General features: G+C 67.7%; 44 protein-coding genes and 4 pseudogenes (2 of these 48 running past the window's edge). 24 read left to right on the top strand and 24 right to left on the bottom strand.

Translation table 11 applies throughout. From position 1 onward, the window contains the following. Positions 1-675, top strand: the 3' portion of a protein-coding gene (locus M1L61_RS22850; RefSeq protein WP_248854154.1) for a benzoate/H(+) symporter BenE family transporter. 513 nt of this gene lie to the left of the window's left edge; 675 of the gene's 1188 nt are visible here — the last part of the coding sequence; its start codon lies beyond the left edge, outside the window; it ends in the stop codon at positions 673-675. Positions 676-681: 6 nt separating this feature from the next. Here M1L61_RS22850 and M1L61_RS22855 read toward each other — a convergent pair whose 3' ends face one another. From M1L61_RS22855 to egtB, 4 genes are all read right to left on the bottom strand, one after another. Then, a complete protein-coding gene (locus M1L61_RS22855; protein WP_248854155.1) occupies positions 682-1455 on the bottom strand; it encodes a DUF2628 domain-containing protein in 774 nt (257 codons plus the stop codon). Positions 1456-1481: 26 nt separating this feature from the next. Further along, positions 1482-3668: a lytic murein transglycosylase gene (locus M1L61_RS22860; protein ID WP_248854156.1), complete on the bottom strand. Its 2187-nt coding sequence runs from the start codon at positions 3666-3668 to the stop codon at positions 1482-1484. 84 nt (positions 3669-3752) lie between these two features. Further along, positions 3753-4727, bottom strand: a complete 975-nt coding sequence (gene egtD / locus M1L61_RS22865; RefSeq protein ID WP_191850359.1) for an L-histidine N(alpha)-methyltransferase — start codon at positions 4725-4727, stop codon at positions 3753-3755. After that, positions 4724-5995, bottom strand: coding sequence for an ergothioneine biosynthesis protein EgtB (gene egtB, locus M1L61_RS22870; protein WP_248854157.1), 1272 nt, complete (start codon positions 5993-5995; stop codon positions 4724-4726). The genes egtD and egtB overlap by 4 nt, the downstream gene beginning before the upstream one ends. A 150-nt stretch (positions 5996-6145) precedes the next feature. On the opposite strand from egtB, the gene M1L61_RS22875 reads away from it, so the two are divergent. Continuing rightward, positions 6146-7426 (top strand): GGDEF domain-containing protein, encoded by a 1281-nt coding sequence (locus M1L61_RS22875; RefSeq protein ID WP_248854158.1) that lies wholly within the window; start codon positions 6146-6148, stop codon positions 7424-7426. Between the two features lie 3 nt (positions 7427-7429). Here M1L61_RS22875 and M1L61_RS22880 read toward each other — a convergent pair whose 3' ends face one another. Continuing rightward, the gene (locus tag M1L61_RS22880) at positions 7430-7822 is read right to left on the bottom strand and encodes a YchJ family protein (RefSeq protein WP_197656857.1); all 393 of its coding nucleotides are present in this window, start codon (positions 7820-7822) and stop codon (positions 7430-7432) included. Positions 7823-7924: 102 nt separating this feature from the next. Here M1L61_RS22880 and M1L61_RS22885 point away from each other — a divergent pair, with 102 nt between their 5' ends. After that, positions 7925-8704: a TSUP family transporter gene (locus M1L61_RS22885; protein WP_029550807.1), complete on the top strand. Its 780-nt coding sequence runs from the start codon at positions 7925-7927 to the stop codon at positions 8702-8704. Between the two features lie 105 nt (positions 8705-8809). Here the strand turns inward: M1L61_RS22885 and M1L61_RS22890 are convergent, their stop codons facing one another. From M1L61_RS22890 to M1L61_RS22910, 5 genes and pseudogenes are all read right to left on the bottom strand, one after another. Further along, the gene (locus tag M1L61_RS22890; RefSeq protein WP_010487513.1) at positions 8810-12190 is read right to left on the bottom strand and encodes an SbcC/MukB-like Walker B domain-containing protein; all 3381 of its coding nucleotides are present in this window, start codon (positions 12188-12190) and stop codon (positions 8810-8812) included. 16 nt (positions 12191-12206) lie between these two features. Then, positions 12207-12908: a DUF4194 domain-containing protein gene (locus M1L61_RS22895; RefSeq protein ID WP_005421303.1), complete on the bottom strand. Its 702-nt coding sequence runs from the start codon at positions 12906-12908 to the stop codon at positions 12207-12209. Continuing rightward, positions 12895-14364, bottom strand: a complete 1470-nt coding sequence (locus tag M1L61_RS22900) for a DUF3375 domain-containing protein (RefSeq protein ID WP_010487509.1) — start codon at positions 14362-14364, stop codon at positions 12895-12897. Before M1L61_RS22900 ends, M1L61_RS22895 begins: the two co-directional genes overlap by 14 nt. Positions 14365-14476: 112 nt before the next feature. Beyond that, a complete protein-coding gene (gene folE / locus M1L61_RS22905; protein WP_004141296.1) occupies positions 14477-15088 on the bottom strand; it encodes a GTP cyclohydrolase I FolE in 612 nt (203 codons plus the stop codon). Positions 15089-15276: 188 nt separating this feature from the next. Beyond that, positions 15277-16399: pseudogene (locus M1L61_RS22910) on the bottom strand (IS3 family transposase). 524 nt (positions 16400-16923) lie between these two features. Between M1L61_RS22910 and M1L61_RS22915 the strand changes: the two are divergent. From M1L61_RS22915 to M1L61_RS22945, 7 genes and pseudogenes are all read left to right on the top strand, one after another. Next, positions 16924-17379 (top strand): MarR family transcriptional regulator, encoded by a 456-nt coding sequence (locus tag M1L61_RS22915; protein ID WP_008265191.1) that lies wholly within the window; start codon positions 16924-16926, stop codon positions 17377-17379. Between the two features lie 109 nt (positions 17380-17488). Next, complete coding sequence (locus tag M1L61_RS22920; protein ID WP_010487502.1) at positions 17489-17698, top strand: DUF1656 domain-containing protein; 210 nt, start codon at positions 17489-17491, stop codon at positions 17696-17698. Beyond that, positions 17695-18612 carry an HlyD family secretion protein gene (locus tag M1L61_RS22925; protein ID WP_248854159.1) on the top strand — a complete coding sequence of 306 codons (918 nt, stop codon included), beginning with the start codon at positions 17695-17697 and terminating at the stop codon, positions 18610-18612. The genes M1L61_RS22920 and M1L61_RS22925 overlap by 4 nt, the downstream gene beginning before the upstream one ends. Continuing rightward, positions 18609-20078: an efflux transporter outer membrane subunit gene (locus M1L61_RS22930; protein WP_248854160.1), complete on the top strand. Its 1470-nt coding sequence runs from the start codon at positions 18609-18611 to the stop codon at positions 20076-20078. The genes M1L61_RS22925 and M1L61_RS22930 overlap by 4 nt, the downstream gene beginning before the upstream one ends. A 3-nt stretch (positions 20079-20081) precedes the next feature. After that, complete coding sequence (locus M1L61_RS22935) at positions 20082-22121, top strand: FUSC family protein (protein ID WP_164192796.1); 2040 nt, start codon at positions 20082-20084, stop codon at positions 22119-22121. A 50-nt stretch (positions 22122-22171) separates the two neighbouring features. Continuing rightward, positions 22172-22570 (top strand): hypothetical protein, encoded by a 399-nt coding sequence (locus M1L61_RS22940; protein WP_126560700.1) that lies wholly within the window; start codon positions 22172-22174, stop codon positions 22568-22570. A gap of 162 nt (positions 22571-22732) precedes the next feature. Continuing rightward, a pseudogene (locus M1L61_RS22945) lies at positions 22733-24083 on the top strand (IS3 family transposase). 301 nt (positions 24084-24384) lie between these two features. Here the strand turns inward: M1L61_RS22945 and recD are convergent. From recD to recC, 3 genes are read right to left on the bottom strand one after another with little or no spacing between them, the layout of a single operon-like run. Beyond that, a complete protein-coding gene (gene recD / locus M1L61_RS22950) occupies positions 24385-26265 on the bottom strand; it encodes an exodeoxyribonuclease V subunit alpha (protein ID WP_248854161.1) in 1881 nt (626 codons plus the stop codon). Continuing rightward, on the bottom strand, positions 26262-29942 hold the full coding sequence (recB, locus tag M1L61_RS22955) for an exodeoxyribonuclease V subunit beta (protein ID WP_248854162.1): 3681 nt from the start codon (positions 29940-29942) through the stop codon (positions 26262-26264). The genes recD and recB overlap by 4 nt, the downstream gene beginning before the upstream one ends. Next, positions 29939-33286: an exodeoxyribonuclease V subunit gamma gene (gene recC / locus M1L61_RS22960; RefSeq protein ID WP_049412878.1), complete on the bottom strand. Its 3348-nt coding sequence runs from the start codon at positions 33284-33286 to the stop codon at positions 29939-29941. Before recC ends, recB begins: the two co-directional genes overlap by 4 nt. Positions 33287-33475: 189 nt before the next feature. Here recC and M1L61_RS22965 point away from each other — a divergent pair, with 189 nt between their 5' ends. From M1L61_RS22965 to M1L61_RS22990, 6 genes and pseudogenes are all read left to right on the top strand, one after another. After that, complete coding sequence (locus M1L61_RS22965; protein ID WP_049412875.1) at positions 33476-34264, top strand: ATP-binding cassette domain-containing protein; 789 nt, start codon at positions 33476-33478, stop codon at positions 34262-34264. Beyond that, positions 34264-35013 carry an MlaE family lipid ABC transporter permease subunit gene (locus M1L61_RS22970; protein ID WP_005414955.1) on the top strand — a complete coding sequence of 250 codons (750 nt, stop codon included), beginning with the start codon at positions 34264-34266 and terminating at the stop codon, positions 35011-35013. Before M1L61_RS22965 ends, M1L61_RS22970 begins: the two co-directional genes overlap by 1 nt. A 59-nt stretch (positions 35014-35072) precedes the next feature. Further along, positions 35073-35537: pseudogene (gene mlaD / locus M1L61_RS22975) on the top strand (outer membrane lipid asymmetry maintenance protein MlaD); the annotation flags it as partial. 56 nt (positions 35538-35593) lie between these two features. After that, positions 35594-36256, top strand: coding sequence for an ABC transporter substrate-binding protein (locus M1L61_RS22980; protein WP_010487479.1), 663 nt, complete (start codon positions 35594-35596; stop codon positions 36254-36256). Continuing rightward, positions 36246-36557, top strand: coding sequence for an STAS domain-containing protein (locus M1L61_RS22985; protein WP_154349898.1), 312 nt, complete (start codon positions 36246-36248; stop codon positions 36555-36557). Before M1L61_RS22980 ends, M1L61_RS22985 begins: the two co-directional genes overlap by 11 nt. A gap of 1 nt (position 36558) precedes the next feature. Beyond that, positions 36559-37543: pseudogene (locus M1L61_RS22990) on the top strand (VacJ family lipoprotein). An 85-nt stretch (positions 37544-37628) separates the two neighbouring features. On the opposite strand, the gene M1L61_RS22995 reads toward M1L61_RS22990, so the two are convergent. From M1L61_RS22995 to rmuC, 3 genes are all read right to left on the bottom strand, one after another. Continuing rightward, entirely contained in the window at positions 37629-38174 is a 546-nt protein-coding gene (locus M1L61_RS22995; RefSeq protein WP_010487473.1) for a glutathione peroxidase, read from the bottom strand. 126 nt (positions 38175-38300) lie between these two features. Then, positions 38301-38699 carry a hypothetical protein gene (locus tag M1L61_RS23000; RefSeq protein ID WP_191863110.1) on the bottom strand — a complete coding sequence of 133 codons (399 nt, stop codon included), beginning with the start codon at positions 38697-38699 and terminating at the stop codon, positions 38301-38303. 71 nt (positions 38700-38770) lie between these two features. Then, positions 38771-40327, bottom strand: coding sequence for a DNA recombination protein RmuC (gene rmuC / locus M1L61_RS23005; protein ID WP_143993791.1), 1557 nt, complete (start codon positions 40325-40327; stop codon positions 38771-38773). A 45-nt stretch (positions 40328-40372) separates the two neighbouring features. Here rmuC and M1L61_RS23010 point away from each other — a divergent pair, with 45 nt between their 5' ends. Next, complete coding sequence (locus tag M1L61_RS23010; RefSeq protein ID WP_191863109.1) at positions 40373-40978, top strand: glutathione S-transferase N-terminal domain-containing protein; 606 nt, start codon at positions 40373-40375, stop codon at positions 40976-40978. A gap of 161 nt (positions 40979-41139) precedes the next feature. On the opposite strand, the gene M1L61_RS23015 is transcribed toward M1L61_RS23010, so the two are convergent. Continuing rightward, positions 41140-42147, bottom strand: a complete 1008-nt coding sequence (locus tag M1L61_RS23015) for a zinc-binding alcohol dehydrogenase family protein (protein ID WP_010487464.1) — start codon at positions 42145-42147, stop codon at positions 41140-41142. A gap of 91 nt (positions 42148-42238) precedes the next feature. Here M1L61_RS23015 and M1L61_RS23020 point away from each other — a divergent pair, with 91 nt between their 5' ends. The 3 genes from M1L61_RS23020 to M1L61_RS23030 are packed head-to-tail and all read left to right on the top strand — an operon-like array spanning position 42239 to position 44285. Beyond that, positions 42239-43210: a LysR family transcriptional regulator gene (locus M1L61_RS23020; RefSeq protein WP_049412868.1), complete on the top strand. Its 972-nt coding sequence runs from the start codon at positions 42239-42241 to the stop codon at positions 43208-43210. Positions 43211-43224: 14 nt separating this feature from the next. Beyond that, the gene (gene leuE / locus M1L61_RS23025; protein WP_191863108.1) at positions 43225-43854 is read left to right on the top strand and encodes a leucine efflux protein LeuE; all 630 of its coding nucleotides are present in this window, start codon (positions 43225-43227) and stop codon (positions 43852-43854) included. Next, positions 43851-44285 (top strand): hypothetical protein, encoded by a 435-nt coding sequence (locus tag M1L61_RS23030; RefSeq protein ID WP_191863107.1) that lies wholly within the window; start codon positions 43851-43853, stop codon positions 44283-44285. The genes leuE and M1L61_RS23030 overlap by 4 nt, the downstream gene beginning before the upstream one ends. A gap of 23 nt (positions 44286-44308) precedes the next feature. Here M1L61_RS23030 and M1L61_RS23035 read toward each other — a convergent pair whose 3' ends face one another. Continuing rightward, positions 44309-45211 carry a LysR family transcriptional regulator gene (locus tag M1L61_RS23035; protein WP_029380155.1) on the bottom strand — a complete coding sequence of 301 codons (903 nt, stop codon included), beginning with the start codon at positions 45209-45211 and terminating at the stop codon, positions 44309-44311. A gap of 122 nt (positions 45212-45333) precedes the next feature. On the opposite strand from M1L61_RS23035, the gene M1L61_RS23040 reads away from it, so the two are divergent. Then, positions 45334-46329: an aldo/keto reductase gene (locus tag M1L61_RS23040; protein WP_010487455.1), complete on the top strand. Its 996-nt coding sequence runs from the start codon at positions 45334-45336 to the stop codon at positions 46327-46329. Between the two features lie 175 nt (positions 46330-46504). After that, positions 46505-47932 carry an amino acid permease gene (locus M1L61_RS23045; RefSeq protein ID WP_010487453.1) on the top strand — a complete coding sequence of 476 codons (1428 nt, stop codon included), beginning with the start codon at positions 46505-46507 and terminating at the stop codon, positions 47930-47932. A gap of 55 nt (positions 47933-47987) precedes the next feature. Here M1L61_RS23045 and M1L61_RS23050 read toward each other — a convergent pair whose 3' ends face one another. Next, entirely contained in the window at positions 47988-49223 is a 1236-nt protein-coding gene (locus M1L61_RS23050; protein ID WP_019336826.1) for a dipeptidase, read from the bottom strand. 138 nt (positions 49224-49361) lie between these two features. Next, on the bottom strand, positions 49362-50531 hold the full coding sequence (locus tag M1L61_RS23055; protein WP_010487449.1) for a class I SAM-dependent rRNA methyltransferase: 1170 nt from the start codon (positions 50529-50531) through the stop codon (positions 49362-49364). 373 nt (positions 50532-50904) lie between these two features. On the opposite strand from M1L61_RS23055, the gene M1L61_RS23060 reads away from it, so the two are divergent. Then, complete coding sequence (locus M1L61_RS23060; protein ID WP_010487446.1) at positions 50905-51867, top strand: TerC family protein; 963 nt, start codon at positions 50905-50907, stop codon at positions 51865-51867. Between the two features lie 106 nt (positions 51868-51973). Continuing rightward, a complete protein-coding gene (locus M1L61_RS23065) occupies positions 51974-52744 on the top strand; it encodes a rhomboid family intramembrane serine protease (protein ID WP_010487444.1) in 771 nt (256 codons plus the stop codon). Positions 52745-52898: 154 nt separating this feature from the next. On the opposite strand, the gene M1L61_RS23070 is transcribed toward M1L61_RS23065, so the two are convergent. From M1L61_RS23070 to M1L61_RS23085, 4 genes are all read right to left on the bottom strand, one after another. Then, a complete protein-coding gene (locus tag M1L61_RS23070) occupies positions 52899-54005 on the bottom strand; it encodes a glycerophosphodiester phosphodiesterase (protein ID WP_126560798.1) in 1107 nt (368 codons plus the stop codon). Positions 54006-54109: 104 nt separating this feature from the next. Continuing rightward, a complete protein-coding gene (locus M1L61_RS23075) occupies positions 54110-55027 on the bottom strand; it encodes a BRCT domain-containing protein (protein WP_227199920.1) in 918 nt (305 codons plus the stop codon). A 154-nt stretch (positions 55028-55181) separates the two neighbouring features. Further along, a complete protein-coding gene (gene mnmE / locus M1L61_RS23080; RefSeq protein WP_010487439.1) occupies positions 55182-56531 on the bottom strand; it encodes a tRNA uridine-5-carboxymethylaminomethyl(34) synthesis GTPase MnmE in 1350 nt (449 codons plus the stop codon). A gap of 3 nt (positions 56532-56534) precedes the next feature. After that, positions 56535-57671, bottom strand: the 3' end of a protein-coding gene (locus M1L61_RS23085; RefSeq protein ID WP_248854163.1) for a polysaccharide deacetylase family protein. It continues 1536 nt past the right edge of the window; 1137 of the gene's 2673 nt are visible here — the last part of the coding sequence; its start codon lies beyond the right edge, outside the window — the gene reads right to left on this strand; the stop codon is at positions 56535-56537.

Genomic DNA, 57671 nt, shown 5'->3' on the forward strand with positions numbered 1-57671 from the left:
TTCCCGCGCTATGCGGTCATCGCCACCCTGCTGGTCGGCATCGCGGTCGCGGCCAGCCGTGGCCTGCTGCACGCACAGCAGGTACAGCTGCAACTGGCGGTACCGCAATGGGTGACCCCATCCTTGTCCTGGACGGCGGTGGCCGGCATCGCCCTGCCCCTGTTCGTGGTCACCATGGCCTCGCAGAACATTCCGGGCGTGGCGGTGATGCGGGCCTCCGGCTACGACGCCCCGGTGTCGCCGCTGATCGGCTGGATCGGTGTGGTCAATACGCTGCTGGCACCATTCGGGGCGTACGCGCTGAACCTGGCGGCAATCACCGCGGCGATCTGCATGGGTCGCGATGCGCATGAGGACCCGGCACGACGTTATACCGCCGCCATGGCGGCAGGTGCCTTCTACATCGTCATCGGACTATTCGGTGCCACCGTGGCCGCGCTGTTCGCTGCGTTCCCGAAGGAGCTGGTGGCCTGCGTGGCCGGTATTGCGCTGTTCGGCACCATCGCCAACAGCCTGGCCAGTGCGCTGGCAGTAGAGCAGGACCGCGAGGCGGCACTGGTCACCTTCCTGGTCACCGCCTCCGGCGTCTCACTGGCCGGCATCGGTTCGGCGTTCTGGGGCCTGGTGGCCGGTGCGCTGTGCCTGCTGGTGCTGCGGCCGCGTCAGGGCCGCTGACCTGTCCTACCCCGCCAGTGCGGCGCCGACGGTGCTCAACACCACCGAGATGACGATGGCGGCCAGTGTGGCGACCACGCTGGTGCCGCCGCGTGCGGTCAGCTCGCTGCGCAGCCGTGCGTCATCGCCGCCGCTGACGGCACGGGCTTGGGCGATCAGGCGTTGGCAGTGTGCCAGGTACCAGGTGTTGCCAAAGGTGCCGGTGGTGACGCTGAGCGCGATGGTGATGACCAGCGACACGCCTTCGGGCACATCCAGCAAGGTCTCCACCACGCTGATCAGCAGCAGCAGGCCGACCCACATTGCCGCCAGGCGGTACATCCTGCGGTACATCATCCAGATCGGGCCGAGCAGGAAGGCCGGCCAGTGCCAGGTTCCACTGGCGGTGGCAATGCCCTGATCCAGCCGCCAGCGCTGGCGATAGATCGGGAAGTTGCCGCCGACCACGCTGGCGTACAAGGCCATCTCGCCCTCCAGCCCCGCGGCGGCAGCCGTATCCGGTGCAGCGGCGGGGGCTCGATACGGATCGGACGGATCGCCGACACTTGGCGCAACGACCTCAACCGGTGGGGCTGTGTCGATATCCGGAGCCGGCGCCATCTCGATGGGCGTTGAATCCTGTTCCAGCTCCGCCAAGGGGCGCCACGAGGGCATGCCTTCGCGCCACAGCAGCGTGCGTGCCGTCACCGTGCCATCCTGCTGCAGGCGACGCAGGGTGGCCAGGTCCACCGGTCCTTCGCTCTGCCTGCTGTTGGCGTACCACCACTGTGCGTCCTGCATGAAAACATCCTTGCTGCGTTGATTCGTTACCGGGTTACCGGTGTCCACGGTGCCGCGGACAATGTCTGTGACAGCACATGGCTGCCACCCGGCGGCAGGGTCACCACGTCGGGTCCGGCGTTGGCCGCTTCCAGGCAGACGTAGTCGCGCCAGCCCTCACCCACATCTGCCATCTTCGCTGCAGCCTCGGCACCGGGATTCCACGCCACCAGCGAGCGGCTTCCTTCCGTACGGATGTCGATGCGGCGTTTCAGCACCGGATCACGCAGGACATAGTGACCCTTGGCCTGCGTGTAGATGCGGTCGCTGCGCCCGGGATCACGGGGATCGCGCAACGTCCAGGCGCCCTGCTGCCGACGCGGCGTCGCATAGTTCTCGAACTTGTCCAGATAGTCCAGTCCGTCCACGCCGTCCACATCCACCGCGCTGGCATCACCCACGCGGAAATAGTTGTGCAGCGCCTGGGTGATGCTGGCAGGGGAACTGCCGACGTTCTCGGTGATCAGTCGCTGGGTCAACTGGCGGCCTACACGCACAGTCATCCTCAATCGCAGGTCCAGGCTCTGCAGCACCGGGGGTGCCAGCGTGAGCTCGATGCTGCCGTCGTCCAAGCGACGGGCCTGTTGCAGTTCCCACGGCACGGTACGGACGAAACCGTGGGCGGGCACGTCGTTGCCCTGGCCTTGGCGGCCGAAGTACGGCCAGCAGACGGGGCTGCCTCCGCGGATCGGCGTGGGCAGTTCGGCGCGCCGGGGGGACAGCCACATCAGATCCGGCTGGCCCTTGGGCACGAAGGAAAGCAGCTGGCCGCCAAACACACTGATGGCCGCGCTGGCGTCGCCGGTTTCCACCAGCCAGGCATCGAGCCCCTGGTACTGCCCGCTGCGTACACCCTGGATCTGCTGCACGTGGGATCGACTCCGTATGGCCGGCGATTGCACGGCACTGTAGTTGCTGGGAAGCATGAAACGCGTGGGCACCGGTGCAGTGCGCGCCGCGTTCTGCAGAGTGCGAAGGATACGCTGTCCCGCGCGCCCATCTGCGTTGGCCCAGCCCAGGCGCTGCTGCTCGACCTGGATAGCGCGACGCGTGGCCGTACCGATCATGCCGTCGGCGCTTCCGATGTCGTGGCCGCGGGCCAGCAGCAGGGTCTGCAGCAGGCGGCGCTCATCGCGGCCGATACCGGGATCATCGGTCGGCCAGGCCGTGGCCAGGCCCGTGCCGCCACGCAGCTGGTCGGCCAGCGTGGCGATCGCCAGCGCGTAGCTTTCGGCAGCGTTGTAGCTGTAGATCGCGTCGTAGTTGCGGAACACCAGCAATGCCGGGCCCTTGTTGCCGGCCGGCAGCAGCAGGGCGGCGCGCGCATCCGCCGGCAGGTTGACCGGAGCCAACGCGCTGCCATCCAGCGCGGTCACGCCCTGCGCACGCCAGTCGGCCAGGGCGCGACGCTGGGTGCGCCCCGCCTGGCTGGCGTTGAAGCCGGCAGGAACGCGAACTTCCATGCCCCACGGCTCTCCGCTGCGCCACCCGGCGCGCTTGAGGTAGTTGGCGGTGGACGCCAGCGCATCGGGAACGCTGCCGACCAGATCGCGGCGGCCATCGCCATCACCGTCCACGGCGATGCGTGCATAGGTACTGGGCATGAACTGCGTATGCCCGAAGGCACCGGCCCAGGAACCGGTGAGGCCCTGGGCCTGCAGGTCCCCGCGGTCGATCAGCTTGAGCAGCGCCAGCAGTTCACCGCGGAAGAAGGGTTGGCGACGGCCGGCGCAGGACAGCGTGGCCAGTGATTGCAGCAACGGGCGCTTGCCGAACACGCGGCCGTAGTCGCTCTCCACACCCCAGACCGCGACGATGGTGGCCGGATCGACGCCGTACTGCGCCGAGACCCGATCGAGCAGGTCGCGGTGCTGCTGCAGCATGGCGCGACCATCAGCCACGCGCTGGCGATCGACCAGCGCGGCCAGGTAGTCCCAGATCGGCGTGGTGAATTCGGGCTGCGCATCGAGCAGGCCGAGCACGCTGGGGTCCGGGGTGAGCCCGGCGGTGATCTCGTTGAAACGGTCGGGACTGATGCCTTGTGTCGCAGCGGTGGCCTGCAGGCCCGCCAGGCAGCGGCTGAAGGCCGGATCGACGGTGGCATTGGATGCTGCAGGCAGCACGGGGGGTGAGGCGAGAGCGGCCGCCAGGCCGAGCGTGGTCAGAATGGGCATGGCGTCCTCCGTGTTGCCGTTGCACGGCCATCTTAGGGGTAGCGGTACTGCTGAACCTGAAGGGGCACCGGCTGGCCGTCCGCCCTAGATGGCACGCAGCAGGCGCAGGCCGTAGGCGGGACTGTCGGCATTCCAGCGTTGCGTGACCTGCAGTCCCGCCTCCTGCAGCAGCGCCTCGAAGCTGTCGTCGGTGTACTTGTGGCTGTACTCCACACGAATCGGTTCGTCGGCCACAAAGTGGAAGGTCCGGCCATCCAGATGGACGTCCTGTGCCCGCTGGCTGACCAGATCGGTCTCGATGCGCAGCCGCGCGACGCTGTAGCGGGCACGATGACGGAAGCCATCGAGATCGAAGTCGCTGCCGATCTCGCGGTTGAGGCGCGCCAGCAGATTGAGGGTGAATGCGGCGGTGAGGCCCTGCGCGTCGTTGTAGGCCGCCTCGATCAGGGCCGGGTCCTTGTGCAGATCGATCCCGACCAGGGCCAGGCCGTCGCGCCCCATCGTCTGGCGCATCGCCAGCAGCAGGGCGACGGCGTCTTCGCCTTCAAAGTTGCCCAGCGTGGAACCGGGGAAGAACAGCAGTCGTCGCGCGGCCTCGCGTTCGGGCAGGGGCACGGCCACGGGATGGGTGAAGTCGGCACAGACCGGCAGCATCTCCACCTCGGGCAGCGCCGGTGCCAGATGGTCGATGCTGGACAGCAGCGCGGCGCGCGAGATCTCGATCGGGGTGTAGGCCACGGGGTTCTGCAGCGCGGCCAGCAGCAGCGCGGTCTTGCGTCCGCTGCCGCTGCCCAGCTCCACCACGTGCAGGCGCGGGCCAGCGGTGCGGGCGATGTCCGGCAGCACGCGCGCCAGCAGGGCCAGCTCGGTGCGCGTGGGGTAGTACTCGGGGGTCTGCGTGATCTGCTCGAACAGGCGCGAGCCGCGTGCATCGTAGAAGTATTTGGACGGCAGCTGGCGGGGCGTGCGCGACAACCCGGCCACCACGTCGGTGAGGACCTGCTGGCGGCCGGGGGTGAGATCGGTCAACGCCTGCAGCGCATCCTGCACCGTACTCATGCGAGGTCCCTGGCCAGACGCAGCCCGGAGAACTGCCAGCGCGCCGGTGGCATGAAGAAGTTGCGGTAGCTGGCGCGCACATGGCCGCGGGGCGTCACGCAGCTGCCGCCGCGCAGTACCCATTGCCCGCACATGAACTTGCCGTTGTATTCACCGAGGTTGCCGGCGAAGGGGCGGAAGCCCGGGTAGGCGCCATACGCGCTGTGGGTCCATTCCCATACATCGCCGAACAGCTGCCGCAGTCCACTGCCCTGCCCTGCCTGCGGGTGCAGCCGATCGTCATCGGCGAAATGGCCGCGCAGCGGCTGCGACGCGGCAGCGGCCTCCCACTCGAACTCGCTGGGCAGGCGCGCGCCGGCCCAGCGGGCGAAGGCATCGGCCTCGTAGTAGCTGAGGTGGCAGACCGGCGCGTGCGGATCCAGCTCGCGCCAACCGCCCAGGGTGTACTCGCGCTGCAGGGCGTCATCCCAGTACAGCGGATGCCGCCAGTCCTCGGCTTCACGCATTGCCCAGCCTTCACTAAGCCACCAGCGCGGCTCGCGGTAGCCGCCGGCGTCGATGAAGGCGCGGTACTCGGCATTGCTGACGGGACGCTCAGCGAGCGCATGCGCGGGGAGCAGCACGCGATGCGCCGGCGATTCGTTGTCGTAGGCGAAGGCGGCGTGCTGCGGCCAGGCTGCGGCACCGACGGTGACGATGCGCTCGGGTGATTCGATCCAGCCCTGCGCACTGGCAGCGCTGGCGGCAGGCTGCAGGTCCTCGCGGTAGGCGGGCTGCAACGGGTTGCACCAGAACGCATGCTTGATGTCGGTGAGCAGCAGTTCCTGGTGCTGCTGTTCGTGCTGCAGGCCCAACTGCAGATGCTGCAGTGCCTGCTCATCAAGGTCGCCTGCCGCCAGCCGCGATTGCACCTGTGCATCGACCTGCTGGCGGTAGTCGCGCACCTGCTGCAGCGATGGCCGCGACAGCAGCCCACGCTGCGGCCGGGCATGCGCCGGCCCGATGCTCTTGTAGTAGCTGTTGAACAGGTAATCCCAGGCGGGGTCATGCGCCGGTGCAGCGGTGAAACCCGCCAGCACGAAGCGTTCGAAGAACCAGGTGGTGTGGGCCAGGTGCCATTTGCTCGGGCTGGCATCGGCCATGCTCTGCAGCATGGCGTCCTCGGCGCTGAGCGGCGCGGCCAGTTGCATGCTGCGCGCACGCACCCGTGCGAACTGGTGGGCGAGATCGTGCTGCGGGGCAGCGACGGCGGCGGGTACGCTGTCCATGTGGGCAGCATCGGCGCTGGACGGTGAGTGCAATGTCATGGTTCAGCGTCACTTCGTTCACATGGATGAGCCTGCCGCATTCAAGAAGCCACCCCGCACGCCGCTAACGGCAATGCTGCGGCCGCGTCGTCACCGCGCTGGAATTCCTGCTTGCCCCTGCATCCGCTCCGCCAGCCTGCGCACTACCTGTTCGTGCTGCCCGCCCTGCTGGTTGCCGTGGTGGTATGGACCGCATTGGATACCGCAGACGTGGCCAGCCCGGCGCAGCGCATCCTGCCCTGGCTGCTGGCCTGCCTCGGTGCCGGCCTGGCCCTGCTCTACCATCAGGTACGGTCGCTGTGCCTGCTGCTGGTGGTGGCGGTCATGTTCGCGCTGCTGCACCAGGATGTCGGCGGCTACCTGCGCAACGGTCATGTCGGCGCGCTGACACCCCTGCGCTTCCATGCCATCTCGGCGTGGCTGCCATTGCTGTTCGCCGGCCTGTCGTTGTGGCCGGAGCGCGGGCGGCGCCGCCACGACCTGCTGTTGCGCTCCGTCGCCAGCGGTACGGCGCTGCTGATCTTCCTGCTGCTGGCCACGCAGCAGCCGCGCGGCATGCACGATCTGCTGTCGAACCGTCACTGGGCGTGGATCCCGGCCGACTGGAACGCGCTGGCGCAGCTGCCGGCGCTGCTGTTCCTGCTGGCCACGGCGGCGCTGGGTTGGCAGGCCTGGCGGCATCCGCGGCCGCTGCACACGGCGATGCTGCTGGCCCTGCTGTGCCTGTGGTGGATGCTGCCACGGGTATTCCTGCAGCCGGTGCTGCTGCCGACGCTGAGCAGCGCTGCCCTGCTGCTGATGCTGGGTGCGATGCTGCAGGAGTCCTTCCACATGGCCTTCCGCGATGAGCTGACCGGCCTGCCCGGGCGCCGCGCGTTCAACGATACCCTGCAGCGGGCACGCGGCACCTACAGCATCGCGATGGTGGACGTGGACCATTTCAAATCGTTCAACGATACCCACGGCCACGACACCGGCGACGACGTGCTGCGCCTGGTGGCCTCGCGGCTGGCGCGGGTCGGTGATGGTGGACGTGCGTTCCGCTATGGCGGCGAGGAGTTCGCGGTGGTGTTCCTGGACCGCCCGGCAATGGCCTGTGTCGATGCCGTGGAAGCCTTGCGGCAGAGCATCGAGGACACGCGCATGCAGCTGCGTGACCGCAGCACCCGCAGCCGCGACGATGACGCCGGGCGCCGGCAGCGCGGGCGCGGCGGCAGCGGACAGGTAGTGCAGGTAACGGTAAGCATCGGTCTGGCCGACACCCGCGTCGGTCCGCGGCCGGCGGCGGTGGTCAAGGCTGCCGACCGGGCGCTGTACGTCGCCAAGGACGGCGGCCGCAACCAGGTGCGCACCTATGCCGGGCAGGGCGTGCTGGCAGTACGCGGTGGCTGAGGCTCAGAGCGCGTCGAGGTAATACCAGCGGCCTTCGATGCGCAGGAAGCGGCTGTGCTCGGTCATCTTCACCGCGCTGCCGCCGCCCACCCGGTAGCGCGCGGTGAACCGGACCTCAGCGCTGTCGGCGCCGGTGACGGTGTGCTCGTGCACGGTCAGGCCCAGCCAATGCGTGCGCTGACCGGGCGCATCATCCAGCGACAACTCGGCCGGACGCGTATCCGGGTGCCAGCTCTGGCGCAGGTAGTCGGCCAGGCCCCGCACATAGGCGCTGTAGCGCGAACGCATCAGGCGCTCGGCATCCGGCGCGGCTTCACCGGCGTGGAAGCGGCCGCAGCAGGCGGCATAGTCGGCGGGCAGGCCGCAGGGACAGGGATCGGCAGGTTTTCGGCTCATATCAGCATTGTCGCCGGGTTGCGCGGATTGATCCACGCACGGCACAGGTCGCCGGGTACAGGACAGGCGTATGCTGTCGCGCCCCCACCTTGATTGATCGCCGTGCTGGAACTGGTTCCCCCTGAGTTGTGGTGGCTGGTGGTGATCGCCTTCATCGCCGGTCTTGTGGATGCCGCCGTGGGTGGCGGTGGCCTGGTGCAGCTGCCTGGCCTGTTCACGGTGCTGCCGCAGCAGACGCCGGCCATGCTGTTCGGTACCAACAAGTTCAGTTCGATGTTCGGTACCGGTGCGGCGGCCTGGCGCTATGCGCGCAACGTGCGCTTCCCGTGGAAACCGGTGCTGTTCGCGGCCGGTACGGCCTTCATCTTCTCCTTCGCCGGGGCCACGGCCGTAAGCCTGCTGCCCAAGGACGCGGTGCGCCCACTGGTGCTGGTGCTGCTGATCGCGATGCTGGGCTACACACTGTGGAAGAAGGACTTCGGCGCGTTGCACCGGCCGCAGGAGATCGGCCGCCGCGAACTGGTGATCGCGTTGGCGATCGGTGCGGCGATCGGGTTCTACGACGGCTTCTTCGGGCCGGGCACCGGCAGCTTCCTGATCTTCCTGTTCGTGCGCTTCTTCGGCCTGGATTTCCTGCGCGCGTCAGCGGCATCGAAGGTGGTGAACCTGGCGACGAATGTGGCGGCGATCTCATTCTTCGTGCCGACCGGCAACATCCTGTGGCTGTTCGCGCTGCCGATGGCGGCGGCCAACATCATCGGTTCGGTGGTGGGCACGCGCCTGGCGCTGAAGGGCGGCACGCCGTTCATCCGCAAGCTGTTCGTGGGGCTGGTGGTGGTGCTGATCGCGCGGATGGCGTGGGATACGTTCCGCGGTTCGTGAGGGACGTTATGAAATGGCAGGTGCCAACCTTGGTTGGCACATTGTTTCAGGTCGCGAAGAGCAGCCGAGCATGGCTCGGCCCTACAGGTGGATTGCCCGAGGCGCTCAGGCCTCGGCTTCTTCCGGTTCGTTGGCCTGCTGGCGGCTGCGCTCGGGCAGCTTCAGGCGCTTGCCTTCTTCGTCGTACTCGATCAGCAGCACGCCGGAGTCGTGGCGGCCGCTGATCTCGACGAAGCAGGCGCCGCCGATGAACGGTTCCAGCGTCATCACCGACTTCAGCGGGGTGGCGACCACCATCTGGAAGCCGAAGTTGTCGAAGATGTTCATCGCCAGCGCGGTGAACTCGTTATCGGCCTTGTCGAAGGCTTCGTCGAGCACCACTGCGGCGTAGCTGGGCAGCTGGCTGTCGGCACCACCGAGCTGGTAGCGCAGCGCGGCCGCCAGGCAGGTCGTGGCCAGCTTCTGGCGCTGGCCACCGGACTTGCCGGCGCCGCTGCGGTAGATCTCGACCTGCTGGCGCGTTTCCGCATCCAGCTCGACGCCGATGAACTCCACGTGCATGCGCACGTCCAGCACCAGCTCGCGCCAACGCTTGTCCTCGCCTTCCTGCGAGCCCAGGCGGTTGACCAGCTGGCGCAGCACGGTGAACTGCGATTCGGCCAGCTCGCGCTGCTCGGTCTGCTGCTGCGACAGCACTTCGCGCAGCTGCAGATGGAACTCGCCGACTTCCGGCAGGCGTCGGTCGTTCAGTTCGATGGTCAGCAGCGTGCCTCGGTTGAACGGCACCTGTTCCAGGCTGGCGTTCACTTCGTCCAGGCGCTGGCCGATCGACTTGCGGGCCTCGGCGCTGTGCCGCTGCAGGGCCAGCAGGTTGTTCTTGCTCTGGTTCTGCAGCAGGTCGAAGAAGCGCTCTTCGTGCTGCGGCAGGCCATCGCGTTCCAGGCGTTCGAGGCGCGCGAGGAAGTCCTCGGCCGAGGCCACCGAGACGGTGAAGTCGCCCGATTCCTCCGGCCACTGCTGGATGAAGCGACGGAAGCAGCCGATCAGCTGGTTCTCGATGCGGTTGAGGTCCTGCTGCGAGGAAGACAGCTGCTCGTTCAGCGCGTTGCTGACCTGGCGCATGTGCGCTTCCAGCGTTTCCAGGCTGAGCGGGCCCTGCTCCTGAAGGCGCTCGGCGAGGCCGGCTTCCTGCTCCTGGGCCAGGCTCGGCAGCACCAGCGCACGGCTCTGCTGGCGTGCGCGGTCAAGGCGATCGCGCTCCTTGACCAGCTGGCCGCGCTCGACACGCACGTCTTCATAGGTGCGGCGCGACTGTTCGATGTCCGCGCGCACCGCATCGATCTGCTTGGCCAGCTTGGCGAGGTCGGCATTGCCTTCGCGCAGGTCGCGCAGCGTCGCTTCGATATCGCTGAGGCGCTGCTGCGGGGCGGCGATATCGATCTCGTTCCAGCTGATGCTGACCAGCTCGTGGCAGGCCAGGCGGCGTTCGTTGTCGCGATCACGCTGGCCACGCAGGCGCGCGATGTCGGTCTCGCAGCCGGCGATGCGCTTGGCCAGTTCCTGTGCTTCACGCTCGAAGGCGCCGACCTTGTCGTGGTTGTTGAAGCCGAGAATCCAGCGACGGCGGTCACCCACCGCACTGCGGTCGTCCTTCTCGAAGCGGTCGCCCGGATGCTTGACCTGGCCTTCGCGGGTGATGCCGCGATCGACGTTGCGCAGCTGCTTGGCATCGACGCACTCGTAGTCGAAGCGCTTGCCAAGCTCACGGCGCAGCCAGCTTTCGAACACGTGCTCGCGCAGTTCCAGCTTGTGCAGCAGCGACTTCGCCGACGGCTCGCGCGCGAACGCATCATCGTTGCGGCGCACGCGGTAGTAGGTGAAGCGCATGCCCAGGTGGGTGCGGTTCACCCACTCGGCGACGTCGTTGTAATGCTTGTCATCGACCAGCAGCGACAACGCGAAACCGCCCAGCACGCGCTCGATAGCACCCTGCCAGCCCTGCTCTTCGGAACGGACCTGGATCAGTTCGCCAACGAACGGCAGCGCTGCTTCGGCGATGCCCGTTTCCTCGGCCAGGCGCGCGCGCAGCTTCTGCATCGGCGCAGGGATGTTGGACGGCGTGCGCTGCATCGCTTCGAGTTCCGCACGGACTTCGCCGAAGCGGCGCTCGTCATCGCGCTTGCCACCCAGGCGATCGCTGATCGCGTCGTCCAGCGCCGAAGAGGCACGCTGGCGGTCCTGCAGCTCGTTCTGCGCGCGCTCGACCAGCTCGGCGAAGCCGTGGGCGTCGTCCGGCAGTTCCGCCTGCAGCTGCTGCGCCGCCTGGCGTGCCTGCTCGCGCTTGGCCTGGCGGCGGTCGCGCTCGGCTTCGGCACGGCCCTGCTCGCGTTCCAGTTCCTCGATGCGCTCACCGCCCTGCTGGCGGCGCTGCAGTTCCAGCTCGGCCAGGCGCTCGGTGTGGTTGTCCAGTGCGGCACGGCGCTGGGCTTCTTCCCCGAGCAGGCCACGGTCACGCACGTCCATCTCGCGCAGGCGCGCTTCGATCAGCGCCTGGCGGCGGCTTTCACGGAAGCTGTCGACGCCGAGCTTGAGGGCTTCGTCGTCGCCGCGCCGGCGGTGCATTTCCTTCAGGTCGTTGTAGTAGGCGCGTGCCGGCAGCAGGGTCTCCACCTGGCGACGGGCGGTGACCACCGCCTGGTGCGCGCCATCGAGCTCGGCGAAGTCGCTGACCAGACGCTCGGCGGCGTCGAAGGTCTTCGGCGTGTCGAGCATGAAGTCGCGCAGGAAGACGTTGAGGTCACCCAGGTTCTTCGCCGACTGCGTCTTGTGCAGCAGGCGCAGCGCCATCTCGTTGTCGATGCCGAGCAGGTCGCGGAAGCGCTCGGCGTAGCCGGAGAAGGTGTCGAAGTGGTGCAGGTCGGACAGCTTCTGCTTGAGCTTGCGCAGGTCCAGGTCGAACCCACCAAGATCCTTGGCGATGTCGAACGGGCGCTCGGCAATCATGTAGTGCTTGCGCACGTCACCGGCCGAGGTGCCGTTGCCGGAGATCCACAGCAGGCGCACCAGGCTGACCACGCGGCCATCGCCGGCGCGGTATTCCAGCACCAGTGCGGTCCAGGTGGCGCCCTTGCGCAGGTACTGGGTGGCGATTTCGCCGGTGCCGCTGTCCTGCTGGTCAGCCCATGCGCCACGCACGTAGGACACCAGGTTGCGGTCGCGGCCACTGCGCTCGGCTTCACGCGCGGCGGCGTTGAAGTCAACGATGGCCGGCGGCGTCAGCAGCGCGGACATGGCATCGAGCAGGGTCGACTTGCCCGAGCCGGAACGGCCGACGAACAGGAAGCCGCGCTCGGCGATCGGCACTTCGGTCAGGCCGTTGAAGGTGCCCCAGTTGTGCACCTGCAGGCGGCGCATGCGGAACTGCTGCAGGCGCGGGTCCGGCAGGCCTTCGTTGAACAGGGCGGGAGTGTGCTTGGAGATAGCCATGCGATGGTCGGGTCTCTCAGGCCTCGGCGGCCGGGGTTTCGCGCAGCTGGCGGTAGACCGCCGAGAGCTGGGACACGTCTTCGGCGGAGAACAGCAGCTTCAGCGCCGGCGAGACTTCGTGGCGGTCTTCCTGGCCGCTGAGGCGGGTCAGGATGTGGTTGTCCTTCATCTTCTGCACCGCCGAAGCGACACGGCGGTTGAAGCCGGCGCGGTCGGTGGACAGGTTCTTTTCGTAGATGGCCAACGCTTCGGCCATCTCGGCATCGGCGACCACCGCGCGGTTGCCGCGCGCATCGGCCTCGGCCAGCTGCTGGCGAAGGTACAGCAGCAGCACCGAGTCGATGAAGGTCAGCGGCGAGGTGCGCAGCAGCACCGGCGCATCAACGTCTTCGGTATCGGCCTGGCGGGTGAACGCCACGCCGCTGTCACGATCGAGCACCAGTTCCAGGAACAGGTCCGCCAGCGACGAGCGGATGGCCGCCTCGCTGCGGATCAGCGCCGGCCACAGTTTGGCGTGGCGCAGCTGGTCGATGCTGGGGCCGATCAGCAGCTGGCACAGCGCGCGGCGTGCGTCCAGCGGCAGGCGCCCGGTATCGCCGAGGTAATACACGTCGTTGCCACGGCGGGGCTGCGCCACGGCCGCCACCGGCTCGGCCTCGTAGGCGTCTTCCGCCACGTCGGCCTGCGGTGCGTCGATGGGATCTTCATGCCAGCTCATGGCGTCTCTCCTGAGTGAACCAAACCAGCGGGATGCGGGCGCGACGGATCTGGCCGTCGCCACCACGCCATTGCGCAAGCTCCTGCTCGCCGGCAACCACGTTGCCGAAGCGCGTGCCCAGCGACAGGTAGCCGATGACGCTGCCGAGGCCCTGCGGCGCTTCGCGCTGCGACAGGGCCTGGGCGATGCTGAGCCGCGGCTGTGCATCGAGCAGGTCGTGCAGGTCGCGGCGCAGGGTACGGAAATCGATTTCGGACGAAGCGACCAGATCACCGACGCTTTCCAGGCTGATGGCCGCGGCGTCGTTGTATTCGACATTGCCATCGACCTGGGCACTGCGCGGATCGTGCAGCCTCCACTGCGACCACGAGCGCAGGCGGCTGGTGGTCAACTGCAGGTCACGGCCGATGCCACGCTGTGCGGGGAATTCGTCGCGCAGGGCCAGCGCTTCGGACTGCGCCTGCTTCAGCAGCTGGTTGAGGCGACGCTGTTCCAGGTAGCCACGGCTCTGCACGAAGCCGCGCAGGCTGCGCGCGAAGTTCTGCAGCACGTCGTGCACCTGGCCACCGCGTTCGAGCATGGTGCTGGTGAAGCTGCGCAGGAAGTTGCGTTCGTTGCGGTCCAGGCGGCGCGCAAAGCCACGCGCCAGCACCGCTTCCAGCGCGGCATCGAGCTGGGCGCTCTGCTCGGCGTCGTTGAGCAGGCGCCAGAACGCCTGGAAACTGCGCCCGGCGTCGCTTTCGCCGATGACATCCACGCCTTCGAACAGCTGCGACAACACGTCGCCGCGCTCGCCCTCGTCGTCGATGATGCGTTCGCGGAAATCGCGATTGAGCTGCTCGAAGTCATCGCGCACACGGCGGAAGTCCTCGGTCAGCTCGTCGGCCAGGCCGATGATCTGGCGGGTGCGTTCCAGCGCGCGCTTGCCGTCCAGCGCAACCACGCGGCCAGTGCCGACCCGGGCGATTTCGGCATCGATGCGGTCGCGCTCGTCGTGCAGCGCGGACAGGCGCGCATCAGGATCGGCTTCGGTCTGCGCAGCCAGCGCCGAGAGCTGCTCAATGACCAGCGCCAGGCGGCTTTCGGTAGCGGCCACGCGGGCCTGCTCGAGGCCGTCGGCGAAGCGGATCGCCTGCAGTGCGGCGGTGGACAGCTCGTACTGCTCCTGGTCGGCGCCTTCGGGCAAACGGCGTTCCAGCCAGCCCTGGGCCAGCCAGTGCGCGATGTAGGCCTGCGCGGTACGCGGCAGCTCGCGCGAGAGTTCATCGCCGGCCAGCTGGTCCAGCGCGCGCTGCAGGCGCTCGTTGAGCACCGACGAAGGCAACGTGCGCTCGCCGTCCATCAGCAGGCCCTGCAACAGGCCGATGATTTCCGGGGCGTGGTCGGCGGCAAGCAGCTTCCACTGGGGCTGTTCGCGCAGGTGGCGGTAACGGGCAATGCGTTCGCGATGCTTCATGCAGCGAAAGAAGTCTGTAGGGCTGACAGGGACGAGCCGCCATGCACGGCTGCCGCGGGGGCAGCCGTGGGCATGCCGGCCTGCAGGGGCCGGCGCGGTGCGGGCAAGCGGCTCAGCGCTTGCCGCCCACTTCGATGAAGCGCAGGAACTCGGCGCGGGTGCGCGCGTCGTCGCGGAAGCTGCCCAGCATCTTGGAGGTGACCATGCTGACGCCGCGCTTGTGGATGCCGCGCGTGGTCATGCACTCGTGGGCGCCTTCGACGACCACGCCGACACCGATCGGCTGCAGCACATCCTGGATGCACTGGGCGATCTGCGCGGTCATTTTCTCCTGCACCTGGAAACGACGGGCGTAGGCTTCGACGACGCGGGCCAGCTTGCTGATGCCCACCACCTTGCCGGCCGGCAGGTAGCCGACGTGCACGCGGCCGATGATCGGCGCCATGTGGTGCTCGCAGTGGCTTTCGTACTCGATGTCCCGCAGGACGATCAGTTCGTCGTAGCCGGCCACTTCCTCGAAGGTCCGCTCCATGTAGGCGCGCGGGTCGTCGCGGTAACCGCTGAACCAGTCGCCATAGGCTTCGGCGACACGGCGGGGGGTATCCAGCAGGCCTTCACGGGACGGGTCCTCACCGGCCCAGCGCAGCAGGGTGCGCACGGCATCCTCGGCCTGGTCCTGGGTCACGTCGCCCTGCGGGGCGGCCTTTTCGTTGTTCTTGCTCATTGCGTACAGCGTCCCGAACGGGGGGCGAGCATCGTACCCGACCGGGGGGTGGGTCGTCCTGTTGGGACGGTTCATCGGGGGTCGTTGCTGGCGCGTCGTTGCTATCGGATTGGAGGAGGAGAGGGGCTGCGCAGGACACGCCGTGAACCTGTGGTGGTCAAGTATTTTTGGACACTCCCAAAGGGAGTTCAGGCCACCTGCTCTTCACAAAGCGCAGGTGGCACAAGGCCGTTGGCACTGTGCGGCCGACGGTGGTTGTACCAGTCCACGAATTGCTCGATGTCTGCTGCAGCCTCCTGTCGAGTGGGGTATTTGGAGTAAAGCCACTCCCCTTTGAGGGTGGCGAAAACCCGTTCCACCACCGCGTTGTCCCAGCAGTTGCCCTTCCTGCTCATGCTTTGGGTGATGCCGTTGTCACGCAGAATTTCGGCCATGGCATGGCTGGTGTACTGCCGACCTTGATCCGAGTGGAAAAGTAGTCGCCCGTTGGGACGACGCTGTTTCAGAGCCCCACGCAGGGCTCTGACGGCCAGCCAGGCATCCCCTTCGTGAGAGTGGGCCCAGCCCACGATCCGTCGGGCAAACAGATCCACCACGATGGCCAGATAGAGCCAGCCTTGCTGGGTCGGGATGTAGGTGATATCCCCTGCCCAAACTTGGTCGGGTGCCTCCGGGTTGAATTGGCGTTCCAACACGTTGGGCGCGGTCAGTGCCTGCGGCCCCAGACTGTGGTACTTGTGCCGCCGGTGCTGCCGCGCCCTGACGCCGGCCCGGCGCATCAGCGTCCGGGCGCGGTAGCGACCCACTGGCAGGCCGCGATTGGTCAGCTCCCTGGCCATCTTGCGAGAGCCACAGCTCCCCCGGTGGGACTGATGAATGCGACGAACCAGATCAACCTGGGCCAGCAGTTCCCGGTCAATCCGGGCTCCCGGTGCAGCCAGGCGTAGTAGCTGCTACGGGGATAGTCCATCAACTGACACACCAACCGGATCGGAGCGACCTTCCCCAATTCCTGGATCACCTGTTCCGGTGATCGCTGTCCCGAATGAAGAAGGCGATGGATTTTTTTAGTAGGTCGCGCTCCTCCTTGAGCCTGCGATTCTGGGCCTCCAGCTCGGCGATTCTGACCTGGGCATCTACGGGCGGTGCCTCGGCCTGCGGGTCATGTTTTCGACGCCATTGCTCGATCCAGCGCCTCAGCGCCGTCGGGCCGACATCCATCAGCTGGCAGACGTCCCTGACTGTCTGCCCCTCCACAACCACAAGGCGAACCGCCTCGTCCCTCATGCCCTGAGTGATCTGCTTTGCCATGGGTCTACCTCGATGCTTGAAATTGATCCTATCGAGTGTCCAAGTTGATTAGACCACCACAACCCGTCCCTGGGGGCTCGATGGCGCCATCCATGGCGCCAACGGTCCTGCGCAGCCCCCTCTCCCCCTCCCTGACGTTTTCCTGCGGGCGCGGCCGGACCGCCCGAAAGCGGGGTCAAAAGCTTGGGTTCATGGCTTCGGAAGCGCCGCGCGACTGCGCGACTGCTGTGGTGGGTGCGAACCGTTGGTCCGCACAGCTTTGGCTTCTGCCCCTGCCTTTAAAGAGCCAACCCACCGCGCTCGCGGGGGATGGGAAGGCAGCGGGGGCCGGGCGGGGCAGGACCGTCCGCGGCATGGATGCCGCGGCCGAGCCCCCAAGGATGGGTTCACGGCGTGTCCTGCACCGTCCGGCGCCCGCTGCCCCACCCGACACCACGCAGGCGCAACGCTTTCCTCACTACACCCCACCCATTCAGAAAAACCTATTGATAGGAATGAAATTAGTAGTATCCTATCTATCTCTTATGGACCGACCCCTCGACGAGCGCACCGTGCTGCAGATGCAGCTCAGCTCCGGCCTGCTGTACGCAGGGCGGCAGTGGCAGCGCCTGGCCGACAGTCGGCTCGGCAGCTACGGCATCTCCACCGCCTGCACCATGCCCCTGTTGATGATCGGCCGCTCCGGCGGTGGCATCCGCCAGGTGGCGCTGGCCCAGCAGCTGGGCATGGAGGGTCCTTCCCTGGTGCGCCTGCTGGACAAGCTGTGCGCCAGCGACCTGGTCCGCCGCGAAAGCGATGCCAGCGACCGCCGCGCCAACCTGTTGTGGCTGACCGACGCCGGGCAGGCGCTGGTCAGCGAGCTGGAAGACCAGCTGATCGGCCTGCGCCAGGACGTGTTCGGCGAGCTTTCCATGGATGAACTGCACGCCGTGCTGAAGGCCTGGCGCCTGCTGGCCGAGGCCGCCGACCGCATCACGTAAGAGCGCTGCCCCCGAACACCGCCGCTGCCGTGCATACGCCAGCGGCTTTTGCCCGTTGCCGTTGTTCTGTTGTCCCTCCCCTCCCCCCACCTCGCCCCCGCCCCTTCCGATGCCCGGTGAATTCAGTCTCCATGGAGTGTTCGTCCCGACCCTGCTCGGGTTGATGTTGTTGGCCTACTTGGTCAACAGCGGCCTGCACGCGCTGCTGCAGCGTGCCGGCGCCTATCGCCATGTATGGCACCCGGCGCTGTTCAACCTGGCGCTGTACGGGATCGTGCTGGGCCTGCTGTTCCACCTCCTGCGTTGGATGCAATCGTGAACAAGATCGTGAAGAAGACCCTGCCCATACTGCTGACCAGCGCAGCCGTGATCGTCGCCCTGCTGGTGCTGCGCCAGCTGTGGGTCTATTACATGGATGAGCCGTGGACCCGCGACGCCCATGTCGGTGCCGACGTGGTGCAGGTGGCACCGGACGTGTCCGGGCTGGTGGAAACGGTGAACGTGGCCGACAACCAGGCGGTGAAGAAGGGCGACGTGCTGTTCGTGATCGACCGCGCGCGCTACCGCATCGCGCTGGAACAGGCCAAGGCCAGCCTGGCCGAGCGCCAGGCCTCGGTGGCGCAGCTGCGCCGCGAAATCGGCCGTGACCGCAGCCTGCAGGATCTGGTCGCCGCCGAGGACGCCGAAGTGCGCCGCGCCAAGCTGCAGGCTGCACAGGCTGCGCTGGGCACCGCACAGGCGGCGGTCGACCTGGCCGAGCTCAACCTGGGCCGCACCGAGGTGCGCGCACCGGCCGATGGCCGGGTCAACGACCGCACCATGCGCGTGGGCGACTACGTGGTGGCCGGCAAGCCGGTGCTGGCGCTGCTGGACACCGGCTCGTTCCGCATCGACGGCTACTTCGAGGAAACCCGCCTGCGCGGCGTGGCCCGGGGGCAGCGCGTGGACATCCGCCTGATGGGCGAATCGGCGCCGCTGCGCGGCCATGTCGAGAGCATCGCCGCCGGCATCGAGGATCGCTACCGCAGCAACGGCAGCACCCTGCTGCCGAACGTGACCCCGGCCTTCGACTGGGTGCGCCTGGCGCAGCGCATTCCGGTGCGCATCGCGATCGACGAAGTGCCAAAGGGCGTTGAGCTGATTGCCGGCCGTACCGCCACGGTGACCGTACAGACCAACAGCACCAAGCATGCAGACAAGGTCGGCACCGCGCCGACACAGGCGGGCCTGTGAACGCCACCCTGCCCCGTCTCGGCCTGATCGTCGCGCTGGCCAGCCTGGCCGCGTGCAGGACCGTCGGCCCGGACTACGCGCTGCCGGAAGGCTCGGCGTTCAAGCGCCCGGAGGCCAATGCGGCCTTCATCGATACGCAGAACCCGCAGGTGGCCGCCAACCAGGCGCTGCCCGACCGCTGGTGGTCGTTGTACAACGACCCGGTGCTGGATGGGCTGATCACCCAGGCGCTGCGTGACAACGTGGAACTGAAGGCCGCCGATGCGCACCTGCGCCGCGCCGCCGCCGTGTACGAACAGGCGCTGGACGCCGGTGGCTTCGAGTACGAGGCCGAGGCCGGCGTCAGCCGCGCGCAGCTGTCGGCCGAATCGTTCCTGCAGGAGCACGAGCTGCCGGTGATCAACCTGGCCGATGGCAAGTTCGCGGTCAGCTACCAGTTCGACCTGTTCGGCAAGCTCAAGCGCGGCGCCGAAGCGGCGCGTGCCGACGAGCAGTCGGTGGCGGCGGCACGCGATCTGGCCCAGGTCAGTGTGGTCGCCCAGGTGGCCGACAGCTACCTGGAAATCTGCCACGCCAACCACGAACTGCACGTGGCCGAGCATTCGCTGCAGCTGCAACAGCGCAGCCGCACCGTTACCGAGCGCCTGATCGCGGCTGGCCGTGGCACGCCGCCGGAGCTGGCCCGCGCCAATGTCCAGGTGGCGCTGCTGGAAGCTGCACTGCCGCCGCTGCATGCGCAGCGCTCGGCGGCCGCCTATTCGCTGGCCGCCCTGCTCGGGCAGACCCCGGGCCAGCTGCCGGCTGGCGTGATCGACTGTGCACACGCCCCCGGCCTGGCGCAGCCGCTGCCGGTCGGTGATGGCCGCGCGCTGCTGCAGCGCCGCCCGGACGTGCGCCAGGCCGAACGCAAGTTGGCCTCGGCCACCGCGCGCATTGGCGTGGCCACCGCCGAGCTGTATCCGGACATCCGCCTGGGTGCCTCGGTGGGCGCCGCCGGCCTGCTGGAAGACTTCGGCACACCGATGACCCAGCAGTGGTCGATCGGCCCGCTGATTTCGTGGACGCTGCCGTCGTCGGGCACGCATGCGCGCATCCACGCTGCCGAGGCCGGTGCCGACGCGGCGCTGGCCGAGTTCGACCACACCGTGCTGCAGGCGCTGCGCGAGACCCAGACTGCGCTGGACCGCTATGCGCAGGACCTGCGCCGGCTGCAGTCGCTGCGCATCGCGCAGGAACAGGCCGCACTGGCCGCCGAGCAGAACCGCCGGCTGTACCAGGGCGGCCGCACGCCGTACCTGTCCAGCCTGGATGCAGACCGCAGCCTGGCCACCAGCGATGCCACCCTGGCCGCTGCCGAAGCGCAGGTCTCGCGCGACCAGATCCATCTGTTCCTGGTGCTGGGTGGCGGCTGGCAGGCAACGGTCGCCCCCGCGGCGCCGACCACCGCACAGGCCTCGGCGAAGTAAGCCATGAACGCGCTGACCGACCGCCAGGCCTGGCTGTTCTCGATCAAGACCTACCTGGCCGCGGTGGCCGCGCTGTACATCGCCATGGCCGGCAACCTGTCGCGCCCGTACTGGGCGATGGGCACGGTGTACATCGTCAGCCAGCCGCTGCTGGGCCCGACCCGTGCCAAGGGCGTGTACCGCATCGTCGGCACCCTGGTGGCCGGCCTGGCCACCCTGCTGGTGCTGCCGGCACTGGTGGAAACGCCGCTGGTCCTGAGCGCGGCGATGTCGATCTGGCTGGCCGGCTGCCTGTTCATGGCCCTGCTCAACCGCGGGCCGCGCGGCTACGCGTTCCTGCTGGCCGGCTACACCACCGCCTTCATCGGCTTCCCCGCAGTGACCTCGCCGGAAACCATCTTCGACACGGTGGTGGCGCGCAGCGAGGAGATCATCCTCGGCACGGTGGTGGCTGTGCTGTTCGCCTCGCTGCTGTTCCCGGCCTCGGTGCGCCCGATGCTGCGCGCCCGCATCGGCAACTGGATGGAGGACGCCGCGCAGTGGTGCCGGCAGATCCTGGAACGTGGCCGTGCACACGCGCCGCGCAACCGGTTGGCCGCCGATCTGGTGCAGTTCGAGGCGCTGATCGAATTCCTGCGCCGCGATGATCCACGCCATGCAGGGTCGGCGGTGTCGATGGAGCGCCTGCGCGAGCGCATGCTGCTGCTGTTGCCGGTGCTGTCCTCGATTGCCGATCGCCTGAGTGCGTTGCGCAGCGATGGCCAGGCGTTGCCGGAAGGCCTGCCGGAGCTGATCGACGACATCCACGACTGGCTCGACGGGCCGACCAATGCCAGCGAGTACGCCCGCCTGCGCGCACGCATCAGTGCGCTGAAGCCGCAGGTGGACCGCGACCTGCAGCACCTGCAGCTCGCCAGCCTGCTGCTGCGCCTGGAAGAACTGGTGGACCTGTGGCAGGACTGCCGCACCCTGCAGCACGCCATCGACCACGGCACCGCGCCGCTGGACCGCGCGCACTACCGCATCCGCACCGAACGCGTGGCCGCCGACAAGCACGTCGACTACGGCATGGCGCTGTTCTCCGCGCTCAGTGCCGGCGTGGCACTGATGAGCTACTGCGTGTTGTGGATCGCGCTGGGTTGGGAAGGCGGCGGCAACGGCGCGATGATGGCCGCGGTGACCGCCGCGTTCTTCGCCGCACAGGACGATCCGGCACCGAGCATGGTGTCGTTCCTGGTGTGGGCGATGGTCGCCTCGGTGGTGGCCGGCGTCTACCTGTTCGGCGTGTTCCCGGCCGTGCACGACTTTGGCCTGCTGGCACTGGTGCTGGCGGTGGCGTTCCTGCCGCTGGGGCTGATGCTGCACCACCCCAAGAGCGCGTTGTTCGCGCTGCCGCTGACGGTGAACCTGGCCGCGCTGCTGAGCCTGCAGAACACCTACAGCGCCAACATCCAGACCTTCCTCAACTCGTCCATCGCAATGTTCATCGGCATTGGCTTTGCGGTGGTGATGACCCGCCTGTTCCGTTCGGTGGGTGCCGAATGGACCGCGCGCCGGCTGGTGCGGCAGGGCTGGACCACGCTGGCCGAAGCCGCCGAAGGGCGTGGCCAGCAGGACCGCCAGCGCTTCGCCGCGCGCATGCTCGACCTGCTGGGCCTGCTCGCACCGCGCCTGGCGGCGACGCCCGAGGGCAGTGACATCGCTTCGGTGGACATGCTCAATGAGGCGCGCATCGGCCTGAACATCCTGCAGCTGCGCCGCGCGCGGCTGGAGCTGCCCGAGCGCAGCCGCGAAGCGGTCGAGCACATCCTGGAAGAGATCGCCGTGCATTACCGCCGTCAGATCGCCGCGCGCAAACCCATTGTGGCGGCCGAGGCGCTGCGTGAGCGGCTGGATACCTCGCTGGGCCGGGTCGGCAGCGTGGGCGCCTGCAAGGCCCGCGACGAGGCGCTGATGGGCCTGATCGGGCTGCGCTTTGCGTTGTTCCCGGAGGCGAAAGCGTTGGCGCCGGGGCTGGCAATGGACACGGCGACGCAGACGTAGCGCGCTACCCTATGTGCCCGCAGACCCCGGCACTGCAACAGGACGGTTCAATGAGTTACGACATGATGGTGTTCGAGGCCAGCGCCGCCCCACGTGAGGCGGCGGCTTTCATCGCCTGGTTCGAAAAGCAGACGCAGTGGAACGAGCGCCACGAGTATGACGACCCGGCCGTCAGCAGCCCGGCGCTGCAGGCGTGGTTCACGGAGATGGCGCAGGACTTCCCGCCGTTGAACGGCCCATTGAGCAACGACGATGACGATCGTGCCGAAGTGACCGAGTACAGCATCGGTCAGCAGGTGATCTATGGCGCATTCACCTATTCGGTGGCCGAGCACGCGCATGGTCGCGTGCAGGACCTGGCCGAGAAGCACGGCGTGGGGTTCTTCGATGTGAGCGCCGATGAAGCGGCGATCGTGTTCCCCGATGGCCTGGTGCTGATCGCGGAATGACGGGGGCGGCAGGGCTGCGCCCTGCACCTGCCGAATCAACGTCAACGTCAAAAGCGGGTATTCCTTGGGATGGCGGGGTGGGTCCGGTTGAGGGGGACGCCGTAAACCCATCCATGAAGTGACCCCCGGGAGTTGGACACCAGATCCAACCCCGAGGGATACATGAACAGATACGACGCGCGTTTCAAACTGCAGGTCGCCAAAGAGGCCTGCAAGACCTCCACATCGGTCAAAGCCGTTGCTCGTCGCCACAGCCTGGAGTTTTCCACGGTCAGGCGCTGGGTGGCGACCTATCGGCTGCACGGTTGGCGCGGGTTTCACCGCCAGGCCCGGTCCTATGACCTCGCGTTCAAGCTGGCTGTCCTGGAGAAGATGAGCCAGGACGGCATGTCCGGGCGCGAAGCCACCACCTACTTTCAGATTGGTGATGCCGGCGCAGTGGGGCAGTGGCGGCGCCTGTATGCTCAGGGCGGTGCCCAAGCGTTGGCACCGCCCCTGCCGCCGCCCCGAAAGCCGATGAAAAAGACCCGTTCGTCCAAGCCACCTGAGGATATGAGCCGCGATGAGCTGCTCAAGGAAGTCGCCTATCTGCGCGCGGAGACCGACTACCTAAAAAAACTCGATGCCTTGATCCGGGAAGAGCAGGCGGCGCGAGACGCAAAGCGCAAGCCATCCAAGGATTGAGGCAGGTTCATACGCTGTCGCTTCTGCTCGAAGCGGCAGAGCTGTCACGCAGTACGTTCTATTACCAGAACCATGTCCTGGCCCATCCGGATCAGGACGAGGCAGATCTGCGCGAGCGCATCCGTGCAATCTACGATCAAAGCCAAGGGCGCTATGGCTATCGCACGGTAACGCTGGAATTGGCCAATCAGGGCCATCGGACCAATCGCAAGCGGTACAGCGCCTGATGGGGGAGATGGGCCTGAAATCGCGCGTGCGCGTGAAGCGCTATCGGGCCTTCAAGGGAGCGGCCAATATTGTGGTTGGCAATGACCTCAATCGTGAGTTCCAGGCCGAGCGGCCCAACCAGAAGTGGGTGACTGACGTGACCGAGTTCAAGGTGCAGGGCATGAAGCTGTACCTGTCGCCGATCATGGACCTCTACAACGGTGAAATCGTGGCTTATCAGATCAAGCGCCAGCCCGTGTTCGATCTGGTGGGTCAGATGCTGGAGGAGGCCATCAGCAAGCTTTCCCCGGATGAGCGCCCCATGATCCATTCTGACCAGGGCTGGCAGTACCAGCATGAAAACTACCGGCACATGCTGGAAAAGCACTCGTTGAAGCAAAGCATGTCCCGGCGTGGCAACTGCTTGGACAATGCGGCAATGGAGAGCTTTTTCGGGACGCTGAAGTCGGAGTTCTTCTATCTGAACAGCTTTGACAGCATCGAGAGTCTGGAGGCTGGGCTGGTGGAATACATCCAGTACTACAACGAAGAGCGCATCAAACTGAAACTGAAAGGCCTGAGCCCGGTAAAGTACCGGGAGCAGGCCCAATCGGCCGCTTGACCCCGTCCAAGTCTCGGGGGTCACTTCACCATGGGGGCTTGGTCGCGGCATCCATGCCGCTCACACCCCCTCAACCGGACCCACCCCGCCTTCGACAGTTTCCTGCGAGCTGTCGGCACGGCGTTCTGCTCTGGTGGGTGTCGACCTTGGTCGACACGGTAGATCCACGGCATGCGTGGATGAACGTCGGAATGATCGAAGTACGCTGTTGTAGAGTCGAGTCATGCTCGACTGCTTCTGCCTGGCGATCAGGTGAAGGGGTCAGAGCCCGTTCCCGAAGGGAACGGGATCCGACCCCCGTTCAGAACAACCTGCCCTGCACCGTAGGCTGTTCGATGCGCGCCGGTGCTTCGGCCACCGCTTCCACGCCCAGCCGCCAGGCCAGGCCACCCAGTCGACTGGCGTGGCGTTTCAATGCGGCCTGCAGCACCTCTGCGCTGCCTGCTACGTGCAGGCGCTGGCGGGCACGGGTCAGGCCGGTGTAGACCAGTTCGCGCGACAGCACGCGGCTATCCTGGCGTGGCAGCTGCAACCACACTTCGTCGAACTCCGAGCCCTGTGCCTTGTGTACGGTCATCGCGAACGCGCTTTCGTGCGCGGGCAGTGCTGCGGGGTGGAAGGCGCGTGGTTGGTCGACGGTATCGCCGGGGAACCAGGCCACCATCGCGCCGCTTCCATCACGCAGGCAGATGCCGATATCACCGTTGAACAGGCGGTGCCGGTAGCTGTTCTCGGTGACCAGCAGCAGGCGGCCCTGGAAGTAGCCCGGGGTGTTGCCTGCCAGCAGCTGTTCGATACGGCTGTTGAGCCCGCGCGCGCCCTGCGGGCCTTCGCGCAATGCGGTCAGCACGCGCAGGCGCCCGGCCTGCTGCAGGGCACTTACCGGATCAGCGGCCTCGGCCAGCGCGCGCCAGTGGCCGAGCAGATGCTCGCGTTGGCCACGCAATGGATCGGCTTCGCCTTCATGGAAATGCACGCCAGCCAGTGAACCGCCACGCAGCAGCTGCAATGCGGTGCTGCTGTCGCCTTCGCGCACGGCATGCGCCAGCGGCGCCAGGTCCAGCGCATCACTCTGACGGTAACCGCGCTGCAGCTGCACGCGGCGGCCAGCAAAGGCGCGTGGTGCCGCCTGCGGCTGCAAGGTGGCCGGCGCCAGCAGTCCATGCAGTGCCTGCGCGTCGTCGGCGCGGGTGCCGATGCCATCGCCGCTGGCGCGCAGGATCGCGCTGAGCACATCACCGGCTTCGACCGACGGCAACTGATCGGGATCGCCGAGCAGGATCAGGCGGGTGCCGCTGGCAATCGCATCGACCAGCTTGGCCATCATTGGCAGATCGATCATCGACGCTTCGTCGACCACCACCACGTCCACCGCCAGCGGATTGTCGGCGTGGTGGCGGAAGCGCGGCGAATCCGGAATCACGCCGAGCAGTCGATGCAGGGTGGTGCCGCTGCTGGGCAGTGCCGCGCACAGCGTCGGATCCAGTCCCTGTTCCTGCAAGCGTTGCACGGCCATGCGCAGGCTCTCGGCCATGCGCTCGGCAGCGCGACCGGTCGGGGCGGCCAACGCCACCTCGGGCAGCGGCTGGCCGGCATGCCGGGCCTGCGCCGCCAGCAGCAGCAACAGGCGCGCGATGGTGGTGGTCTTGCCGGTGCCGGGGCCGCCGGTGACCAGTGCCAGCGGATGGCGCAGGGTCACGCCGGCTGCGCGTGCCTGGTGATCTTCACTGTTCAATGCCTGCGGGAACAGCTGCGCGAACAGCGGCGCCAACGCCGTCATGTCCGGCGCCGGCAGCGGATGCCGGCCGATGCGCTGCAGCCCGGCTGCCAACTGACGCTCGTACTCGCGATAGCGGCGCAGGTAGAGCAGGCCGTTCTCCAGCACCAGCGGCGCATCCTCGGCGATGGCATCGGCCTGCTCCGGCGTCGCTACCCAGGGCGATGCGCGCAGCTGCGCCAGCCAGTCCTGCGCGGCAGGCCACTCGGGCACGCCTTCCAGCAACCGCTGCGGCTGTGCCGGATCGAACGCGGCGTGGCCCTGCGATACCGCCAGCGAGGCCAGCGCCGCCGCCAGCGCCACACTCTCGGGCGTGTCGTCGCGCAGCCGCTGCAGGCTGGTCGCCAACGCGTGATCAAGAGTGCGCAGCTGGCCCTTCTGGTGCAGTTCCTTCAGCAGGCTCATGCGCTGGCCCCCCGCGCACGTGCGGCCAGTTCGGCCTGGGCCTGCTCGCCACCGGCGAACAACGCATCCAGGGCATCCACCAACGCCAGCGGGAAACGGTCCACATGCACGCCATTGCCGGTGCCATCCAGGCCGCGGCAGAACAGGTAGCGGATGCCGCCCATGTCACGTTCGTAGTCGTAGGCCGCGCCCAGGCGGAAGCGCAACCAGCGATGCAGGGCCACGGTGTAGATCAGCGCCTGCAGGTCGTACTCGCTGTGCCGCATGGCAATGGCCAGCAGGTCCGGGCTGTAGCCGGGCAGGCGGTTGGACTTGTAGTCGAGCACGTACCAGCGCCCGTCGCGCACGTAGGTCAGGTCGATCATGCCGGTCATCAGCCCTTCCAGGCGGCGACGCTGGCCGAAGCCTCGACGACCACTGGAAACGCCGTGCGCATGAAGGACCTGCAGCAGCGCCGGCACCGTGGTCGGTTCGATGGCGAAATGGAAGTCGATTTCTGCGCGGCGCTCGCCTTCACCCAGGCTGTGCAGCGCACCGCCTTCAGGTAGCGGCACGGTCAGCGTGTGGCCAACCAGCGGCACCAGCACGGCCACGCCGTCGTCCAGATCGACATCGGCATAGCCTTCGTCGTGCAGCGCCTTGCGCAGCACCTCGGCCTGCCCCTCAGGGGCTTCCAGGCCCGGCTGCCAGTCAGCCCAGGCAGCAAAGTCGACGTTCTCCATCGCCTCATGCAGCACGTTGCCGAAGCGACTGCCCATGAAGCGCGGATCGAGCGGGGCGTTGTCCTCGGCGGCCGCGGTGGGTTCAGGCAGCGCCGGTTCCAATGGCAGTTCCGGGCCGGCCGGTTCGTCGGCGGCCGGTGCCGGCAGCTCGGTCGCGGCCGCTTCGATATCGCTGCCAACGCCTGCATCTGCGTGGGCCAGCTGGGTAAAGCTGTACACCCACCAGTCGTGCGGCACGCGCCGGGTCAGTGCACGCACGGCTGGAAGCTCACCTTCCACTTCGGCCGCCAGCTGCGGCAGCGTGGCCGGCGCCTCGCTGTCATCGATGTGCACATCGGCGAGCGCGCGCAGCGCCTGCAGGTCACCCAGCAGCGGCGCCAGCCGCGTCTTGCCGAGCCCGGCCAGATCACCCACGGCGATCCACAGCGCATGCTCGGCGCGGGTCAGTCCCACATACAGCAGGCGCGCATCCTCGGCGCGCTGCTCGCGTTCGCGCTGCGCGGTGGCCACTTCCCAGGCCTCGTCCTTGTCCAGCTTCCAGTGCAACTGGCGCTGGCCGCCGACGTGCACGGTGCAGTGCGAGGCCGTGTTCGGTGCGCCGCCGTCGATGCCGACGAAGGGCAGAAACACCAGCGGATACTCCAGGCCCTTGCTCTTGTGCAGGGTGATGATCTGCACGCGGCGCGCGTCCGATTCCAGGCGCAGCAGCTGCTGCTCGTCATCCTGGTCGGCGCTGGCCATCTGCCCCTGCAACCAGTCCAGCAGCCCGTGCATGCCCAGCGCCTGCGCGGAGGCTTCCTGCAGCAGTTCACCCAGCTGCAGGTAATTGGTGAGGCGGCGCTCGCCATCGATCAGCGCCAGCAGACGCTCGCCCTGCGCGGCACAGACATCGGCGATCACCGCGAACGGCCCGCCGCGCTGCCAGCGCTCTCGCCAGTGCAGCAGCTGCGCCTGGAACCCACGTTGCAGGTCGCCCTCGCGTTCCATCGCCGCAATCGCACTTGCGCGCTGGCCGAGCAGTACCGTGGCCAGCGCTGCGCGCAGGCGGCCCTCGTCGGCCGGTTGCAGCAGTGCCAGCAGCAGCGCACGCAGATCACGCGCTTCAGGCGTGGAAAACAGGCTCTGTTTGCCGGCTGCCACTGCCGGAATGCCGACCGCGGCCAGTGCGCGCTGCACCAGGGTGGCCTCGCGATGCGAGCGCACCAGCACCGCGATGTCACCGGGCTGCACCGGGCGCCCACGCAACACGGCATTGCCCGCACGCGCCTCGACCAGGATCTGGTGAATCGCGGCCACGCAGGCCTGGGTCGCCGCATCGCGCGAGGCATCGGCGCTCATCGCCTTGTCACCGCCACTGCGCAGCACGCGCAGGGTGAGCGCCGCGGCGGCATGGCCGTCGCGCTGGTAGTCCGCATCGCTGCGCACGCCACCGGGCCGCACCGGCTCGAACTGGATGTCGCGTTCGAGGAAGGCGTCTTCGCCGGCATTGTCGTACAGCGCCTGCAGCGCGCGCAGCACAGCGGGTCGCGAGCGGAAGTTCTGGTCCAGCACCGGCGCCTGCTGCGCCACCTGCTTGGCCTTCAGGTAAGTGTGGATATCACCGCCGCGGAAACCGTAGATCGCCTGCTTGGGGTCGCCGATCAGGAACAACGCCGGTGCCAGGCCCAGCTCGCGCACCTCCGGCGAATCACCGAACACGGTGTGGAAGATGCCCCACTGGCGATCGTCGGTATCCTGGAACTCATCAACCAGCGCGATGCGGTACTGCGCGCGCAGCTGCCTGACCAGCGTCAGTCGCTGCGGGCCTTCCAGGGCGAGCGCTACGCCATCGATCAGATCGTCGTAGGTCTGCACCCGGCGGATGCGCTTCAGTGCCTGCAGCCGCTGCGTGGCGTCGGCGCGAAGCGCGTGCAGGAAATTCAATGCGGTGGCACGCAACCAGGCATCGCGTTCGGCCAGCAGCACGACATAGCGCGCCAACGGTGCCTGCAATGGCGACGACGGCGTGCGCTCGGCGAATTTCTTGTTGGTCTTGGCGGCCAACGCCTCCGGCAGCAGCGCCGGCAGGCGTTCGCTGATCAGCAGCTCGCGCGGGTCGGCGCGCTCGGCCCAGGCCAGCAGCTGCCGGCCCAACGCATGCAGCCAGCCCAGCTTGTAGGACACGCCGTTGAGCCACTTGTTGTCGACCGCATCGCAGAGGTCGATGAAGAACTGCTCGCCGTGTTCGCGCACGCGTGCAGACAGCTCTTCCGCCGCGCCCTGCAGGGCCACATGCGGATCGGGAAACGCCACCGGCTGCGGCAACGGATGCAGTGGCGGCGCGGCCAGCAGCGCGCGCAGATCGGCGGCCAGCGCGTCCGGGTTGGACCACAGCCAGGTCAGCGGCTCCAGCGTGGCCGGGTCATTGGCATGCACGCGCCATAGATCCGCTGCCAGTTCCTCCAGCAGCTCGCGGTCACTGGCCAGCAGTTCCGGCGGGTCGAAGGTATGGCCGCTTTCCAGCGCATGCTCGCGCAGCACGCGGGTGCAGAAGCCGTGGATGGTGAAGATGGACGCCAGATCGATCTCGTCTGCGGCCACCTGCAGGCGGCGCTTCAGTGCGGTGGCACTCTCGGAGCCGCTCTGCAGATGGCGCTGCAGGACTTCGCGGGTCAGGCATACATCCGGTGCTTCTCCCTCGGCCGGTTCCAGATCGACCAGGCGTGCGGCCAGCGCCAGGCGCTCGCGTATGCGCTTGCGCAGTTCCTGGGTGGCGGCGTCGGTGAAGGTCACTGCCAGGATCTGGCCGATGCGCAGGCCCTGCTCCACCACCAAGCGGGTGAACAGCGTGGCCAGGGTGAAGGTCTTACCGGTGCCGGCGCTGGCTTCGATGAGGCGGATGCCGTCCAGCGGCAGGGCCAGGTAGGGATCACGGCTGAGGGATTCGATGCCGTCTTCGGCGATGGCGGTGCTCATGCGTTGCCCTCCTGGCGTGCTTCGGCGCCGAGAGTGCGGCCTTCGCGCACCGCGCTGAAGACCACCTGGCTGTTGCGCAGCAGGTCGGCATAACTGGCATCGGTGGCGAACGGGTCTGCGCCGCGCAGCAGCAGCTGCCAGGCGTCGCTGCTGGATTCACCCCAGGTGCGGTCGCTGCCGTGCCATTGCTTCCAGCCTTCGCTGCGCTGTTTTTCTGTCGGCGCGTTGTACAGCACCCAGCCGGTATACGGGGCAAAGCGCAGCGGCTCGCGCAGGCCACGCTGGCGCAGCTGCAGCAGCGCACGCAGCGCCGCGCGCGCCGCCGGAACGCTCAATGCCGGCAGCACATGCGGGCCGGGGCCGGCATCGCCGCCATCGTGGAACTGCACGAGGGGCAGCGCGTCGCCAGCGGCGTTGGCCAGCAGCCAGTCCAGGCCCTGGCGGATCACTGCATTGCCATTGAGCGTGCCGGCACGCAGGCGCACCAGCCCTTCGGGATGCCGATCGGCCACGCGGCCATGCAGGCGCACGCCATCGATGTCCACTTCGTAGCGGCGGCTTTCCAGTGGATCGCCCTGCATCCAGCCCAGCAGCGCACTGGCATACGGGCGTGTCTTCAACTGCTCCACCTCGAACTGGCGCTGGCCCAATGGACCTGACGGCAGCAGGCCACGCGCGCGCAGCCGCGGGTACAAGGGCTCGGTATCGCCGCTGAGCGTGGCGCGTACCACCGCCGCCTGCACGCTGCGCTTTTCCGGCCCGCGCGACGACAGCACCAGCGGTTCCAGGTCATCGACCTCCTCGACATCGTCGGCCAGGCGCAGGCCCAGCGACTGTGCGAGGAACTGCCCGGCCGGGTCGCACAGGAAGCGGCGCAGGGTATCGAGCGCGACCTCCTCTTCCACCGCATCGTCGAGCGGCGGCGGCAACGGTGCATCGAACCATGGTTGCAGGCCACCGCGCTGGCCGGTCAGGCGACCGGCGGCCGGATGCCACTGGCGGCGATAGCTGAAGCGGCGTGGATCGCCATCACCGAACGCGGCTGGCGAGAACGGCTGCAAGGCGTGACGCACGGTGAAGTCGCGGACCGCCGCAGTCGGATCGAGGTGATACGCGGCGGCGGCATCGATCAGTTCGCTGACCAGTACCGACGGCTCACGCACGCTGCCATCGCGCGGATCGGCGCCGAGATAGCTGAGATAGAACACCTCCTGCGCGGCCGCGAACAGCTGCAGGAACAGGAAGCGGTCATCCTCGCGGGTGGAGCGGTCGCCCGGACGGCGGCGCGGCGTATCCAGCTCGGCGGTGAGCTGGTTGAGACCGGCGGCAGGGTCACGGCGGGGGAAATCGCCATCATTGAGACCGAGCACGCAGATCACCCGGAACGGCAGCAGCCGCATCGGCACCATGCGGCCGAAACTGATGCCACCGGTCAGCAGCGGTGCGCGCGTATCGGCCTCCCCCAGTACGCCGGCGAAGTGCGAACGCACCACCTCCGACGGCACGCCGTCTTCGAAACCGGCCTTGGCGGCATCGTCGGCGAACTGGTTGAGCAGCTTGCGCAGGCGCTCCAGCGCGCGCTGGCTGTTGGGCGAGCTGGGCGCGGTGGGCAGCAGTGCATCCAGCAGCGACAGCAGGCGCTGCCGCCACTGCGCCGGGGTCAGCAGCTCGCCGAGGCGACGCTGATAGATCGCCAGCACGCGCAACAGGCGCAGCAGCCGGTCCAGCGCGTCCAGCGCGCCGCCTTCCAGTTCGATCCACGGCGCCACACCGGCCAGGTCAGCCTCACTGCCGGTGGCATGGCCGAGTACCAGGCGATCCAGCGCGAACTGCCAGGTGTAGGCGTCGTCGGCCGGTGCCTGGTGCTGGTTGCGGTGCTTCGCATCCAGGCCCCAGCGTGCACCGGCCTGCTGCAGCCAGCCATGCAGGCGATCGAAGTCCACCGCTTCCAGCCCGGCCGCTTCGGCCAGCGGCGCGCTGGCCAGCAGGTCCAGCACTTCGTTCAAGCCAAAGCGCGAGACCGGCAGGCCCAGCAGATGCACGAACACATCGGCCAGCGGCTCGCCCGCCAGTGGACTGCTGTCGGCCAGCGCATACGGAATGTGCTCCTCCTCGCCGCCGCGACCGCCGAACACGGCTTCCAGGTACGGCACATAGGGATCGATGTCCGGCGCCAGCACCGCGATCTCGCGCGCCTGCAGCGGCGGGTCGAAGCGCGGATCCTGCAGCAGGCTGCGCAGCTGGTCGTGCAGCACCTGCAGCTCGCGCAGCCGGGTATGGCAGGCGTGCACCTGCAGGCTGGGGTCGTCACTGCGCAGGCCTTCGCGCAGCTCGCCCGAGGGCAGTGCGCGGCGGTGGAACAGATCGCGCTGCAGGCGATGCAGCAGGCTGTCGGACAGGCCGCCTTCGTCCAGGGTCGGCCGGGTGTCCTCCTCGGGATCGGAATAGGCGGCGATCTCGCCGGCCGGATGCACCACCTCGTAACTGCCGAGCACCGCCATGAAGTCGCGGCCGGCCGCACCCCAGGCTTCCAGCAGGCGGTTCTCGCCGGCCGCTTCACCGAAGGGATCGGGCGCGCCGCTGCGCAGGCGCTCGGCCAGCGTCTGCAGGTCGCCCCAGTAAGACTGAACCGGGGTGGGCATGTAGAAGTGCAGCTCGCCCACCCGGGCCTGGGTGGCCATCACCCGCAGCACGTCGGGCGAGATGTTGAGCGTCGCAAACGCAGACATGCGCGGCGGCAGGCCTTGCGGCAGCGGCTGGCCGGCGCCTTCGAAGCGGTCCAGGTACTCCTGGATGCGGCGGGCGCGATAGTCGTGGCCCCGGGTGATGGTGCGCCACAGGATTGCCTGCGGATCGGCCGGATCGGCCCCGGCCGCCCAGCGCAACAGCCAGTCACGCCGCCAGGCCTGGTACTTCTCGAACACCGAGGCCAGCTCGCCGGCCAGCGCCCACGGCTTCAGAGCATCATCGCCGGCAAGATACGACTGCAGCGCGCGCATCGGTGGCTGCGCCAGCAGCGACGGATCGCGCAGCGCCTGGTACAGCTTCCAGTGCAGGCCGGCGGCGTCCAGATCGTCCTGCTCACCGCTGACGTTGGCCTTCAGCGCGCGCGCCACGAACTCGCCCGGGGTCAGGAATTCGAGGTTGGCAGCAACGCCGAACTCGGCCGCCAGTGTCGCCTGCAGCCAACGCCGCATCGCCACCTGCGGGATCAGCACCACTTCCGGCGCCAGCAGCGGCTGGCCCGGTACCGGCGCACGCACGTTGCGCGCCAGCAGCGCGGCCAGCACGTCCAGGGAGTTGGAATGGTAGAGGCGGAAATCGCTGCCTGGGTCACTCATCATGCACAGTGTGCAGGACGGCAGGCAGTATTCAATGGTCAGCCCATCGCCGGTACGGATTGTTCCGGGCTGCCGGGCGATTGTCCCGGCCTGCGCGAGGCCTTGCCGTGCAACAATACTGGACCGTCCAGTCTGCTTATGTTCAGCCGACGGGCCCGATCCTTCGATGTCTAAAAAACGTTAATGGTGCCCATGTCGGCTTCCTCCTCCAGTCTGGTGCAGTTATCCAACGTCCGCATCGACCGGAGCGGACGCACGATCCTGCGCGACGTGTCGCTGCAGGTGCCCAAGGGCAGCATCACCGCGGTGCTCGGTCCGTCCGGCAGCGGCAAGTCGACCCTGCTGGCGGCGCTGACCGGCGAACTGCGCCCGGTCGCCGGCGAGGTCACCCTGTTCGGCAAGCCGATCCCGCATGACAGCGGTGCGCTGCTGGAAATGCGCAAGAGCGTGGGCGTGCTGTTGCAGGGCAACGGCCTGCTGACCGACCTCACCGTGGCCGAGAACGTCGCCCTGCCGCTGCGTACGCACACCCGCCTGCCGACCGCCGTGCTGCGCCGGCTGGTGCAGATGAAGCTGCATGCGGTGGGCCTGCTGGCCGCCGCCGATGCCTGGCCGCGCGAGCTGTCCGGTGGCATGGCGCGCCGTGTGGCGCTGGCCCGTGCACTGGCGCTGGACCCGCCGCTGATGATTTACGACGAGCCGCTGACCGGGCTGGACCCGATCGCCTCGGGGGTGATCATGAGCCTGATCCAGCGCCTCAACCACAGCCTGGGCCTGACCAGCATCATCGTCAGCCACCACGTGCACGAGACCCTGCCGATCTGCGACCAGGTGATCGCGATCGCCAATGGCGGCATCGTGTTCCAGGGCACGCCCGAGGCACTGCAGTCCAGCCAGGACCCGCTTCTGCGGCAGTTCCTGCACGGCCAGCCCGATGGCCCGATTCCGTTCGATGCCGCGCCACGCGCGAGGGTTGCCTGATGCCGTTCGTCCAAGCCACCCGCTCGCTTGGCCGCGCCGGCCTGTTCTCTCTGACCGTGCTGCGCGGTTCGCTGCCCACGCGTGATTTCCTGGCCGAGCTGACCCGCGAGATCTACAAGATCGGCGCGCGCTCGCTGCCGATCATCGCCGTCGGCGGTGCCTTCGTCGGCCTGGTGCTGACCCTGCAGGGCTACCGCACGCTCACCACCTTCGGTGCGGCCGACGCGCTGTCGACCCTGCTCGGCCTTTCGCTGTACCGCGAGCTGGCACCGGTGCTGACCGCGTTGCTGTTCATCGGCCGCGCCGGCAGTTCGATCGCCGCCGAACTGGGCCTGATGCGTGCCACCGACCAGATCAAGGCGCTGGAGCTGATGGCGATCGATCCGGTAGCCAAGGCGGTGGCGCCGCGCTTCTGGGCGGCGGTGCTGACTGTGCCGTTGCTGACCGGCATCTTCTGTTCGCTGGCGATCAGCGCCAGCTACTTCGAAGCCGTGCACGTGCTGGGCCTGGACAACGGCGTGTTCTGGTCGGCGCTGCGCAACAGCGTGGACTTCTGGGACGACTTCGGCGTGGCAATGCTGAAGTCGGCGATCTTTGGCGGCACTGCCGCGCTGGTCGCCGCCTACGTTGGTTTCCATGCCGAGCCGACCATTGAAGGCACTTCGGTGGCGACCACCCGTGCGGTGGTCAACGCCTCGCTGCTGGTACTGATGTTCAACTTCGTGCTGTCGGCAATGTTGTTCACCTAACCCCTCCACCGGCGGTGCGCAGGCGCGCGCGGCCACCACGACTCGATCAGGTAATCCACATGGCCATCCGCGGTCCCAGACTCGAATTCTCCGTCGGCGCTTTCCTGCTGCTGGCCCTGGCCTCGCTGATGGTGCTGGCCGTGGCCTCGACCAACCAGCGCTGGAGCTGGGGCAGTGAAGGCTATGACCTGAAGGCGCGCTTCTCCCAGGTCGGCCAGCTGCGCAAGCAGGCGCCGGTGAAGATCGGCGGCGTCACCGTCGGCCAGGTCGCGTCGATCGACCTGGACCCGGTGAAGTTCGAGTCCATCGTGACCCTGCGCATGGACAGCAAGGTCAAGGACCTGCCGGCAGACACCTCGGCCGGCATCTTCACCAGTGGTTTGCTCGGCGAGAGCTATATCGGTCTGCAGCCGGGCGGTGATCCGGACGTGCTGAAGGCCGGCGACGAGATCGTCTTCACCCAGCCGGCAGTGGACCTGATCCAGCTGGTCGGCAAGTACATGTTCAGTGGCGGCGCCGGTGGCGGCGCTGCTCAGAAGCCCAACGATGGCGCGCAGGCGCCTGCAACGGAACCGCAACCATGAAGATGAAACTGATCCCGGCCCTGCTCGCCTCGGCGCTGCTGGCGGCCACCCCGTTCCTGGCCCAGGCCCAGGCCGCCGCGCCTGCCGCTGCCGCAACGCAGAGCCAGGCCGGCAAGGTGGTGATCGATGCCAGCAGCCGCATCCTGTCCACGCTGCAGCAGCGCAAGAGCGAGTTCACCAGCAACCCGGCCAGCCTGCGCAGCTACATTGACAGCGAGCTGACCCGCACCTTCGACCGCGACTACGCCGCGCGCCTGGTGCTGGGCCCGCACGCCCGCGGCGCCTCCGACGCCGACATCAAGCTGTTTGCCGATGCCATGGCCGACAGCCTGATGCAGCGCTACGGCTCGACCCTGCTCAACATCCAGGGCAAGCCGAGCTTCCGCCTGAAGGGTGAAAGCCCGCTGCCGGGCAATCGTGGCGTGCGCGTGAGCACCGAACTGGTGCGTGCCGGCAACGAGCCGACCCCGGTCGAGTACTGGATGCGCAACGTGAATGGCCAGTGGAAGATCTTCGACGTCAACATCGAAGGCATTTCCTACGTGCAGACCTTCCGCAACCAGTTCGATACCCCGCTGCGCCAGAAGGGCATCAAGCAGGTGGCCAACGAACTGCACAGCGGCAGCATGCAGGCCGGGCCCGCGGGCAATGGCAAGTAACGCACTGGCGCTGCTGGAAGGCGACACCCTGCGCCTGCGCGGGGTGCTCGACCGTGCTGCGGTGATCGCGCTGTGGCCACAGCTGCAGTCGCTGCCGGCCCAGCTGGCACGCCTGGAACTGGGCGAGGTCGAGCGCGTGGACAGCGCCGGCCTGGCCCTGCTGGCCGAGCTGGCCGCACGTGCGCGCAAGGCCGGCCATCCGCTGGCGATCTCTGGCGCACCGGCGGGTTACAACGAGCTGAGCGCGGCCTACCGGCTGTCGCCCGACCTGGATTTCAACGCTACTTCTGCTGCGAGCTGACATGAACGTCGTACGCACTTTCCCCCTGATCGTCCTGGCCACCGCCCTGACCGCCTGCGCCGGCAAGCCCGCACGCAGCGATGCGCCGGCGGCCAGCACCGTGGTCCCGGCCAGTACCATCGCCGAGGCCTCCGCCCCCACCGCCGATGCCGCTGCGGTCGATGCCGCACCGGCCGCAGCCGTGGTTGCCGCACCTGCGCCGGCCACGCCGCCATCGGCACCGGCCCGCAGCGGCAACCGCCCCCGGTGGTGATGACGACTTCGATGCCCTCTATGGTGGTGCCGGCAACACCGGCAGCGCGGCGGCCTACGATCCGTGGGAACCGTTCAACCGCAAGGTGCACACCTTCAACAACGCGGTTGACCGCGGCATCGCGCGCCCGCTGGCCACCGCCTACACCCACGTGGTGCCGCGCTTCGCCCGCACCGGCGTCAGCAACTTCTTCAGCAACCTGCGCGCACCGGTGACCATCACCAACCAGCTGCTGCAGGGCCGCGGCGCCGATGCGTGGGACAGCCTCGGCCGCTTCCTGATGAACAGCACGCTGGGTATCGGCGGCCTGTTCGATCCGGCCAGCAAGGCGATGGTGCCGCGTCGCAATGAGGACTTCGGCCAGACCCTGGGTGCCTGGGGCTGGCGTCGTTCGCGCTACGTGGAACTGCCGTTCTTCGGCCCGCGTACCGTGCGTGATGTGTTCGGCCTGGCCGGTGACATTCCGCTGTCGCCGATCCGCCGTATCGAAGAGGACAAGATCCGCATCGGCCTGCAGGGCCTGCAGCTGGTCGATACCCGCGCGCAGCTGCTGGCGATCGACAACCTGCGTGACACCGCCGTGGACGAGTACTCGCTGGTACGCGATGCGTGGATGCAGCGCCGCAACTACCAGATCGAGAACGATCTGCGCAGCAAGCGCGACCGTGGCCACGACGATGCCAATTCGCCGATCCCGGTCGATGCCATGCCGATGCCGAACTGGAGCAACTGATCGCTGCAGCCCGTGCATGAAAAAACCCCGCCTCGGCGGGGTTTTTCTTTTCCGGTAGGTGCCAACCCTGGTTGGAACGCTTCCCTCAGGCCGCCAGCGCGGCCTCGATGGCTTCGCGCAGGCGCGCGTCATCGGCAGCCACGTCCGGGGCGAAGCGCGCGATGACCTTGCCGTCGCGGCCAACCAGGAACTTCTCGAAGTTCCACAGCACCGCCGGTGCTGCGTGGATCGGAATCTCCTTGCTGGCCAGGCGCTCACGCAGCGGGCCTTCGCCGATCGACTGCGGCTGGGCGGCGGTCAGCTGCTGGTACAGCGGGTGGGTGTCATCACCGGCCACACTGATCTTGGAGAACATCGGGAAGCTGACGTCGTAGGTGAGCTGGCAGAACTGCTGGATCTCCGCCTCGCTGCCCGGCTCCTGGCCGAGGAAGTTGTTGGCGGGGAAGCCCAGCACTTCCAGGCCCTGCGCGTGCTTTTCCGCATACAGCGCCTGCAGGCCTTCGTACTGCGGAGTGAGGCCGCACTTGGAGGCGACGTTGACCAGCAGCAGCACCTTGCCCTGGTAGTCGGCAAGCGAGGACGGCTGGCCGTCGATGGTGGTGAGGGAAATGTCCTGGATCGGGGTGCTCACGCGGGGGCTCCGGCAACAGCGGGGAATGGCCCACCAGCATAGCGCCGCGCGCGCGGTTGTAGAGCCGAGCCCACGCTCGGCTGATGCCACAGCAGCCGAGCGTGGGCTCGGCTCTACAGGCAGGATTCAATCCACGCAGATCGTGCCCAGCGCCTTGCCCTCATCAATGCGCTGGCGGCATCCGAAGTTCTGGCGCACATCACGCTGGCAGGTCCCAGTGGCGACGCTGCCGACAGTCACCTCGCCGCCGGCCAGGCACTGGCCCATGCAGTCGCTCTTGCGGCTGCAGGCCTTGCCGGCGTCGGCGTAAGGAATCACGCACTGTTCGCGCTGCAGCCGGCCCAGCCGCTGCAGGGTGCCGCCAGCGGCCTGGCAGTCGACGTCGCGCGCTTCGCGGTACGCCTCGGCCGCTTCGGGGCTGGTGGCTGCGGCGGATGCCGCCGCCGTATCGGCAGCCGGTGGTGTGCTGCTGCAGGCGGCAAGCAGCGCGGTCAGGACTAGGTTGGTGAAGCGGCGCAGGCGCATGACGATACCTGATCGAAGCGGACAGGCCGCCAGCATACGCATCGGCGATGCAGGCGGCGTGTCAGCGTGGCTCAGGCCTCGTCGCCGTCGCCTTCACTGCCCTCGTCCTCGGTGGCCGCATCACCCTCGGCCAGATCGCCGAGCAACGACTGTGCCTGTTCGGACGCCAGCGACTCCACGCCACGCAGGCGCCGTTCGATGGTGCGGGTCTTGCGGCTGGCCTCGCCGATGCTGCGACCCACCGTGGTGATCTGCTTCTCGGCCTTTTCGAGGATGCCGGCGAACTTGCCGAACTCGCTCTTCACCGCACCCAGCAGGCTCCACACCTCGCTGGAACGCTGCTCGATGGCCAGCGTGCGGAAGCCCATCTGCAAGCTGTTGAGCAGCGCGGTGACCGTGGTCGGGCCTGCCACCACCACGCGGTGCTCGCGCTGCAGCAGGTCGACCAGGCCCGGGCGCCGGATCACTTCGGCATACAGGCCTTCGGTGGGCAGGAACATCACCGCGAAGTCGGTGGTGTGCGGCGGCGCGATGTACTTGTCGCAGATCGACTTGGCCTGCACGCGCACCGCGCGTTCAAGCTGGATGCCCTGCAGGCGCACACCCTCGGCGTCACCCTGTTCCTGCGCGTCCAGCAGGCGCTCGTAGTCCTCGCGCGGGAACTTGGAGTCGATCGGCAGCCACACCGGCGTGTCGTCGCTGCTGCGGCCCGGCAAGCGCACGGCGATGTCGACCATTTCACCGCTGTCCGGCCGCACCTTCACCGCTCGCGCGTACTGCTCCTGGGTAAGCGTCTGCTCGAGGATGTTCTCCAGCTGCACTTCACCCCAGCTGCCACGGTTCTTGACGTTGGTCAGCACGCGCTTGAGGTCGCCGACGCCGGTGGCCAGCTGCTGCATTTCGCCGAGGCCACGCTGCACCTGTTCCAGGCGCTCGGAGACCAGCTTGAAGGAATTGCCGAGCCGCGTTTCCAGCGTGGACTGCAGCTTCTCGTCCACGGTGTGGCGCATCTGCTCCAGCTTCTGCGCGTTGTCGTTCTGCAGCGCGCGCAGCTGTTCTTCCAGCGTCGTGCGCATCTCGGCGATGCGCTGCTCGTTGCGCTGGGTCAGTTCCTGCAGGCGCAGGCCAAGGCTTTCGGTCAGGCGCTGCTGCGACTGCGCGCCCTCCTCGCGGCCCTTGCGTGCATCGTCCACCAGGGTCTGGCGCAGCGCGCCGAGCTGGGTATCGGTACGCCCGGTGAGCTCCTGCAGCTGCTGGCCAAACGCATGGATGCGCGCTTCCTGCTGCTGGCCGAAGGTCTCCAGCTGGCCCCGCAGTTCCTGCAGCCGCTGTCCCATCAACGCCGCGCCCCTCTGCTGGCTCTCGGCCGCTTCGGCGCGCGCCTTGCGGGCATCTTCGCCCAGCGCTTCGCGCAGCAGGTCCAGGCGCTGGTCGGTGCGGGTGGACAGATCGGTCAGCGCGCGGGCGAAGCCATCGAGCTGTTCGCGCAGTTCGCTGCGCCCGGCGCGCGCCTCCTCCCGCACCGCCTGCTCCAGGCGGTCGTGCGGCGGGCGGCGCAGCAGGGCGACCAGCTGCAGGATGAGCACGGCCAATAGAAGACCGCCAATGAGCAGATATTCGGTTTGCATGGGACAAGTGTAGGCTGGCCGAGTCTCAGCTGCTGCGTCAGGACCATGCTCGCTCTGTACGGAAAGCCCACCTCCATCAATGTGCGCAAGGTGCTGTGGCTGTGCGCCGGTCTGGACTTGCCCCTGCACCACGAACCGGCCCCCCCGCCGGACCTGCTGGCCGCGCTGAACCCCAACCGGCAGGTGCCGGTGCTGCGCGATGGCGACTTCGTGCTGTGGGAATCCAACAGCATCTGCCGCTACCTGGCCGCACGCGCCGGTCGCGAGGATCTGCTGCCACCTGCAGCGAAGGACCGGGCCCGGGTGGAGCAGTGGATGGACTGGCAGGCCAGCGACCTCAACAGCGCCTGGCGCCACGTGTTCATGGCGCGCGTACGCCAGCATCCGGACTACCCGGACGATGCCCGCGCCGAGGCCAGCCTGGCGCAGTGGAACCGGCTGATGGGTGTGCTTGAAGCCCAGCTGGCCGCCACCGATGCCTACGTGGCGGGCAGCACCTTCACCCTTGCAGATATCGTGCTGGGGCTGTCGACCCAACGCTGGCGCAGCACGCCGGGCAGCAAGCCCGCGCTGCCCCACCTCGTCGCATGGTTCGAGCGCCTGCGAGAGCAGCCCGGTTTCGCCAAACACGTCGACAACGGCGTGGCGTGAGCCGTGGTTCCCGCAGCTGTTGGTAGGTGTCGACCCTGGTCGACACGGCTGATCCACGCCATGCGTGGATGAAGCTCCGTAGAGCCGAGCCTATGCTCGGCTGACGCCCACGCGCGAACGGCAGCCGAGCGTGGGCCCGGCTCTACAGACAGCGTCTGCTCCTACCAGCCTTCCAGCACGATCTTGCCCTTGGCGCGATGGCTCTCCAGCAGCGCATGGGCACGGCGCAGGTTGGCTGCGTCGATGCGTCCGAAATGCTCGCCCAGGGTGGTCTGCAGCACGCCCGTGTCGATCAGCTCGGCCACCCGGTTCAACAGATCGTGCTGGCGCTGCATGTCGGCGGTGCGGTACAGCGGCCGGGTGAACATCGATTCCCAGTGCAGTGACAGCGCCTTGCGCTTGAGCGCCATCACATCCACCTGGCCCGGGTCATCGATCAGGCCGAGCTGGCCCTGCGGCGCCAGCAGCTCCACGATCTGCGCGTAGTGCTGGTCGGAGTGGGTCAGGCTGGCCACGTGCTGCACCTCGCTGATGCCGAGCCGTGCCAGGCCCTCGGCCAGCGGCAGGCTGTGGTCGATCACGTGGTGCGCGCCCATCGCGTAGACCCAGTCCTGGGTATCCGGACGCGAAGCGGTGCCGATCACGGTCAGCTTGGTCAGCTTCCGCGCCAGCTGCACCAGGATCGAACCGACACCACCGGCAGCACCGATCACCAGCAGGGCCTGGCCCTCGCCACCGCCCTCGGGAATACGCAGACGGTCGAACAGCAGCTCCCAGGCGGTGATCGCGGTCAGCGGCAACGCTGCGGCGGCCGCATCGTCGAGACTGGCCGGCTTGCGGCCGACGCTGCGCTCGTCCACCAGCTGGTATTCGGCATTGCTGCCCGGCCGGTCGATCACGCCGGCGTAGTAGACCGCATCGCCAGGCTGGAACAGGGTCACCTCGCTGCCCACCGCATCGACGATGCCGACCGCATCCCAGCCCAGCACGCGCGGGCCGTCGGTGGCCACGCCGCGGCGGACCTTGGTGTCGACCGGGTTCACCGCCACGGCACGCACCGCCACCCGCAGGTCGCGCGGGCCGGGCTGCGGCAGTTCCAGTTCGATGTCGATCAGGGCCCGGGCGTCGTCGATCGGCAGGCCGGCGTGGGTGTAGGCAATGGCGCGCATGGCAGCGGTCCAGTGGGGAAGGAGTGGACAGGTTGCGCTGCGCACGGCCGCTCAGAAAGGCGCAGAATCAGGCAGCACTTTCACTCCGGCAATGAAGATGATCCGCTTCGACGACCTGCAGTTGTTCGTCCGCACGGCCGCGCTGGGCAGCTTCTCGCAGGCCGCCCGCGAAGCTGATCTGTTACCCGGCCAGGTCGCTGCTGCCGTAGCGCGGCTGGAACGCGAGCTGGACCTGCGCCTGTTCGTGCGCACCACCCGCAGCCTGCGCCTGACCGGCGAGGGCGCGCTGTACCTGCCGTATGCGCAGGAGGTGCTGGCCACCCTGCGCGAGGGCCAGGCGCGCGTGCAGGGCGAGGACACCGAGCTGCACGGCACCCTGCAGCTGTCGGCGCCCTCGGACCTCGGCCGCAACCTGCTGCTGCCCTGGCTGAGCGCCTTCCGCGCCGCGCACCCGCGGCTGCGCCTGCACCTGCGCCTGTCCGACGAAGTGGCTGATGTGTTCCGCGACCCGGTCGACGTGGCCATCCGCATCGGCCACTTCGACGACGCCAACTACGTCGCCCTGCCCCTGCTGGAAGGCAACCGGCGCGTACTCGCGGCCTCGCCCGGCTACCTGCAGCGGCGCGGTACGCCCACGCGCCTGGACGAGCTGCGTGAGCACGACTGCCTGGTCTACCAGCTCAGTGGCCGCGCCTACGATCGCTGGTCGTTCGAGGTCGACGGGCGCCGCAGCGTGATTCCGGTGCGCGGTCCGCTGGTCTGCGACGACGCCGATGTAGTGCGACGCTGGGCGGTGGCCGGCGAAGGCATCACCTACAAATCCTGGCTGGACCTGCGCGAAGACGTGCTGGCCGGGCGCCTGCAGCTGCTGCTCGACGGCGTCGGCAGCCACATTCCACTGCATCTGGTGTGCCCACACCGCAAGCAGTTCTCGCCAGCGGTGCGGCAGCTGCACGCGCAGCTGCGCCAGCACCTGCAACCTCTGCTGTCTGGCATGCCCGAAGGTCCTGCCGGCCCCCTGTCGCCAGTCCCGGCGCTGGCCGACAATGGCGGCCCCCCGTAAGAGAGAACACTGCCATGCCGTGGATGGGCATCCAGGACCTGTGGACGTTTCTGGTCGCCGTGCTGGTGTTTCTCGCCCTGCCCGGCCCCGGCACCTTCACCCTGCTGACCGCCACTGGCCGTGGCGGCGTGCGTGGCGGCTACACCGCATTGGCCGGCCTGCTGGTCGGCGACCAGATCCTGATGTGGCTGGCGCTGGCCGGCGTGGCCGCACTGCTCAAGGCCAACCCGCTGGTGTTCCACGCCGTGCAGTACCTGGGTGCGGCCTACCTGGTGTGGGTGGGGATCAGCCTGCTGCGCACGCCGAAGCACGAGGCTGATGACGCCGGCCCGATCCGCATGCAGCCGGGCCGCTACTTCCAGCAGGCGATCCTGGTCAGCCTGCTCAATCCGAAGGCGATCCTGTTCTACATGGCCTTCCTGCCGCTGTTCATCGACCCGAAGGCACACCAGGGCATCGCGACCTTCGCGGCACTGGCCGGCATCATCCTGGTGGTCAGCATCGGCTACTGCTCGATGCTGATCGGCGTGGGCAACCTGGCCCGTCGCCGGTTGATCCAGCACCCGCGCATCAGCGATGCGCTGCGCCGCGTGGCCGGCCTGTTCCTGGTGGGGTTCGGCATCCGGTTGGGGCTGAACGGATGATCCGGTGGCTGCTGCTGGTGGGGTTCACGGGTCTGCTGGCCGACACCGCAGCGGCCAGCGCGCAGGACCATCGCTGCCTCACCGGGGGCCGCAACGACGGCATCCACCTGCTGTGGCGCTGGCTGGACGATGGCAGCGCCGACGTGCAGTACGCCGGGCAGCGCGGCCGCCTGCAGGTGCAACAGGTGTCGCAGGAAACGACGGTGCTGGACGAAGACCGCCCATACCAGTTCGACAGCGTGTGGGAAGAACGCATCGGTGGCCGCCTCAATGGGCGCTACTACCTGAGCACCCAGGGCGCGCACGTCTACGGTTTCAGCTACGAGCGCGCCCGCGACGGGCGACGTACCGAGTTCAACGAGGACGTCGAGGCGTGGCACGCGGATGGCTGCCATTGGCCGGGAGGCGTAGCGGCGCGCGTGGTCGATTGAAGCATGCCAACCAAGGTTGGCATCTACCGGTGGTGCATCTCCGCGCGCAGGTGGTCGATGAACACCCGCAGCTTGGGCGCCATCTGCTCACGCGCGGGGTAGTACAGGTGGAAGCCGGGGAACGGCGGCTGCCAGTCCTGCAGCACGCTCTGCAGTCGCCCAGCGGCGATGTCGTCGGCCATCAGCGAAGCGAAGCCTTGGGCCATGCCCAGCCCCGCCAGCACAGCGTGATGGGCGACGCCGGCATCGTTGAACACCAGCCGCCCGCTCACTTCCACGTCCAGGTCGTGGCCTTCGCGGCTGAACTCCCAGGGCATCAGCCGGCCATTGGCCAGGCGGTGCACGATGCAGGCGTGGCCCTGCAGGTCATGCGGGGTCTGCGGCACGCCATGGCGTTCGAAATAGGCCGGCGTGGCCACCACCACCTGGCGCTCAGGTGGCCCGACCGGCACCGCGATCATGCCCTGTGCGAGTGATTCGCCGAGGCGGATGCCGGCGTCGAAGCCCTCGGCCACCAGATCGGTCAGCGCCGGGTCGACGCACAGTTCCACCTGCACCTGCGGGTAGCGCGCAAGGAAATCGGGCAGCCGCGGCAGGACCATGCGATCGGCGACGATGCGCGGCAGGGTCACACGCAGCCGCCCGGCAGGCACCGAGCGCGCGCTGTCCAGTTCGGCAAAGGCCTGGTCGATCTGGTCCAGGCCGCCGCGCACGCGCTGCAGGAAGCGCGCGCCGTGTTCGGTCAGGCTGACCCGCCGTGTGGTCCGCTGCAGCAGGCGCACGCCCATCCGCGCTTCCAGCGCGCGCACGCTCTGTGACAGCGCCGAGGTCGACACGCCCAGGGCATCGGCGGCGCGGGTAAAGCTGGCGTGCTCGGCCACGTGGACGAAGGCGACCACAGCGGTGAGGGGGACGGAGGCATCCATTGTGAAGCCAGTCTTCAAGGTAAGTCCGGTGGCACGCAGTTTATCCACATGATGACGTGGAGGGATGCTGTGCCCCTCGTCACTGCCCATCCAGGCGTGGCGCCTTCCCCAAGGAGATCCGCATGAAGACCCGTACTCTCGGCCGCGCCGGCCCCACCGTGTCCACCCTCGGCCTGGGCTGCATGGGCATGAGCGCCTACTACGGCGGCCGCGGCAGTGACGATGACGGCATTGCCGTCATCCGGCACGCGCTGGACCGGGGCGTGACCCTGCTCGACACCGCCGATGTGTATGGCCCGCACACCAACGAGGTGCTGGTCGGCCGCGCGATTGCCGGCCGCCGCAACCAGGTGTTCCTGGCCAGCAAGTTCGGTATCGGCCTGGACCCGACCGACCCGAAGGGGCGGCCGGTCAACGGCCACCCGGACTATGTGCAGGCCGCCTGCGAGGCCAGCCTGCGCCGCCTGGGCGTGGACCACATCGACCTGTACTATCAGCACCGCGTCGACCCGACCGTGCCGATCGAGGACACCGTAGGTGCGATGGCACGCCTGGTGGAACAGGGCAAGGTGCGCTGGCTGGGCCTGTCCGAGGCCTCGGCGGCCACCCTCCGCCGTGCCCATGCGGTCCACCCGATCACGGCGGTGCAGAGCGAGTACTCGCTGTGGTCGCGCGATCCGGAGCAGAACGGAGTGCTGGCCACCACGGCGGAACTGGGCATCGGCTTCGTGCCGTATTCGCCGCTGGGCCGTGGCTTCCTGACCGGCGCCATCCGCAGCCCGGACGACTTCGACGCCGACGATTACCGGCGCACCTCGCCCCGCTTCGAAGGCGAAAACTTCCAGCGCAACCTTGCACTGGTGGACACCGTACAGACGCTGGCCGCCGAGCGCGGCATCGCCGCCTCGCAGCTGGCGCTGGCCTGGGTGCTGTCGCGCGGCGAGCACATCGTGCCGATTCCGGGCACGACGCGGCGGGTACGGCTGGACGAGAACCTCGGTGCGCTGCAGGTGGAACTGGATGCGGCCACGCTGGACGCACTGGATGCGGCCTTCCCGCCGCATGCCGCGGCCGGTGAGCGCTATTCGGTCAGCGGCATGGCCAACATCCAGTCGTAGCAGCGGCCGGGACCAATGCACACCGGTGGCTGCCGCCGGATTGTGCCGATTCCGGCAGCCTGGCCGGGGCGCAGCGCGCGCCCCGCCCTGCATGACCCCCGTCAGTGGTAATGCTGCGCTGCGTTCGGTCACACTCGGGAACTTGTCGTTCTTAGTCACCCCTTCCGAGGCCTGCATGTCCCTGTTCCGGCGCAAGTCCCTAGATTCCGTCACCGTCCACGAAGCCGGCAGGCGCCTGATCCCCACGCTCAGCTGGCCGCACCTGATCGCGTTGGGCATCGGCGCCATCGTCGGTACCGGCATCTATACGCTGATCGGCGTGGGTGCCAACCTGGCCGGCCCGGCCGTGCTGATCTCCTTCGCCATCGCCGGTGCGGTCTGCGCCTGTGCGGCGCTGTCCTACGCCGAGCTGTCGACGATGATGCCGGCCGCCGGCAGTGCCTACACCTACAGCTACAGCGCGCTGGGCGAAGTGTTCGCCTGGGTGGTGGGCTGGAGCCTGATCCTGGAGTACTCGCTGGTGGTGAGTACGGTGGCGGTGGGCTGGTCCGGCTACTTCGTCGGCTTCCTCGAATGGGTCCATACCCAGTTCGGCTGGAACGTGCACCTGCCGGCCTGGCTGGCGGCCGGCCCGCATGTGGAAGGCGGCATGATCAATCTGCCGGCGATCATCATCACCTGGCTGGTGGCCGGCATGCTGATGGCCGGCACCAAGGAGAGCGCGACGCTCAACGCCATCCTGGTGGTGTTCAAGCTGATCGCGCTGGCCATCTTCGTGGCCGTGGCCCTGCCTGCGTTCGACAGCGCCAACCTGCAGCCGTTCATGCCCTACGGTTTCGCCAAGTCGATGGGCCCTGATGGCGTCGAGCACGGCGTGATGGCGGCAGCGGCCATCATCTTCTTCGCCTTCTACGGCTTCGATGCGATCTCCACCGCCGCCGAGGAAACCAAGAACCCGGGCCGCGACCTGTCGATCGGCATCATCGGTTCGATGATCGGCTGCACCATCGTCTACGTGCTGGTGGCGCTGGCCGCCGTGGGTGCGATGAGCTACGCGGTGTTCGGCCACAGCGCCGAGCCGCTGGCCCTGATCATGCGCCAGCTGGGCCATCCGACCGCGGCGATGGTGATCGGCGTGATTGCGATCATCGCCCTGCCGACCGTGCTGTTGGCCTTCCTGTACGGCCAGAGCCGCATCTTCTTCGTGATGAGCCGCGATGGCCTGCTGCCGCGTCGCCTGTCCAAGGTGAACGCACGTACCGGCACGCCGGTGGCGACCACGCTGTTCACTGCGGTGGTGGTGTCGGCGCTGGCCGGTGTCGCCCGCCTGGACGAGATCGCCGCACTGGCCAACGCCGGTACCCTGGCCGCGTTCACTGCGGTAGGCATCTGCCTGGTGGTGCTGCGCCTGCGCGAGCCCAACCGCGAACGCACGTTCCGTACGCCGCTGGCCTTCGTGGTCGGCCCGCTGGCCGCGCTGGGCTGCATCTACCTGTTCATCAGCCTGCCGCATACCACCCAGCTGTACTTCCTGCTGTGGAACGTGGCCGGCCTGGTGCTGTACTTCCTGTACAGCCGTCGCCATGCGTTGATCGCGAAATAAGGGCGCCGCCGGGCATGGCCCGGCGCCCCTCTGTAGAGTCGAGCACCACTCGACTCTACGGAGCAGCGGCGTACTCCTGCGCCTGGCGCATCACCCGCAGCAGGTTGCCGCCCCAGATGCCGGCAATCTGCTTCTCGGTATAGCCCTTGCGCAGCAGCCACGCGGTGATCTTCGGCAGCTGGCTGACATCGGGCAGGTCACTCAGGCCACCGCCGCCATCCCAGTCCAGGCCAATGCCCACGTGCTCGGGGCCGACCACCTTGAGGATGTGCTCGAAGTGGGCGAAGAAATCGTCCAGGCTGGCATGGCGCACTGGATGCTCGTGGTCCAGCGCCTGCTCGGCCTTCAGCAGGGCAACGCCCTGTTCGATGCCCATGCCTTCCCAGCCACCCAGCTGTTTGCTCAGCGCTTCCTCGGCCTGCTTGCGCTCGGGCGTCTTTGCGGTGTCGATCAGGTAACCGCCATAGGCATTCACCTGGATCACGCCGCCGGCCTTGGCCAGCTTGCGCAGGCGCGCGTCGTCGAGATTGCGCGGGTGGTCGTAGACCGCCTTGGCCGAGCTGTGCGACAGCACGAACGGTACCGGCATCATTGCCAGCAGGTCATCGAACACCGCGTCCGACGCATGTGACTGGTCGATCACGATGCCCAGCTTCACCGCCTGCCGCACCAGCTCCTTGCCGGCCGGGCTAAGTCCTTTCCATTCCGCGCCCTTGGGGTCGGTGGCCGAATCGGCGAACTCGTTGTTGGCGAAATGCACGGTGCTGAGCAGGCGCAGGCCGGCGCGGTGGTAGAACGAGAGCAGGCTGGAATCGGCAACCAGCGGGCTGGCATTTTCCATGCTGATGTAGACCACGCGCTTGCCGGCAGCCTTGATCCGCGCCGCGTCATCGGCGGTCAATGCCAGCGCGAAACGCTCGGGATTGGCGGCCAGCATTTCGCGGATCTCCAGCAGCCGCTGCAGGCCGTGGTCACGCTCGGCCAGATGGGCGGCGGCGGTGCGGTCGCCCTGGTCGGTGTAGATCGCCCAGAAACCGCCGTCCAGCGCGCCTTCGACCATGCGCGGGTAGTCCACCTGCGAGAGCGCGTTGCGGTCGTGGCGCTGCTCGATGTCGAAGCCGCTGCGGCCGAAATTGGCCGGCGTATCCAGATGGCTGTCGAGGGTGACCAGGCGCTGCTGCAGGGCCTTGGCGCGGGCCAGTTCCTGTGCGCTGAACTCGATGGCATGAGCCGACAGCGGCGCGCAGAGCGCCAGGGCAAGCACGACGGACAGGTGGCGCAACGATGGCATGGGCTCTCACCGGCAATGGGAAGAGCCCGACCATAGCGCTGCGGCCGCGCATTGGGTAGCGCCGGGCCACGCCCGGCGGATCTTGAGGCTGTCAGGCAGATCAGCCGAGCATGGGCTCGGCTCTACAGCGTCCCGCGGTCAATCCACCACGCGGCAGAACACAGCCTTCAGGTAACGCGATTCCTGCACGTGGGCCATGAACGGATGGTCCGGACCCGCACCAGCGACCTTCAGGATCTGGATCGTGCGGCCAGAGAAGTAGGCCGCGCGGCGCAGCATGTCGAGGAACTGGTCCTCGGCCACCAGGCCGGTGCACGAGAACGTGGCGAACAGGCCGCCCGGCTTCACCACGCCCAGCGCCAGCTTGTTCATGTCCAGGTACTTCTTCAGCGCGGTGATGACCTGGTCGCGGTCGCGGGTCATCTTCGCCGGGTCCAGGATCACCACGTCGTACTGCTCGCCGCGGTTGGCGGCATCGCGCAGCCACGGGAAGATGTCGGACTGGACGAACTTCGGGCGCACGTTGTTCAGGCGCGAATTGCCCTTGGCGATCTGGATGACGTCTTCATCGATGTCGATGCCGACCACTTCCGAAGCGCCACGCGCCGCCGCATACACGGCGAAACCGCCGGTGTTGCAGCACAGGTCCAGCACGCTCTTGCCTTCCACCTGCTGGCTCAGCCATTCGCGGTTCTCGCGCTGGTCGGCAAAGAAACCGGTCTTGTGCGCACCGGCCGGATCGGCGCGGAACTTGATGCCGTACTCGGTGATCACCGACGCTTCGGTGGTGGTGTTGCCGTGGAAGTCGAAACTTTCCTGCTTCTGCACGTGCTCGTCGGCGAAGCTGTGGAAGCGGCAACCCGGGAACTGCTCGCGCAGGGCGTCGTAGATCCACTCGCGATGGCGGAACATGCCGGCGGCGAAGAACTCGACCACCACCAGATCGCCATAGCGATCGACCACCAGGCCGGACAGGCCGTCGCCTTCGCTGTGCACCACGCGCCAGGCATCGGAGACCGCATCGAGCTTGAGCACCTCACGGCGCAGCGACACCGCCTGGGCGATCTTGCGCGAGAACCAGCCGGCATCGACCGGCACGTTCTGATCGGTTTCGAGGATGCGCACGGCGATGCGCGAGTGCCCGTTGTAGAACCCGCGGCCAATGAACTCACCATCGATGCCGACCACGTCGACGATGGAACCGGGCTTGGGCCGGACGGTCGGCTTCTCGACCAGTTTCTGGAAGATCCACGGGTGGCTGGAACGCCACGCATTCTTGAGGCGGACAATCGGAAGGGGGGTATTCATCCACCTATTGTAAACCGGGCGCCGGGGTCAGATTCCCGTAGGGGCTCTGCCCCCGGCCGGTATGCCAACCAAGGTTGGCATCTACCAGAGCGGGGGTGCGGAGCCCGGTTGGGGACTCGACCCCAGTGCAGGGGCATTTGACGGCGGCCCGGCCAGGCCGCAGAATCGGCGTCAGAAGGGGAGTAGCTCCCAGACGTTGTCGCCGTCATTTCGAGCCCGCAGGCTCCGGTGCAACGGCAGTTCCAGCCGACTGGAACTGCGAGCGAGACCTTCGCCGTACTGGCGAAGCTCTGTCCCTGGATCCCCCTCCCGATCCTCCGTTGCAGATCCTCGCCGTCCGGCCTGGCATTCATCTTTCCAACGGACATTCCCAATGCAGACGATCGGTAACGTGTGGTTGTGGGGCGGCTTCGCAGCGGTGGTGGTCATCGCCCTGCTGGTCGACCTCGTGTTGATGCGCCATGGTGGACCGCACAAGGTCACCTTCAAGGAGGCCCTGTGGTGGTCCATCGGCTGGGTTGCGCTGGCCCTGCTGTTCAATGCGGGCCTCTGGTACTACCTGAATGAGACTGCCGGCCAGGTAGTGGCCAACAAGGTCGGCCTCGAGTTCCTGACCGGCTACCTGGTCGAAAAGGCGCTGGCGGTCGACAACATCTTTGTCTTCCTGATGATCATGAGCTACTTCGCGGTGCCGGAGGAACAGCGCCAGAAGGTGCTGATCATCGGCATCCTGGGCGCGATCGTGCTGCGTACGATCATGATCTTCGCCGGCAGCGTGCTGATCAGCCAGTTCCATTGGCTGCTCTACGTGTTCGGTGCCTTTCTGCTGTTCACCGGCTGGAAGATGTGGTTCGCCGCCGGCCAGGAGCCGGACCTGGAGACCAACCCGGCCCTGCGCTGGATGCGTAAGCACCTGCGCCTGCTGCCGGACTACGCGGGCAACGCGCTGAGCGTGAAGCGTGATGGCGTGCGCTGGTTCACCCCGCTGTTCGCGGTGCTGATCCTGATCGCGGTCACCGACGTGATCTTCGCGGTGGACAGCATCCCGGCGATCTTCGCGATCACCACCGACCCGTTCATCGTGCTCACCTCCAACGTGTTCGCGGTGCTGGGCCTGCGTGCGATGTTCTTCCTGCTGGCCGGCATGGCCGACCGCTTCCACCTGCTGCCGTATGGCCTGGCACTGGTGCTGGGCTTCATCGGCATCAAGATGATGATCATCGACCTGTTCAAGATCCCGACCCCGGTGTCGCTGGGCGTGGTCGCGGTGATCATCGCCGCCACCGTGGTGCTGAGCCTGAAGTACCCGCCGAAGGAAGGCGAAGGCCAGGCCTGAGCCTGAGCCGCTGGATGACGCGGCCGGTGGGATTGTCCCGCCGGCCGTTTCCACTCTCCCGCTGCGGTGGCCTTGGTTTCACGCCAACCACCGCCATTGCTGAGGTATGAACAACAACGCGCCCCTGCCCGCTGGCGACGTGCCGGCCCCCCGCAATGACCGCTCGCGCATCCTGCGGGCGTTCAATGCCAGCCTGGCCGCCGTGCTGGTGCTGGTGGCCGTGTTCGCGCTGCAGGGCACGTTCGACTGGCGACCGTGGGCGGTCGCGCCGCTGGAAGCCAAGGGCCTGCTTGGCCTGATCGGCGGCCCGATGCTGCATGCCTCGGTCGAGCACATCGTCGCCAACAGCATTGCGATCCTGATCCTCGGCACGCTGGCCGGCAGCGTCTACCCGAAAGCCACCGTTCGCGCGCTGCCCCTGCTGTGGCTGGGCTCGGGCATCGGCGCGTGGATGCTTGGCAATCCGGGCAGCGTGCACCTGGGCGCCAGTGGCGTGACCCATGGCCTGATGTTCCTGCTGGCCAGCCTGGGCCTGCTGCGCCGCGATCGCGCGGCGATTGCCACCGGCCTGATCGGCATGCTGTTCTACGGCGGCATGCTGATGACCATCCTGCCGCACGCCGACGGCGTGTCCTGGCAGTCGCACATGGGCGGCGCCTTCGCCGGCATCATCGCCGCGCTGCTGTTCCGCAATGCCGACCCGCTACCGCCGCGCCCGCGCTACAGCTGGGAAGACGAGGAAGAAGACATCGAACCGCTGCCCGACGACGAGCTGGAGCCGCCGTCACCGCAGCGCGTGCCGGTGCTGTGGCAGCCGCGCGAAGGCCAGGACTACGTGGTGATCCCGTTCCGCCGGCCGGACGAGCCGCGCAGCTAGGTGACGGTAGTGCCGGCCGCTGGCCGGCAACCTCATGACCCAGTAGTGGCCGACCTTGGTCGGCGCGGTTGTTGTGTGCCAACCAAGGTTGGCACCTACCGGAGCACACCGGCACCCCGGGTAGCGCCGGCCCATGCCCGGCCGCGTTGATCGCTCAGTTCCCTGCCGCGCCCGTGCCATCCACCGCCTGCCTGCCCAGTGCCGGGTCGTCGGTGAAGAAGGCATCGATGCCGGTGGCCAGGTAGGCACGCATTTCGGCGATCGATCCCTCTGCATTGCGCGCGTTGTCGGCCCCCTTGCGCAGGTTGCTGGCCTGGAAGTGGTTCTCCGGGCGGAAGGTGTACGGAATCACCATCAGGCCCACCGCATGCGCATCGCGCACCAGCGTGGTCGGCGTGCCCAGTGCGCCCTTGTCATCCAGCGGAATGATCGAGCGCAGCTCCGGGCCGATGCTGTCGGCGTAGCTGGCGATATCCTTCAGTCCGGCCGGCGTCATCATCTGCGCGTAGGTCAGCGTGCCACCGGCCTTGGCGATGTCGGTCGGCTGGGTGTCGCCCTTCCACAGCAGCTGCAGCAGGCGGATGTTGCTGCCACGCGGGATCTTGCCGCGCAGGTAACGCAGGTTGGCGGTCTCGAACGACTGGATGGTGACCGGGCCGACGTTGGTATAGGCGTTGCCGCGCAGCGCGGCCAGCAGCTTGTCTTCCATCGGCAGGCCGATCGACTGGAAGTAGGTCGGGTGCTTGATCTCCGGCACCAGGCCGATGCCGCGGTTGGCGCGGCCGGCCTGCTGGACCAGGAAGGCCAGGATCTCGTCCAGGCTGGCGATGCGGAACTGGCCGTCGTAGGCCGTGCTGCGCAGCTCCGGCAGGCGCTCGCGCGCGTACAGGGTCTTCAGCTCGGCCAGAGTGAAGTCTTCGGTGAACCAGCCGTCGACCTTCTGCCCGTCGATGACCTTGCTGGTGCGGCGGCTGGCGAACTCCGGATGCGAGGCGACGTCGGTGGTGCCACCGATCTCGTTCTCGTGGCGGGCCACCATCACCCCGTCCTTGGTCATCACCAGGTCCGGTTCGATGTAGTCGGCGCCATCGGCGATCGCCTGGGCGTAGGCCGCCAGGGTGTGCTCCGGCAACAGCGCGCTTGCGCCGCGATGGCCGTAGACCGACACCTTGTGCGCGGCCGGGGTGGAGGATTCAGCACTCATGGCCACCGATGGTGCCACGGCCAGCGACAACAGCAACGCACAACCCCACGACTTCACTGCGACTTCCCCAAGCGGTATGTGATGGGCGTCAGTATGCGGCGGCAATGTGACAGGTGGGGGACCTGGGATCGGATCCCCGCAGGGGCTCCGATCCCGCGTCTTCAATCGACCAAGGCGTCATGGAAATCGCGTTCGTGAACGATCATGATCCGCAGTCCTTCCTTGCGCAGTTCCACTGCGCGTTCCACCTTGCGGCCGTAGCAGGCGTAGCTCCAGCAAGGGTTTCCCTCAGCGCCAATCACCAAGTAGTCAACCTTTTTCGAAGGTGCACTGTGCACCCGCCCTCCTCGCGCCGTTACCAGCGCCTGGATATCGGCACGCGACCCTCGGGACGATGCACCCGTAAAGCAGAATCCCCTCTCCTCGAAATGGATCTCGGGAGCCACCGCACAAAGCCCGACCAGACTACCGGCGATCTGCAACGACGGATCGGTCAAGGTGCGGTCATCGCCGAGGACGACGAACTCGCTGAAGAACTGGCGAAGCAGATCTTGTTCCTGCGCATCCACCACACCATCAGCCAGTACCTTGGCTACGAGGTGTCCGATTTCGTCGTACGGCCAGCATCCCTGTAGATGGGAATGCTCATCCATCCAGTCCGAAAGACCACGCAGCTCGGCCTCTGAAATCTGGCCATCAGCGATTATTCCGCCCAGTACGGCATGAAGTCGCTGGAGATCTGCTGTGGTGGCATTGACCCGATCACTTGAGCACATCCGGTCGATCAACCATCGCAGATCCTCCGCCGCATCTTCATCCATGCGACCTTCGCCAAGTGAGCGCTCGAGCACAGGCATCAGTTCAGTGAACGGATGCTGCTGGCGCTGATGCAAATGATCCTGGATCCAGTGCGCCAAGAAGCGACGCTCATCGGCGTTGATCTCTCTGTCAATGGAGATCCCTTCGATGATGCCCGCCAGTGAGTTCAACGCACGAGTGAGCTGCGCCGGGCTTGTGAAGTGAACGTAGGAAACATGGTCCGGATGCATCCGCAATTCCTTTGCCTGAATTTCCTGCACGCTAGCTCGGTCGGCGCCGGTACTCAAGACGTACCGGACAAGACTCCGGAGTATTGGAGCTGATCACGTCATTTCACGGGGTCAGAGGCCCTTCGCGGATCTGACCCCGAGTTGCTGAGACCTAAAGCAGCCGAGCATGGGCTCGGCTCTACAGTTACTTCCCGATGCAGAAACTGGAGAAGATCCTTCCCAGCAGGTCATCGGCACTCATCTGCCCGGTGATCTCGCCCAGCGCGTCATGCGCCAGCCGTAGTTCCTCAGCAGCCAGTTCCAGGTGCTCATGCGCCAGCTCGCCATCGGCGCGCTGCGCGTGTTCCTGCGCACGCTCGATTGCATCCACATGCCGCGTGCGCGCCGAGAACTCGCCATCCACCTGCTCCCCTGCCCCGGCCGATGCGATCGAACGCAGGCGCGCGTGCAGATCCTCCAGGCCGGCACCGGTCGCAGCGGAGACGAACACGCGGTCCGGATCGTCCAGCGCCGGCAGCACATCGAGCAGATCCGATTTGTTGTGGATGTAGACCTTGTGCGGCACCGCTGCCACGGCCTCGCCCAGCGCGGCTTCACCCGCCGCCGGATCGCGCGCATCCAGCACGATCAGGGCCAGGTCGGTGCGCTCGATCTCCACATGGGCGCGGCGCATGCCTTCGCGTTCGATGGCGTCACCGCCGTCGCGCAGGCCGGCGGTGTCGACCAGGGTCAGTTCCAGGCCATCCAGGCGGATGGTCTCGCGCAGGGTGTCGCGGGTGGTGCCGGCGATGTCGGTAACGATGGCGCGTTCGCTGCCGGCCAGTGCGTTCAGCAGTGAGCTCTTGCCGGCATTCGGCGGACCGATCAGCACGGCATGCAGGCCATCGCGCAGGCGGCGGCCACGTTCGGCGTCGCGGCGCAGCAGGGCCAGGTCGCTGCGCGCCTGTTCCAGGCCACGCCGCACCTGCGCGCCGCCGAGGGTATCCAGCGGTTCGTCGGCGAAGTCGATGGCCGCTTCCACATGGATGCGCAGCAGCACCAGCTGCTCGACCACGGCGTCGATGCGGCGCGAGAACACGCCGTCCAGCGAGCGACGTGCCGCGCGCGCCGCGCGGTTGTCGCCGGCCGCGATCAGGTCGGCGATGGCTTCGGCCTGGGCCAGGTCGAGCTTGCCGTTGAGGAACGCGCGCTCGCTGAACTCGCCCGGCCGCGCCTGGCGCGCACCGAGCGCGATGCAGCGCGCGACCAGTTGCTGCAGCAGGACCGGACTGCCGTGGCCCTGCAGTTCCACCACCTCTTCGCCGGTGAAGCTGTTCGGTGCCGGGAACCACAGCACGATGCCATCGTCGATGACCTCGCCATCGGCGTCGCGCAGGCGTGCGTAGTGCGCATGGCGCGGGCGCAGTGCAGGCGCACCCAACGCGTTGGCGATGGCCGCTGCGCGCGGACCGGACAGGCGCAGCAGGCCGACACCGCCCGCGCCGGGGGCACTGGCGATGGCCACGATGGTATCGGCGCGGATTGCATCATTCATGGCTCAGAGTTTCTCCAGCTGCGCCCGTGCCTGCGCGGCACCACTGCCCTGCGGCTGCAGCGCCAGGTAGGTGGTGTAGGCCTGCTTCGCCTTCGCCTTGTCGCCTGCGTTGAAGTAGGCATCGCCCAGGTTGAGATAGGCCACGGCGCGCGAGGGGTCGATCTTCAGTGTGTTCTCCAGCCAGCGCGCCGCTTCGGCATAGCGCTGCTGGCGGTAGTAGACGAAGCCGAGGTTGTTGGCGGCCTGGGCGAAGTCCGGACGCAGCTTCAGTGCCTCGGTGAACTGGGCTACCGCTTCGTCGTACTGCTTCTCGCGGTACAGCTGCAGGCCGCGGTCATTGGCCTGCTGCGCGCGCTGGCGGTCGGAGGCCGGGCCGGCGGTGGGCACCACCAGCTTGGCCTTGCCGCCCTGCAGGTCGGCCACCGTCACCGGCGCCTGGCTGCCCTTGGCTTCGCTGGCGGCTTCAACCTTGTTGTTCAGTGCGATTGCATCGGCGGTCAGCTGGCGCGTATCGGCGTTGAGGAATTCCTGGCTGTCGGGCACCTGGAACACGAACTCACCACCCTGCGAACCCGGCAGGCTGCCGAAGGCCGGGGTCTGGTGCGAAACGGCTGAGACGGCCGGCGCCACGTAGGCGGCCAGTTCGGTACCGGTGATCAGGCCATCGCCGTTGAGATCGCCCTTGCCAGCCAGCGCCTGCAACAGCACCCAGGTGAACACCGAGTGGCCGTTCGGGCCGGCATCGGCCACCTGCTGGTCGGCGCCGCCGGCGGTCAGCATCTGCCGTGCGCTGCGACGAGCGTTCTCGCGCAGGAACGACGACGAAGAAGGGCCACCACGGGTCAGGCCCAGGCCGCTGTAGCAGGCATCCATCACGAACATCACGTGCTTGGCCTGCATGCTCTCGGCAATGTTCTGGATGTCGGTCATTGCGATGGCGTCGGTGGCGAACTCCTTCGGGTCCGAATCGACCGGAATGATGTAGCCCAGGTCACGCCCGGAGGCGAGCTGGCGGGTGGCGCCGTGGCCGGCAAAGAACACGAACACGCGGTCGTTCTTTCCGGTGCGGTCATCGGCCAGGCGGTCGTGGAAGGCGGCCAGGATGTTGTTGCGCGTGGCCTGCTCGTTCTTCAGTACGAT

Source organism: Stenotrophomonas sp. NY11291 (assembly GCF_023277365.1).
GTDB classification, from domain to species: Bacteria; Pseudomonadota; Gammaproteobacteria; order Xanthomonadales; family Xanthomonadaceae; genus Stenotrophomonas; species Stenotrophomonas geniculata.

Coding starts and splice junctions, on each gene's coding strand:
- M1L61_RS22855 (WP_248854155.1), bottom strand. CDS start 1,455: ATGCAGGACGCACAGTGGTGGTACGCCAACAGCAGGCAGAGCGAAGGA.
- M1L61_RS22860 (WP_248854156.1), bottom strand. CDS start 3,668: ATGCCCATTCTGACCACGCTCGGCCTGGCGGCCGCTCTCGCCTCACCC.
- egtD (WP_191850359.1), bottom strand. CDS start 4,727: ATGAGTACGGTGCAGGATGCGCTGCAGGCGTTGACCGATCTCACCCCC.
- egtB (WP_248854157.1), bottom strand. CDS start 5,995: ATGGACAGCGTACCCGCCGCCGTCGCTGCCCCGCAGCACGATCTCGCC.
- M1L61_RS22880 (WP_197656857.1), bottom strand. CDS start 7,822: ATGAGCCGAAAACCTGCCGATCCCTGTCCCTGCGGCCTGCCCGCCGAC.
- M1L61_RS22890 (WP_010487513.1), bottom strand. CDS start 12,190: ATGGCTATCTCCAAGCACACTCCCGCCCTGTTCAACGAAGGCCTGCCG.
- M1L61_RS22895 (WP_005421303.1), bottom strand. CDS start 12,908: ATGAGCTGGCATGAAGATCCCATCGACGCACCGCAGGCCGACGTGGCG.
- M1L61_RS22900 (WP_010487509.1), bottom strand. CDS start 14,364: ATGAAGCATCGCGAACGCATTGCCCGTTACCGCCACCTGCGCGAACAG.
- folE (WP_004141296.1), bottom strand. CDS start 15,088: ATGAGCAAGAACAACGAAAAGGCCGCCCCGCAGGGCGACGTGACCCAG.
- M1L61_RS22915 (WP_008265191.1), top strand. CDS start 16,924: ATGGACCGACCCCTCGACGAGCGCACCGTGCTGCAGATGCAGCTCAGC.
- M1L61_RS22920 (WP_010487502.1), top strand. CDS start 17,489: ATGCCCGGTGAATTCAGTCTCCATGGAGTGTTCGTCCCGACCCTGCTC.
- M1L61_RS22935 (WP_164192796.1), top strand. CDS start 20,082: ATGAACGCGCTGACCGACCGCCAGGCCTGGCTGTTCTCGATCAAGACC.
- M1L61_RS22940 (WP_126560700.1), top strand. CDS start 22,172: ATGAGTTACGACATGATGGTGTTCGAGGCCAGCGCCGCCCCACGTGAG.
- recD (WP_248854161.1), bottom strand. CDS start 26,265: ATGAGCCTGCTGAAGGAACTGCACCAGAAGGGCCAGCTGCGCACTCTT.
- recB (WP_248854162.1), bottom strand. CDS start 29,942: ATGAGCACCGCCATCGCCGAAGACGGCATCGAATCCCTCAGCCGTGAT.
- recC (WP_049412878.1), bottom strand. CDS start 33,286: ATGATGAGTGACCCAGGCAGCGATTTCCGCCTCTACCATTCCAACTCC.
- M1L61_RS22965 (WP_049412875.1), top strand. CDS start 33,476: ATGTCGGCTTCCTCCTCCAGTCTGGTGCAGTTATCCAACGTCCGCATC.
- M1L61_RS22970 (WP_005414955.1), top strand. CDS start 34,264: ATGCCGTTCGTCCAAGCCACCCGCTCGCTTGGCCGCGCCGGCCTGTTC.
- M1L61_RS22980 (WP_010487479.1), top strand. CDS start 35,594: ATGAAGATGAAACTGATCCCGGCCCTGCTCGCCTCGGCGCTGCTGGCG.
- M1L61_RS22985 (WP_154349898.1), top strand. CDS start 36,246: ATGGCAAGTAACGCACTGGCGCTGCTGGAAGGCGACACCCTGCGCCTG.
- M1L61_RS23000 (WP_191863110.1), bottom strand. CDS start 38,699: ATGCGCCTGCGCCGCTTCACCAACCTAGTCCTGACCGCGCTGCTTGCC.
- rmuC (WP_143993791.1), bottom strand. CDS start 40,327: ATGCAAACCGAATATCTGCTCATTGGCGGTCTTCTATTGGCCGTGCTC.
- M1L61_RS23010 (WP_191863109.1), top strand. CDS start 40,373: ATGCTCGCTCTGTACGGAAAGCCCACCTCCATCAATGTGCGCAAGGTG.
- M1L61_RS23015 (WP_010487464.1), bottom strand. CDS start 42,147: ATGCGCGCCATTGCCTACACCCACGCCGGCCTGCCGATCGACGACGCC.
- M1L61_RS23020 (WP_049412868.1), top strand. CDS start 42,239: ATGAAGATGATCCGCTTCGACGACCTGCAGTTGTTCGTCCGCACGGCC.
- leuE (WP_191863108.1), top strand. CDS start 43,225: ATGCCGTGGATGGGCATCCAGGACCTGTGGACGTTTCTGGTCGCCGTG.
- M1L61_RS23030 (WP_191863107.1), top strand. CDS start 43,851: ATGATCCGGTGGCTGCTGCTGGTGGGGTTCACGGGTCTGCTGGCCGAC.
- M1L61_RS23035 (WP_029380155.1), bottom strand. CDS start 45,211: ATGGATGCCTCCGTCCCCCTCACCGCTGTGGTCGCCTTCGTCCACGTG.
- M1L61_RS23040 (WP_010487455.1), top strand. CDS start 45,334: ATGAAGACCCGTACTCTCGGCCGCGCCGGCCCCACCGTGTCCACCCTC.
- M1L61_RS23045 (WP_010487453.1), top strand. CDS start 46,505: ATGTCCCTGTTCCGGCGCAAGTCCCTAGATTCCGTCACCGTCCACGAA.
- M1L61_RS23050 (WP_019336826.1), bottom strand. CDS start 49,223: ATGCCATCGTTGCGCCACCTGTCCGTCGTGCTTGCCCTGGCGCTCTGC.
- M1L61_RS23055 (WP_010487449.1), bottom strand. CDS start 50,531: ATGAATACCCCCCTTCCGATTGTCCGCCTCAAGAATGCGTGGCGTTCC.
- M1L61_RS23060 (WP_010487446.1), top strand. CDS start 50,905: ATGCAGACGATCGGTAACGTGTGGTTGTGGGGCGGCTTCGCAGCGGTG.
- M1L61_RS23065 (WP_010487444.1), top strand. CDS start 51,974: ATGAACAACAACGCGCCCCTGCCCGCTGGCGACGTGCCGGCCCCCCGC.
- mnmE (WP_010487439.1), bottom strand. CDS start 56,531: ATGAATGATGCAATCCGCGCCGATACCATCGTGGCCATCGCCAGTGCC.